General features: G+C 70.7%; 50 protein-coding genes and 4 pseudogenes (2 of these 54 only partly in view). 31 read left to right on the top strand and 23 right to left on the bottom strand.

Annotation, left to right across the window (positions count from 1 at the left end; translation table 11 throughout):
* From KIS93_RS06085 to KIS93_RS06160, 16 genes are all read left to right on the top strand, one after another.
* Nucleotides 1-500, top strand: the 3' portion of a protein-coding gene (locus KIS93_RS06085) for a P-loop NTPase family protein (RefSeq protein WP_080038533.1). Its footprint begins 7 nt before the window's first position; only the last 500 of its 507 coding nucleotides appear in the window; its start codon lies off the left edge, out of view; its stop codon occupies nucleotides 498-500.
* A gap of 163 nt (nucleotides 501-663) precedes the next feature.
* Nucleotides 664-1596, top strand: coding sequence for a TauD/TfdA family dioxygenase (locus KIS93_RS06090; protein WP_080038534.1), 933 nt, complete (start codon nucleotides 664-666; stop codon nucleotides 1594-1596).
* Nucleotides 1597-1611: 15 nt separating this feature from the next.
* The gene (locus KIS93_RS06095; protein WP_155127054.1) at nucleotides 1612-2673 is read left to right on the top strand and encodes a diaminopimelate epimerase; all 1062 of its coding nucleotides are present in this window, start codon (nucleotides 1612-1614) and stop codon (nucleotides 2671-2673) included.
* Complete coding sequence (locus KIS93_RS06100) at nucleotides 2648-3625, top strand: cupin-like domain-containing protein (RefSeq protein WP_186403924.1); 978 nt, start codon at nucleotides 2648-2650, stop codon at nucleotides 3623-3625. The genes KIS93_RS06095 and KIS93_RS06100 overlap by 26 nt, the downstream gene beginning before the upstream one ends.
* A 16-nt stretch (nucleotides 3626-3641) precedes the next feature.
* Nucleotides 3642-4766, top strand: a complete 1125-nt coding sequence (locus KIS93_RS06105; protein WP_080038536.1) for a methyltransferase domain-containing protein — start codon at nucleotides 3642-3644, stop codon at nucleotides 4764-4766.
* Nucleotides 4767-4797: 31 nt separating this feature from the next.
* Nucleotides 4798-5952 carry a type III PLP-dependent enzyme domain-containing protein gene (locus tag KIS93_RS06110; RefSeq protein ID WP_080038537.1) on the top strand — a complete coding sequence of 385 codons (1155 nt, stop codon included), beginning with the start codon at nucleotides 4798-4800 and terminating at the stop codon, nucleotides 5950-5952.
* A 5-nt stretch (nucleotides 5953-5957) separates the two neighbouring features.
* Entirely contained in the window at nucleotides 5958-6650 is a 693-nt protein-coding gene (locus tag KIS93_RS06115; RefSeq protein ID WP_186403925.1) for a M15 family metallopeptidase, read from the top strand.
* Complete coding sequence (locus KIS93_RS06120) at nucleotides 6647-7633, top strand: GNAT family N-acetyltransferase (protein WP_080038539.1); 987 nt, start codon at nucleotides 6647-6649, stop codon at nucleotides 7631-7633. Before KIS93_RS06115 ends, KIS93_RS06120 begins: the two co-directional genes overlap by 4 nt.
* Nucleotides 7633-8889 (top strand): MFS transporter, encoded by a 1257-nt coding sequence (locus tag KIS93_RS06125; RefSeq protein ID WP_186403926.1) that lies wholly within the window; start codon nucleotides 7633-7635, stop codon nucleotides 8887-8889. The genes KIS93_RS06120 and KIS93_RS06125 overlap by 1 nt, the downstream gene beginning before the upstream one ends.
* Nucleotides 8874-9950: a GNAT family N-acetyltransferase gene (locus KIS93_RS06130; RefSeq protein WP_080038541.1), complete on the top strand. Its 1077-nt coding sequence runs from the start codon at nucleotides 8874-8876 to the stop codon at nucleotides 9948-9950. Before KIS93_RS06125 ends, KIS93_RS06130 begins: the two co-directional genes overlap by 16 nt.
* Nucleotides 9934-10683 (top strand): SDR family NAD(P)-dependent oxidoreductase, encoded by a 750-nt coding sequence (locus tag KIS93_RS06135; RefSeq protein WP_080038542.1) that lies wholly within the window; start codon nucleotides 9934-9936, stop codon nucleotides 10681-10683. Before KIS93_RS06130 ends, KIS93_RS06135 begins: the two co-directional genes overlap by 17 nt.
* A 103-nt stretch (nucleotides 10684-10786) precedes the next feature.
* A complete protein-coding gene (locus tag KIS93_RS06140; protein ID WP_186403927.1) occupies nucleotides 10787-11497 on the top strand; it encodes a YqcI/YcgG family protein in 711 nt (236 codons plus the stop codon).
* 40 nt (nucleotides 11498-11537) lie between these two features.
* On the top strand, nucleotides 11538-12635 hold the full coding sequence (locus KIS93_RS06145; RefSeq protein ID WP_080038544.1) for an amidinotransferase: 1098 nt from the start codon (nucleotides 11538-11540) through the stop codon (nucleotides 12633-12635).
* Nucleotides 12635-13663, top strand: a complete 1029-nt coding sequence (locus tag KIS93_RS06150; protein WP_080038545.1) for a zinc-dependent alcohol dehydrogenase — start codon at nucleotides 12635-12637, stop codon at nucleotides 13661-13663. The genes KIS93_RS06145 and KIS93_RS06150 overlap by 1 nt, the downstream gene beginning before the upstream one ends.
* Before the next feature lie 4 nt (nucleotides 13664-13667).
* Nucleotides 13668-15149, top strand: coding sequence for a hypothetical protein (locus KIS93_RS06155; protein WP_080038546.1), 1482 nt, complete (start codon nucleotides 13668-13670; stop codon nucleotides 15147-15149).
* Entirely contained in the window at nucleotides 15146-15481 is a 336-nt protein-coding gene (locus tag KIS93_RS06160; protein WP_080038547.1) for a hypothetical protein, read from the top strand. The genes KIS93_RS06155 and KIS93_RS06160 overlap by 4 nt, the downstream gene beginning before the upstream one ends.
* Nucleotides 15482-15551: 70 nt before the next feature.
* Here the strand turns inward: KIS93_RS06160 and KIS93_RS06165 are convergent, their stop codons facing one another.
* Nucleotides 15552-16319 carry an AfsR/SARP family transcriptional regulator gene (locus tag KIS93_RS06165; protein ID WP_080038548.1) on the bottom strand — a complete coding sequence of 256 codons (768 nt, stop codon included), beginning with the start codon at nucleotides 16317-16319 and terminating at the stop codon, nucleotides 15552-15554.
* Nucleotides 16320-16348: 29 nt separating this feature from the next.
* On the bottom strand, nucleotides 16349-17587 hold the full coding sequence (locus tag KIS93_RS06170) for a 2-isopropylmalate synthase (RefSeq protein WP_186403928.1): 1239 nt from the start codon (nucleotides 17585-17587) through the stop codon (nucleotides 16349-16351).
* A gap of 283 nt (nucleotides 17588-17870) precedes the next feature.
* On the opposite strand from KIS93_RS06170, the gene KIS93_RS06175 reads away from it, so the two are divergent.
* From KIS93_RS06175 to KIS93_RS06185, 3 genes are read left to right on the top strand one after another with little or no spacing between them, the layout of a single operon-like run.
* Nucleotides 17871-18665 carry a UbiA family prenyltransferase gene (locus KIS93_RS06175; protein ID WP_186404004.1) on the top strand — a complete coding sequence of 265 codons (795 nt, stop codon included), beginning with the start codon at nucleotides 17871-17873 and terminating at the stop codon, nucleotides 18663-18665.
* A 52-nt stretch (nucleotides 18666-18717) separates the two neighbouring features.
* On the top strand, nucleotides 18718-19809 hold the full coding sequence (locus KIS93_RS06180) for a sensor histidine kinase (protein ID WP_155127057.1): 1092 nt from the start codon (nucleotides 18718-18720) through the stop codon (nucleotides 19807-19809).
* Nucleotides 19802-20449 (top strand): response regulator, encoded by a 648-nt coding sequence (locus tag KIS93_RS06185; protein ID WP_080038552.1) that lies wholly within the window; start codon nucleotides 19802-19804, stop codon nucleotides 20447-20449. Before KIS93_RS06180 ends, KIS93_RS06185 begins: the two co-directional genes overlap by 8 nt.
* Nucleotides 20450-20523: 74 nt before the next feature.
* Here the strand turns inward: KIS93_RS06185 and KIS93_RS06190 are convergent, their stop codons facing one another.
* The 4 genes from KIS93_RS06190 to KIS93_RS06205 all read right to left on the bottom strand — a co-directional run bounded on the left by KIS93_RS06190 (nucleotide 20524) and on the right by KIS93_RS06205 (nucleotide 23033).
* The gene (locus KIS93_RS06190) at nucleotides 20524-21471 is read right to left on the bottom strand and encodes an aldo/keto reductase (RefSeq protein WP_080038553.1); all 948 of its coding nucleotides are present in this window, start codon (nucleotides 21469-21471) and stop codon (nucleotides 20524-20526) included.
* A 4-nt stretch (nucleotides 21472-21475) separates the two neighbouring features.
* The gene (locus KIS93_RS06195) at nucleotides 21476-21805 is read right to left on the bottom strand and encodes a hypothetical protein (protein ID WP_080038554.1); all 330 of its coding nucleotides are present in this window, start codon (nucleotides 21803-21805) and stop codon (nucleotides 21476-21478) included.
* 15 nt (nucleotides 21806-21820) lie between these two features.
* Entirely contained in the window at nucleotides 21821-22246 is a 426-nt protein-coding gene (locus tag KIS93_RS63060; protein ID WP_222107282.1) for a hypothetical protein, read from the bottom strand.
* 178 nt (nucleotides 22247-22424) lie between these two features.
* On the bottom strand, nucleotides 22425-23033 hold the full coding sequence (locus tag KIS93_RS06205) for a TetR/AcrR family transcriptional regulator (protein ID WP_080038555.1): 609 nt from the start codon (nucleotides 23031-23033) through the stop codon (nucleotides 22425-22427).
* A gap of 32 nt (nucleotides 23034-23065) precedes the next feature.
* On the opposite strand from KIS93_RS06205, the gene KIS93_RS06210 reads away from it, so the two are divergent.
* The 3 genes from KIS93_RS06210 to KIS93_RS06220 all read left to right on the top strand — a co-directional run bounded on the left by KIS93_RS06210 (nucleotide 23066) and on the right by KIS93_RS06220 (nucleotide 25678).
* On the top strand, nucleotides 23066-24385 hold the full coding sequence (locus tag KIS93_RS06210) for a M14 family zinc carboxypeptidase (RefSeq protein ID WP_222107283.1): 1320 nt from the start codon (nucleotides 23066-23068) through the stop codon (nucleotides 24383-24385).
* 80 nt (nucleotides 24386-24465) lie between these two features.
* Nucleotides 24466-24882, top strand: coding sequence for a PPOX class F420-dependent oxidoreductase (locus KIS93_RS06215; RefSeq protein ID WP_080038557.1), 417 nt, complete (start codon nucleotides 24466-24468; stop codon nucleotides 24880-24882).
* A gap of 178 nt (nucleotides 24883-25060) precedes the next feature.
* Nucleotides 25061-25678 carry a maleylpyruvate isomerase family mycothiol-dependent enzyme gene (locus tag KIS93_RS06220; RefSeq protein WP_080038558.1) on the top strand — a complete coding sequence of 206 codons (618 nt, stop codon included), beginning with the start codon at nucleotides 25061-25063 and terminating at the stop codon, nucleotides 25676-25678.
* Nucleotides 25679-26047: 369 nt separating this feature from the next.
* Here the strand turns inward: KIS93_RS06220 and KIS93_RS06225 are convergent, their stop codons facing one another.
* Nucleotides 26048-28693: a protein kinase domain-containing protein gene (locus tag KIS93_RS06225; protein WP_186403929.1), complete on the bottom strand. Its 2646-nt coding sequence runs from the start codon at nucleotides 28691-28693 to the stop codon at nucleotides 26048-26050.
* A 252-nt stretch (nucleotides 28694-28945) separates the two neighbouring features.
* On the opposite strand from KIS93_RS06225, the gene KIS93_RS64705 reads away from it, so the two are divergent.
* Nucleotides 28946-29104: a DUF4158 domain-containing protein gene (locus KIS93_RS64705; protein WP_230466152.1), complete on the top strand. Its 159-nt coding sequence runs from the start codon at nucleotides 28946-28948 to the stop codon at nucleotides 29102-29104.
* 193 nt (nucleotides 29105-29297) lie between these two features.
* On the opposite strand, the pseudogene KIS93_RS68835 reads toward KIS93_RS64705, so the two are convergent.
* Nucleotides 29298-29411: pseudogene (locus KIS93_RS68835) on the bottom strand (transposase); the annotation flags it as partial.
* Nucleotides 29412-29485: 74 nt separating this feature from the next.
* Here KIS93_RS68835 and KIS93_RS06240 point away from each other — a divergent pair.
* Nucleotides 29486-29788 carry a hypothetical protein gene (locus tag KIS93_RS06240; protein ID WP_155127060.1) on the top strand — a complete coding sequence of 101 codons (303 nt, stop codon included), beginning with the start codon at nucleotides 29486-29488 and terminating at the stop codon, nucleotides 29786-29788.
* A gap of 429 nt (nucleotides 29789-30217) precedes the next feature.
* Nucleotides 30218-32128, top strand: a complete 1911-nt coding sequence (locus KIS93_RS06245; RefSeq protein ID WP_080038561.1) for an APC family permease — start codon at nucleotides 30218-30220, stop codon at nucleotides 32126-32128.
* 81 nt (nucleotides 32129-32209) lie between these two features.
* Here the strand turns inward: KIS93_RS06245 and KIS93_RS63070 are convergent, their stop codons facing one another.
* The 7 genes and pseudogenes from KIS93_RS63070 to KIS93_RS06275 form a co-directional block, all read right to left on the bottom strand.
* Nucleotides 32210-32464, bottom strand: a complete 255-nt coding sequence (locus tag KIS93_RS63070; RefSeq protein WP_222107285.1) for a hypothetical protein — start codon at nucleotides 32462-32464, stop codon at nucleotides 32210-32212.
* Nucleotides 32449-32820 (bottom strand): DUF1707 SHOCT-like domain-containing protein, encoded by a 372-nt coding sequence (locus KIS93_RS63075; RefSeq protein WP_222107286.1) that lies wholly within the window; start codon nucleotides 32818-32820, stop codon nucleotides 32449-32451. Before KIS93_RS63075 ends, KIS93_RS63070 begins: the two co-directional genes overlap by 16 nt.
* 93 nt (nucleotides 32821-32913) lie before the next feature.
* Nucleotides 32914-34290 (bottom strand): serine hydrolase domain-containing protein, encoded by a 1377-nt coding sequence (locus KIS93_RS06255; protein WP_080038563.1) that lies wholly within the window; start codon nucleotides 34288-34290, stop codon nucleotides 32914-32916.
* Nucleotides 34291-34347: 57 nt separating this feature from the next.
* Nucleotides 34348-35547, bottom strand: a pseudogene (locus tag KIS93_RS06260) (cytochrome P450).
* A gap of 14 nt (nucleotides 35548-35561) precedes the next feature.
* Nucleotides 35562-35741 (bottom strand): hypothetical protein, encoded by a 180-nt coding sequence (locus KIS93_RS67310; protein ID WP_281261948.1) that lies wholly within the window; start codon nucleotides 35739-35741, stop codon nucleotides 35562-35564.
* Nucleotides 35742-35875: 134 nt separating this feature from the next.
* Entirely contained in the window at nucleotides 35876-36280 is a 405-nt protein-coding gene (locus KIS93_RS67315; RefSeq protein ID WP_080038564.1) for an ATP-binding cassette domain-containing protein, read from the bottom strand.
* Nucleotides 36277-36429: a hypothetical protein gene (locus tag KIS93_RS06275; protein ID WP_155127063.1), complete on the bottom strand. Its 153-nt coding sequence runs from the start codon at nucleotides 36427-36429 to the stop codon at nucleotides 36277-36279. The genes KIS93_RS67315 and KIS93_RS06275 overlap by 4 nt, the downstream gene beginning before the upstream one ends.
* Nucleotides 36430-36707: 278 nt before the next feature.
* Here KIS93_RS06275 and KIS93_RS06280 point away from each other — a divergent pair, with 278 nt between their 5' ends.
* Nucleotides 36708-37289: a GNAT family N-acetyltransferase gene (locus tag KIS93_RS06280; RefSeq protein WP_080038565.1), complete on the top strand. Its 582-nt coding sequence runs from the start codon at nucleotides 36708-36710 to the stop codon at nucleotides 37287-37289.
* Here KIS93_RS06280 and KIS93_RS06285 read toward each other — a convergent pair.
* A pseudogene (locus KIS93_RS06285) lies at nucleotides 37268-37455 on the bottom strand (IS5/IS1182 family transposase); the annotation flags it as partial. The gene KIS93_RS06280 and the pseudogene KIS93_RS06285 overlap by 22 nt on opposite strands.
* A gap of 58 nt (nucleotides 37456-37513) precedes the next feature.
* Nucleotides 37514-37885, bottom strand: a pseudogene (locus tag KIS93_RS06290) (LysR substrate-binding domain-containing protein); the annotation flags it as partial.
* A gap of 17 nt (nucleotides 37886-37902) precedes the next feature.
* Here KIS93_RS06290 and KIS93_RS63080 point away from each other — a divergent pair.
* Both KIS93_RS63080 and KIS93_RS06300 read left to right on the top strand, forming a co-directional pair.
* On the top strand, nucleotides 37903-38310 hold the full coding sequence (locus KIS93_RS63080) for an alpha/beta hydrolase family protein (RefSeq protein ID WP_222107287.1): 408 nt from the start codon (nucleotides 37903-37905) through the stop codon (nucleotides 38308-38310).
* A gap of 337 nt (nucleotides 38311-38647) precedes the next feature.
* Nucleotides 38648-39022 (top strand): hypothetical protein, encoded by a 375-nt coding sequence (locus tag KIS93_RS06300; RefSeq protein ID WP_155127069.1) that lies wholly within the window; start codon nucleotides 38648-38650, stop codon nucleotides 39020-39022.
* A gap of 4 nt (nucleotides 39023-39026) precedes the next feature.
* On the opposite strand, the gene KIS93_RS06305 is transcribed toward KIS93_RS06300, so the two are convergent.
* The gene (locus KIS93_RS06305) at nucleotides 39027-40043 is read right to left on the bottom strand and encodes a zinc metalloprotease (protein WP_080038566.1); all 1017 of its coding nucleotides are present in this window, start codon (nucleotides 40041-40043) and stop codon (nucleotides 39027-39029) included.
* Nucleotides 40044-40913: 870 nt separating this feature from the next.
* Between KIS93_RS06305 and KIS93_RS06310 the strand changes: the two genes are divergently transcribed.
* Entirely contained in the window at nucleotides 40914-41315 is a 402-nt protein-coding gene (locus tag KIS93_RS06310; protein ID WP_080038567.1) for a hypothetical protein, read from the top strand.
* Between the two features lie 305 nt (nucleotides 41316-41620).
* Here KIS93_RS06310 and KIS93_RS06315 read toward each other — a convergent pair whose 3' ends face one another.
* Nucleotides 41621-42097, bottom strand: coding sequence for a DUF6326 family protein (locus KIS93_RS06315; RefSeq protein ID WP_080038568.1), 477 nt, complete (start codon nucleotides 42095-42097; stop codon nucleotides 41621-41623).
* 420 nt (nucleotides 42098-42517) lie between these two features.
* Between KIS93_RS06315 and KIS93_RS06320 the strand changes: the two genes are divergently transcribed.
* Nucleotides 42518-43132 carry a TetR/AcrR family transcriptional regulator C-terminal domain-containing protein gene (locus tag KIS93_RS06320; protein ID WP_230466153.1) on the top strand — a complete coding sequence of 205 codons (615 nt, stop codon included), beginning with the start codon at nucleotides 42518-42520 and terminating at the stop codon, nucleotides 43130-43132.
* A gap of 722 nt (nucleotides 43133-43854) precedes the next feature.
* On the opposite strand, the gene KIS93_RS06325 is transcribed toward KIS93_RS06320, so the two are convergent.
* Together KIS93_RS06325 and KIS93_RS06330 are read right to left on the bottom strand one after the other, a co-directional pair.
* Complete coding sequence (locus tag KIS93_RS06325; RefSeq protein ID WP_080046716.1) at nucleotides 43855-47508, bottom strand: discoidin domain-containing protein; 3654 nt, start codon at nucleotides 47506-47508, stop codon at nucleotides 43855-43857.
* An 85-nt stretch (nucleotides 47509-47593) separates the two neighbouring features.
* Nucleotides 47594-51799 (bottom strand): GH92 family glycosyl hydrolase, encoded by a 4206-nt coding sequence (locus KIS93_RS06330; RefSeq protein ID WP_080038570.1) that lies wholly within the window; start codon nucleotides 51797-51799, stop codon nucleotides 47594-47596.
* Nucleotides 51800-52369: 570 nt separating this feature from the next.
* Between KIS93_RS06330 and KIS93_RS06335 the strand changes: the two genes are divergently transcribed.
* On the top strand, nucleotides 52370-52558 hold the full coding sequence (locus KIS93_RS06335) for a hypothetical protein (RefSeq protein ID WP_155127075.1): 189 nt from the start codon (nucleotides 52370-52372) through the stop codon (nucleotides 52556-52558).
* Nucleotides 52559-52707: 149 nt separating this feature from the next.
* Here the strand turns inward: KIS93_RS06335 and KIS93_RS06340 are convergent, their stop codons facing one another.
* Nucleotides 52708-52929 (bottom strand): hypothetical protein, encoded by a 222-nt coding sequence (locus tag KIS93_RS06340; protein WP_080038573.1) that lies wholly within the window; start codon nucleotides 52927-52929, stop codon nucleotides 52708-52710.
* A gap of 1120 nt (nucleotides 52930-54049) precedes the next feature.
* A protein-coding gene (locus KIS93_RS06345) for a WD40 repeat domain-containing protein (RefSeq protein WP_080038574.1) crosses the window boundary here: on the bottom strand, nucleotides 54050-56916 show its 3' portion. 55 nt of this gene lie beyond the right edge of the window; the window shows 2867 of its 2922 coding nt (coding positions 56-2922); the start codon falls outside the window, past its right edge — the gene reads right to left on this strand; it ends in the stop codon at nucleotides 54050-54052.

The following is a 56916-nucleotide window of genomic DNA, read 5'->3' on the forward strand; positions in this document are numbered from 1 at the left end:
GGATCGCCGTCATCGGCTGCGGCGGCAGTGGCAAGACCACCGTGGGGCGCCGGCTCGCCGCTCTCCTCGACGTCCCTATGATCCACCTCGACGCCGTGTACTACGACGCCGACTGGAATCCGCTGCCGCCGGAGGAGTTCGCCGCCATCCAGGAGAAGCTCGTCGCCGAGCCCCGATGGGTGATCGACGGCAACTTCGCCTCCACCCTGCACATCCGGCTGGCGAACGCCGACACGGTGATCTTCCTCGACATCCCCCCACTCGTGTGCCTGTGGGGCATCCTCCAGCGCCGCCGGCGCTACCGCGGCGGCCAGCACGCCGAGCAAGGCGTGTACGACCGCATCCACTGGGGCTTCATCACCTACGTCCTCGGCTACCGACGCCGGATGCGGCCCAAGGTCCGCGCCCTCATCGCCGAGCACGCCACCCACGCCCGCGTCATCACCTTGACCAGCCGCCGAGCCGCCCGCCGCTTCCTGGCCGGGCTCCCCGGCACGTAGACGTGCGATCCCTGGTCGGTCAGGCCCGATCGGGTAGCGGTACTCCTCCCGTGCCCCGCGCGGCGGGCGTTTGAGCGGCGTATCAACGGCGTTGGACAGCCGTTTCAGACCGCCGGGGCAGCCTGATCCGTGATGGACGCAGGGAGCACCCGGAAGGTGTGGAATGAAGATTCACTCGAAGAAGATCGGCAGCGAAATCGTCGCCAACCCCGGTGAGCGGCTCGCGGACATCGACCCCGCGCTCGTCGTCTCGCTGCTGAAGAGGGACGGCTACGTGTACTTCACGGGATACCAGCCGACCCTGGAGGAGTTCGAGGCGTTCACCCGGCGGTTCGGCACCTGCGCCGGGGCCCGCCACGTGCACTACCCGGAGGGCGGGGAGGCGCTGGGCTTCCACGCCGAGGACTCCTACAACCCCTACCGGCCGGACGCCATCTGGTTCCTGTGCCTGTACGAGGGCAGCGACGGCGGGGCGCCCACCGGCGCGGTCGACGGCGTACGGCTGCTGAACGAGCTCAGCCCGCACTGGCAGGAGTTCTGCCGCACGAACACCCTGCGCTTCGAGCGCCACTGGGCCGAGGAGACCTGGCGGTCGGCGACCGGCGGGGCCGCGACCGAGGAGATCGAGAAGGTGCTGGCCTCCTTGCCCGGCTTCAGCCACCGGTTCCTGCCCGACGGCACGCTGTACACCTGCTACGAGGCGCCGATCGTGGTGAGGACGCCCGGCGGGGAGGAGAGCTTCAGCAACACGATGCTGCAGGCCATGACGGAGCAGACCTTCTACGGCATGTCGCTGGGCGACGGCTCGCCGGTGCCGCGGGAGCTGCTGGAGACCGTGGAGCGCTGGGCGTTCGAGAACGAGGTCGAGATCGGCTGGTCGGCCGGCGACGTCGCGGTGATCGACAACTACCGCATGATGCACCGGCGGGCCGAGTACCACGGCAAGGACCGTGACCTGCGCGCCCGGCACTGCGAGAACCTGTTCGGCACGCAGCTGCCCGACGACTCCACCCCGCTGGCGGCCGGGATCAAGTCGCTCATCCAGAGCGACGTGGGCCTGCCGGTGGCCACCGGTCCGCTCGGCGCCACGGTCTGATCCCACGGTGTGATCATGGACATCCTGTTCGCCAAGTACACCTCGTTCGGCAACACGTTCCTCATCGTCGACGAGACGCGCACCCCGCTGGCCGGCGACGAGCAGCGCGCGGACTTCGCGCGCTGGGCGCTCAACGGCGACTTCGGCATCGGCGGCACCGACAACGTCCTGTACCTGTCGAAGGCCGACGGGGGCGACGCCGACTACGTCTTCCGGATCTTCGAGGTCGACGGGTCGGAGACGCTGTCCTGCGGGAACGGCCTGCTGTCCACCGCCGCCGCGCTGCGGCGCACGCACGGCGGCACCCGGTGGGGGGTGCTCACCGAGCTCCCCACCGGGCGGCCCCGGCTGGTGCACATCGGCGCGGACGAGGACAACGGCCGCACCTGGGTCAACATGGGCTGGACGCGCCCGACCCCGGAGGAGCTGATCAACCGGAGCGGGCCGCCGCCGTCCGACGGCATCGACCGGATCACCGGCCTGGACGTTCCCGGCGTGGGCGAGCTGAGCGGCTACCTGTCCTTCAGCGGCGAGCCGCACCTGGCGCTGTTCCAGGGGCACGGGCTGCCGGAGGAGCTGGCGGAGCGGCTGTTCATCGACGCGCGGGGCGCCGTCGGCAGGCCGGACGGCGCCGCCGTCAAGGAGTCGGTCGCCCTGGCCCACCACATCGGCACCCACGTCAACCAGGCCTACCGCGACCTCTTCCCGCAGGGCGTGCACCTCAACTTCGCCCGCGTCGAGGGGCGGCGGGTCGAGTACCGGACGTGGGAGCGGGCGATCAACTGCGAGACGCTGGCCTGCGGCTCGGGCACGGTGGCCATGACGTACGTCGGGCAGCGGCTCGGGCTCCTGCCCGAGGGGGAGATCACGTTCTGGCCGCACCGGTGCCGCTGGTACCAGCCGGATGCCGCCCTCACCGTCACCACCACCGAATCCGGATATGTCGTGACGGGCCGGCCGCGGCTGGTCTGCGTCGGCACCGTCCCCATGACGCCGAACGCGTCGGCGTACCAGACCATCAGCAACCGTCGATCCGCTAAGGACTCCAGCCATGCTCTCGCTGCACCTGCAGGCTGACCCGGCCGACGTCCTGCGCGAGGCCGGTCTCGACGTACGGCCGCTGCCCCGCCACCACCACCCCACCCCGGCGGCGGTACGGCAGGCCGTCGCCGGCCGCTCGGGCCCGATGTTGTTCCCCGGGCTGGCCGATTCCTGGCCCGCCCGGACCCGCTGGACACCGGAGAACCTGGTCAGGTCGTACGGCGGGCGCCAGGTCACCGCGCTGATGGACCTGCCGTCCAGCGGCGTGCTGTTCCCCCAGGACCAGAAGAACTACCAGCGCGCGCTGCCGTTCGCCGAGTTCGTCGACACCATGCTGACCACCTCGCCGGACTCGCCCTGTTACCTCGCCTACACCCGGGCCGCCGAGCTGTTCCCGGCCACCGACTACGACTTCGAGCCGCTCACCGGCGGCCCGCCGCACGGCACGGACACCCGGGTGTGGATCGGCTCGGCGGGCACCCGGTCGATGCTGCACTCGGATCTGAAGGACAACTTCTTCTGCCAGATCTGGGGCGAGAAGCACGTGGTGCTGGTGCCGTGGAAGCACGCCAGGGACGTCTACCCCTTCCCCGGCAACCTGGTCAACAGCCAGGTCGACCTGGCCTACCCGGACCTGGGCCGGTTCCCGCGGCTGCGCCGCGCGGTGTTCTACGCCGGCACCGTGCAGCCGGGCGACGTGCTGTTCCTGCCGCGCGGCTGCTGGCACGACATCAGGTCGCGGACGCCGTCCGTGTCCGTCAACCACTGGTTCGGCCCGCCGATGACCGCCGCCGACTACGCCTCGCTGCTGCTGCGCAGCGGTCCCCGGTACTGGGCCGCGACCGCGCGGGACTTCGTCGCGCACGGGCTGCTGCGCCGCCGGGAGCAGACCACGTTCTTCTTCAGCCCGCCCTCGACCGGGAAGCGGCTGTTCGACCTGCTGCGCTGGGGCGACTTCTCGCGCGACAACGATCCGGCCACCGACTGACCCCGGGGAGACCGCCGTGACCATCACCACCGGCCCCACCACCGGCCCCACCACCGGGCCTGCCACCGGCCCTGCCACCGGGCCGCAAGCGATCAGGACGACCGTGGATCCGTCCTTCGAGCTCCGGCTCATCGAGGCGATCCGCCCCATCAGCGAGCACTTCCTCGCGGTGGGCATCCACCATCTGTTCGACACCGGGATCTACGACGCGCTGGCCGGCCGGCCGGCCGTCCCGATCCCCGTCCTGGCCGGCGAGCTGGCCATGGACGTCGACCGGCTGCGCGGGTTCCTGCTCTACCTGGCCAACGAGGACATCGTGCAGGTGGCCGACGACCGGGTGGCGCTGACCGCCAAGGCCGCCGGGCTGAACGAGTTCCGCGCCTGGTACACGTTCCTCATCGGCGGCTACGCCGGCACCATCCAGCAGATCGGCGGCGCCCTCACCCGCGGCGCCCCCGACTGCACCCGCAACGGCGAGTACGTGGGCGTCGGCAGCTGCGAGATCAGCCGCTACGACGGCATGCCGATGACGCTCGACCTGCTGGAGAAGGGCGGGGTGAGCGCCCGCGAACTGCTCGACCTCGGCTGCGGCAACGCGCTGTACCTCACGGAGTTCGCCAAGGCCGTCCCGGGCCTGCGGGCCTGGGGCGTGGAACCGGACGCGGACGGCTACCGGGCCGCGCTCTCCCTGGTGGAACGGGAGGGCATGGCCGACCGGGTACGGCTGGTGCACGCCTCGGCCACCGACTTCCTGCGCCACCCGCCGCAGGACTGCCGGCCCGACCTCATCGTGCTGGGCTACGTGCTGCAGGAGATCCTCGCCCAGGAGGGCGAGGAGGCGGTGCTGGAGCTGCTGCGCGGCATCATCACCCGGTTCCCGCGGATCAACGTCGTGGTCATCGAGGTGAGCGACGAGATCGGCAATCCGGCCGTCATGCGGCACGGCGTGGCGCGCAACTTCTGGAACCCGTACTTCCTCATCCACTACTTCACCCGCCAGCGCCTGGCCAGGAAGGACTACTGGGACGAGCTGTTCCGGCGGGCCGGGCTGAGCGTGGCCGCGTTCACCTCGACCGACCCGCGCATCGACTCCAGCGGGGTCGAGCTCGGCTACCTGCTGCGCGGCCCCGCCTACCACTGACCCCCATCGAGTCCACCACTGAGGAGCCGTGATGCTTTCCCAGCAACTCGTCGGCCAGGTGGCCGACTGGGCGGCGAAGCAGCGGATCGAGACGCCGGCGTTCCTGTTCGCCCCCGCCGTGCTGCGCGCCGGAGTGGCCGAGCTGCGGACCCGGCTCGGCGCCCGCATCTCCTACGCGACCAAGGCCAACGCCCATCCGATGGTGCTGCGGGCGCTGGAGCCGCTGGTGGAGGAGTTCAACGTCACCAACACCGCGCACCTGGCGGCCCTGCTCGAGCTGGGCGTCCCGCCGCACCGCATCGCCTTTCTCAACCCGGTCTGCACCCGGCGGACCCTGGAGACGGTCCTCGCCTCGGGGGTGACCCGCTTCGTGGTGGACGACGCCAGGGGCCTGGAGCTGCTGCCCGGCACGGCCAGGATCACCCTGCGGCTGCGGCCGCCCGACGCCGGGCAGTCCGCCCGCTCAATCGTGCGGTTCGGCAACACCGCCGACGCGCTCGCCGGGCTGGCCGAGCGGGCCGCCGCGCGCGGCATGGAGATCGAGGCGCTGTCGTTCTTCGTCGGCACCGCGGGCGCGGGCATGGAGCAGGCGCTGCCGTACCTGCGCGGCCTGGAGACGCTGCTGGGCCTGCGTGAACGGCTGGCCGCGGCGGGCATCGCGGTGCCGACGATCAACATCGGCGGCGGCTTCCCCGGCTCCCGCGACCGGTTCCACCGCGACCACCCGGACTTCTTCCAGCGGATCGCCCGCGCGCTGCCGCCGGACGTGGACGTGCTGTGCGAGCCCGGCCGGTACCTGTGCCAGCCGGCCATGGCCATGCTGAGCCGCGTGGTGGCCGACCGGGTCGTGGCCGGCCGCCGCCTGGTCCACCTGGACACCAGCGCGTACGCCGGCCTGTTCGAGACCACGTTCATCGAGCCGGAGGCCGGCGTGGAGATCGTCGCCGCGCGGTCCGGCGACCCGGCGCCCGCGGCCGTGCTCGGCCCGGTCATGGACTCCTTCGACGTGATCGCCAGGAAGGCGGCGCTGCCGCCGCTGGCCGAGGGCGACCTGGTCGTCCTGCCCAATTCCGGGGCCTACGCGTGGGGCTACACCGCCCCCGTGGAGGGCCTGTCCGCCGCCGAACCCGTCGAGCTGCCACCCGATCTGGCCGAGGGGTTCGCCAAAGCCTGGTTCGGGAGCTGAGCGACGTGATCACCACCCTGGACGGCCCCATCGTCATCGAGCCGACGGTCTCGCCGCCGCCCGGCGTCGGCGTACGCGAGTGCGGCGAACCGCTGGCCGAGGTGGCCGGCGTGCCCGGCGTGCACGCCGCCCCCGCCTACCACCAGCGCGGCATCACCGCGGCCGGCCCGCGGATCTTCGTCCGACGCCGGGTGCTCGCGGCGCTCCAGCAAGCCTCGGCCGCGCTGCCCGACGGCATCGGCATCCTGGTCTGGGACGGCCTGCGCACGCTGGAGACCCAGGCGGAGATCGTCGAACAGTTCCGCAGGACGCTGCCCGATCCCGGCGACGATGCCACGGTCGAGATGTACCTGGCGCTGCCGCCCGCCTCCCAGGAGGAGTTCCTGGCCGCGCCGCCGCCGCACGCCACCGGCGGCGCGGTGGACGTCACCCTGTGCGACACCGAGGGGCGGCCCCTGGATCTCGGCGCCGAGTTCGACGAGTTCAACGAACGGTCCTGGCTCGCCTATTACGAGAACGACGACCGGTCCGAATACCGGCGGCTGCGCAGAATGCTCTACTGGGCGATGCTGGGCGCCGGCTTCGCGCCTTACTCGTGGGAATTCTGGCACTACGAACTGGGCACGATGGTGAGCGCCGCGTTTCACGGCGAACGGTTCGCCGAATACGGCGCCGCCATACCGTGGAGGAAACCATGACCCTGCCACAGACCATGCGCTATCCGCGTACCGTCTACGACACGGGCGAATGGCTCGCCGCGTGGTCGGCCAGCACCGTCGAGCGGCGGCGGCCGACCGGCCTGCCGCTGCTGCAGTGCCTGGAGTACTCCCCGTTCTGGCACGGCTACGAGGTCGACACCGGCCTGGGCCGGATCTGGGACCGGCCGCTGCTCACCGTCGGCTCGCTCTACGCCGGGTACGGTCCCGCGTACCTGGCCGAGCGGCCGGAGGAGGTGGCCGGCCTGCTCGACCACGCGGCCGGCCTGATGCCCGGCACCTGCGGCCTGCTCGTGCTCAATCTGCCGCTGGAGGCCGCCCTGGACTGGGCCACCGTCCGGCCGCCCGACGGCATGCTGCGGCTGGACCACGCCTACCACCGGGTGGTCGGCGCCGGTCACGACCCCATCGTGGGCGACGTGGCCAAGGACAAGCGCCACGACTGGCGGCGGCGGTGGCGCCGGTCCGCCGAGAAGGGGCTGCGGCTGGTGGAGGAGAGCGACCCCGCGCCCGAGCGCATCGACGAGGTCGTCGCGCTGGCCAACGGCTCGGCCCTGCGGCACGGCTGGCCGCGACTGTACGACCGGGCCACCGCCCAGGCGGTGCTCGGCATGCCCGGCGGCCGGCTGCTGCGGGCCGACTGGGACGGCCGCACGGTCGCCGGTTACCTCGCGCTGGAGCACGACCACCGGCTCTACCTGTGGGCCGGCGGCATGGACCACACGGTGGTCCAGCAGGTCAGCCCGTACCTGTTCCTGCTCTACGAGCTGCTGCGGATGGGGCCGGAGCGCGGATGGGAGCGCCTGGAGTTCGGCAAGGGCAACGACGCGTTCAAGCGCCGGTACGGCTTCACCGGCGTGGAGCTGTGGTCGCTGTGGTACGCGGCCGACCCCGGCGACGTCCCGAGGTACCGCCCGAAGCTGGCGGCGCTGCACCAGAAGCTCGGCATCGCCCAGGAGGCGTGATGTCCGGCCTCTGGCGCCACGGCGACTTCCTCAAGCTGTGGGGCGGTGAGACGGTCTCGCAGTTCGGGGCGCAGATCACCGTGCTGGCCCTGCCGCTGACCGCGATCATCACCCTGCGCGCCACTCCGGAGCAGCTCGGCGTCCTGACCGCGATGCAGTTCGCGCCGGTGCTGCTCATCACCCTGTTCGCCGGGGTGTGGCTGGACGGCCACCGCAAGCGCCCGGCCCTGACCGTCGCCAACGTGGGCCGGGCGGCCCTGCTCGGCCTGATCCCCCTGCTCTACCTGGCCGACCTGCTGTCCATGCCGCTGCTGTACGCCATCGCGTTCCTGACCGGCCTGCTCACCGCGGTCTTCGACGTGGCCTACGTCGTCTACCTGCCGTCCCTGGTCCCCAAGGACCAGCTCGTCCCGGCCAACGCCCGGCTGGAGGCCACGTACTCGATCGCCTCCATCGGCGGCCCCGGCGTGGGCGGCCTGCTCGTGCAGTGGCTGAGCGCGCCGATCTCGATCCTGGCCAACGCGGTCACGTACCTGGTGGCCGCGCTCAGCGTGGCGGCCATCAGGCACCGGGAGCCGCCCCCCGCCCCGCCCGCGGACCGGCCCTCCACCTGGGCTGAGATCAAGGAGGGCGTGGCCTCGACGCTGAGGGACGCGCGGCTGCGCCCGCTGCTGCTGGGCTCGGCCTGGTTCAACCTGTTCGAGCAGGTCATCCTCACCCTGTACCTGCTGTACGGCGTGCGCGAGCTGCACCTGTCCACCAGCCTGCTGGGCGTCATCCTCGGCATCGGCAGCGTGGGCGCGCTGGCGGGCTCGATCGTGGCCGACCGCGCGGGCCGGGTTCTCGGCGTCGGCCGCGCCCTGGTCTGGTCGATGATCGTCAGCTCGGCCGCGCTCGGCCTGGTGCCCGCGGCCACGGGGTCGCCGCTCGTCGCCGGCGCGGTCATGACCGCCGGCCTGTTCGTGTACGGCCTCGCGCTGGCCGTGTTCAACGTGCACAGCCTGAGCCTGCGCGGCGTCCTGGTGCCGCCCGAGCTGCTCGGCAGGGTGACCGCGACCTACCGGTTCTTCGTCTTCGGCACGATCCCGCTGGGCGGGCTGCTCGGCGGGGCCCTCGGCGGGCTGCTCGGGGTCCGCGCGGCGATGGCGGCCGCCGTCGCCGTCCTGGTGGCGGGGTCCGTGGCTTTCGCGTTCTCCCGCATCCGGTCGGCTGACGAGGTCTTCGGCACGAAGGAGGCGTCGTGTTCGGTGGACTGACCCCGGCCGCCTGGGACGCGCTGGCCGGGCCGCGTTTCTACTCGACCAGCGCCTGGCTGCGCTTCTGCGCGGCCGAGTACGGCGGTTGCGGCGACGCCGTGGTGCGCGACGGGGCGGCCGTGCCGTACGTGGAGCTGGACGGGCCGCCGGCGCGGGGGCCGTACCGGTGGGGTGAGCTGCTGGCGGCGCGTGGCCTGCCCGCGCCCCCGCCCGGCGGGCTGCTGGTCGGTCCGCGAGAGGGCTACCAGACCCACTTCCTGGGCGAGCCCGGCGGGGTGCCCGGCGTCATCGCGGAACTGCGCGAGCGGGCGGCCGGTCGGCCCTGCGTGGCCCTGTACGTGCCCACCTCCGAGGTGGAGCTGGCCCGTCGCGCCGGGGTCCGCGCGCCGGCCGTGGTGCTGGAGGCCGACGCGTGGATCGCGGTCGACGGCTGGCCGGGCTACCTGTCGCGCAAGAAGCGGTACATGGTGCGCTCGGCCCGCCGGGCCTTCGCCGAGGCCGGGTACACCGTCAAGCACCTGCCGCTGGCCGAGTGCGTCGGCTCGCTGGCCGTGCCGGCGGCCAAGACCCTGGCCAAGTACGGCATCGACACCGACCCCGACACCGAACTCGTGGCGCTGAACAGCCACGCCGAGCACATGGGCGAGGCCGCCCGGGTCGCGGTCTGCTTCCGCGACGGCGGCGAGCCCGTCGGGTTCTGCCTGTACTACGTGGGCACCGACGCGATCTTCCTGCGGTGGGCCGGCTTCGACTACGACCGCCTGTCGGGCGCGCACGAGTACGCCAACGTCGTCCTGGCGAGCCAGCTCGACCTGGCGGCCGAGCTGGGCCTGCGGTGGGTGCACGCGGGCGTCCAGGCCCCGGCGGCCAAGGCCCTGTACGGCGCCCGGCTGCGCCCGCTGTGGCTGCTCGACCTCTCCCCGGACAGCGTCCTTGCGGCCGCCGCCGAGCAGGTGCGGCGGCACAACGCGCAGTTCTGCCGCCGCCTGCGCGAGGACCCGCGTACCGGGGGAGCGCTCGACCTCGAAACCTGGGGGAGCATCGATGAAGAGACTGGCTGAACACCGGGCGATCGTCACCGGCGGGGCCTCCGGCATCGGCGCCGCCATCGCCCGCCGCTTCGTCGCCGAAGGCGCCCGGGTCGCCGTCATGGACCGTGACAAGGAGGCCATGGCGCTGATCGACGACCGCGTGCCCGGGGTCGACCTGGCGCTGGTGGCCGACGTGACGGAACCGGCGGCGGTGGACGAGGCGTTCGAGGAGCTCGACCGCCGCTGGGGCGGGCTGGACGTCGCCGTCAACAACGCGGGCATCAGCGTCCCCGGCGCCTTCGCCGACCTGCCGCTGGCCGACTGGGAGCGCGTCCTGCGGGTCAACCTGACCGGCGTGTTCCTGGTGGCCCAGCGGGCCGTACGGCGAATGCGGGGCCGCGGCGGGGTGGTGATCAACATCGCCTCGGTCAGCGGCATGGTCGGCATGCCGAACTACAGCGCCTACAACGTCAGCAAGGCCGGCGTGATCGAGCTGACCAGGACGCTGGCGCTGGAGCTGGCGCCGGAGATCCGGGTCAACGCCATCTGCCCCGGCTACGTGCTCACCCCGATGCAGGAGGCGGAGTACTCGCCCGCCGCCCTGGCGGAATGCGCGCGCAAGGTCCCGCTCGGCCGGCTCGGCCGGCCGGCCGAGATCGCCGCGCTGGCCGCCTACCTGGCCTCGGACGAGGCGGAATTCGCGACCGGGCAGACGTTCGTCATCGACGGCGGCGAAACGGCCGGGGGGCTGGCCAGCGCATGAGTCGTGAGCGCCGTTGAACCGGCGTTATAGCGCCGGGCGCGACGATGAATTCGTACGTCTCCTGCTTCTCCACAACGTGAAGGAAGAGATCGCAGTGTTGTCCGTGGACCGCCTACAGATTCTCGACCCGGACCCCGGCTGGAGCGTAGGCCCGGAATGGCTGCGCACCGCCCTCGCCGAGTTCCGCCGCGACCTGCTGGACCCGGGTTACCCGTGCACGTTCGGCAGGCACGCGCTGCGGGCCGGCGACATGCACATGACCTGGGTCGCCCATGACGACCTGAGCACGCTCCCCGGTGACCTGACCGCCTTCGTCGACCGGGTCAGCCCCGAACCCGAACGCCGCCAGCCCCTGATCGTCTTCGTCGAGCCGTCGCCCCGGATGACCACGGCCGCCGACTACGACCGGCGGTTCTGGCAGATCCTGGAGTACCTGCACCTGCACGACGACCGCCCGTGGCCGGCCGACGTGCCCGCCGACCCCGACGATCCGGGCTGGCAGTTCTGCTTCCACGGCACCTCGCTGTTCGTCTTCGCCCTGGCGCCGTCCAACCGGCTGCGCAGGTCGCGGCGGCACCCGTCGTGCCTGGTGCTGTCGTTCCAGCCGCGTACCGTCTTCGACGGCATCGGCGTCGGCACCCCGGCGGGCAACGTCACCCGTACCCGGATCCGCGACCGGCTGCGGCGGTGGGACCTGGTGGGCCGCCACCCCAGCATGGGCGAGTTCGACGAGATGTCCGACGACGAGTGGCGGCAGTACTTCATCACCGACGACGACGCCGACCTCCACGACCGCTGCCCGTTCCGCCGCTGAACGACCACAGGAAAGGCGCTCTCAGAAAGGTGTACGTGTCATGACCGTGTCCTCGCTTGCCCAGAACCACCCACAAGATCACTCACCGGCCAGGGTGGTGAACTCCTCCAACGAGTGGGACCCGCTGGAGGAGGTGATCGTCGGGCGGCTGTCCGGCGGCGTCTTCCCCACCTGGCAGGAGTCCATGCGCGCCACGATGCCGCCCGAGTCGTGGCGGCTCTTCCAGGAGAAGGGCGGCCGGCCGTTCCCGCAGGACCTGGTGGACGCCGCGGACGAGGAGCTCGACGGGCTGGCCCGCGCCCTGGAGGCCGAGGGCGTCAAGGTGGTCAGGCCGGCGCCCGCCGACCACGCCGGAGAGTTCGCCACGCCGCACTGGCGCAGCCGGGGCGGGCTCTACGCGGCCATGCCGCGCGACTACCTCATCGTCGTCGGCGACACCATCATCGAGTCCCCGATGTCGTGGCGCTGCCGCCAGTTCGAGGGCGACGCGTTCCGGCCGCTGCTCAAGTCGTACTTCGACCGCGGCGCCCGGTGGCTGCAGGCTCCCCGTCCGCAGCTGACCGACGAGCTGTTCGCGACCGGCGGCCACCACGACCGCTGGGCGGTCACCGAGTTCGAGCCGGTCTTCGACGCGGCCGACTTCATGCGCTTCGGCCGCGACATCGTGGTGCAGCGCAGCCACGTCACCAACGCGTTCGGCATCCGCTGGCTGCAGCGGGCGGTCGGCAGCGCGTACCGCGTCCACACCGTCGAGGTGAACGACCCGCACGCCATGCACATCGACGCCACGCTGCTGCCGCTGGCGCCCGGCAAGCTGCTGGTCAACCCCGAGCGGTACGTGCACAACAAGCTGTTCGACGGCTGGGAGATCCGCAAGGCGCCGCAGCCCGCCCTGCCGCGCGACTGGCCGATGTTCTTCTGCAGCCCGTGGGTGAGCATGAACATGCTCTCCCTGGACGAGCGGACCGTCGTGGTGGAACGCCAGGAGGAGCCGATGATCGAGCTGCTCACCGACTGGGGCTTCCGCTGCATCCCGGTGGACTTCCGCCACGTGTACACCTTCGGCGGCTCGTTCCACTGCGTGACCGTGGACGTGCGCCGGCGCGGCGGTGCCGGCCAGTACCTGGACGTGGGCTGATGAAGACCGTACAGATCACCGGCCCGCGCGCCTGCGCGATCGTCGACAAGCCGGAGCCGGTCATCGCCCGCGACTACGTCCTGCTGAAGGTCGAGGTCGCCCCGATGTGCAACGAGTACCTCGCCTACCGCGACCAGGTCTACCTGGAGCGCAACCGGCCGGACTCGCTGGGCCACGAGATGGCCGGCGTCGTGGTGGACGCGCCCGAGGGCTCCCCGGTGCGGCCCGGCGACCGCGTGGTGGCGCTGTGCGGCTACCCGTGCGGCAGGTGCCGGCCGTGCCGGCGCGGCTACTACTCCCACTGCGCCGCCACCGAGGACCCGCGCGAGGTGTGCAAGAGCGAGTCGGGCGAGTGCGGCTTCGCCCAGTACGCCGTCAAGCCCGGCCGGCTGTGCGTGCCCGTGCCGGACGGGATGCCACTGGAACAGGCCGCCATGGCCTGCTGCGGCCTCGGGCCGACGTTCGGGGTGATGCAGCGCATGGGTGTGGCGGCGTCCGACACCGTGCTCATCACCGGGCTCGGCGCGGTCGGCCTGGGCGGGGTGATCAACGCCCGGCACCGCGGGGCGACCGTGATCGGCGTGGCCCGCAGCCCGTACCGCGCCCGGCTGGCCCGCGAGCTGGGCTGCGCCGCGGTGCTCGACCCCCGCGACGGCGACCTGCGAGCCCGGATCAGGTCGCTGACCGGCGGCGGCGTGGACTTCGCGATCGACTGCTCGGGCCAGCCGCAGTACCAGCGGCTGTGCGTCGACGCGGTCGACCGCCTGGGCGCGGTCGGCTTCCTGGCCGAGCCCGGCGAGCTGACCGTCCACGTGGACGACGACCTGGTGCAGAAGGGGGTGACGCTGATGGGCAGCCTGGACATCAACCTGAACGACGCCGACCGGCTGCTGCGCATGATCGGCCGGATCCCCGACCAGATCGAGCGCTTCATCACCCACCGCTACCCCCTGGATCGGATCGCCGACGCCTTCGACCGGCAGACCCGCTACGAGTGCGGGAAGATCGTTCTCTATCCGTGGAGCTGAGCCCATGACGCTGCGCACCCACGCGCTCGACCTGGCGGCACGGCACTCGCCCCTCGTCCGCGACACGCTGCGCCGCCTGGCCGACGCCCCGCTGGCCGACCTGCTGGCCGAGCTCCGCCCCGGCCGGTCCGAGCCCTGGCAGTCCAGAGACGACCTGTACGCCGCGGTCGCCGGCCAGACGACGGCACTGTACGGCCCGGCCGTCGCCGCCGACGTGCTGGCCGACCTGCGCGAACAGCCGATCGTGCCCACCTCCAACCACTTCGGCGTGGACACCTTCGCCGACTCCGTGCAGGGCACGCTGCTGTTCGCGCTGCGGCCGGGCGCCCCGCGCAACGTCGTCGTGCTCGGCTTCGGCTCGGTCAGCCTGAACAACCTGACCTACCCCATGGGGCTGCGGCTCTACGATCCCCGGCACGGCGAGCTGGACGGGCTGCCGCAGCGGCTGCCCGTCCAGCCCAACCGCGACAAGCACCGTACGGTGCTGGCGGCGCGGCCGTACGACGCCGGGATGATCGAGCGGGCGCGCGCCCGGCTGGTCCGGATGCGGCAGGAGGGGGAGGTCTCGGAGTTCTGCGCGCGCAGCGCGGACGACGTCCTGCACCGGGCGTACGGCTCGGCGCTCGCGCTGCCGTCGCACGCCCTGCAGGCCACCCGCGTCAACACCGCCCTGTGGGAGGGCATGTTCCAGGCCGAGCCGCCCGCCCGGCTGGTGCAACTGGCGATCGAGCCGATCTGCGCCGCCCTGCTCAGCAAGGACCTCCGCGATCCCGGCAGCCTGATCCACCAGCTGTTCTTCGTGCCGCAGGTGCGCGACGCGCTGCTCGACGCGCTGGACGGGGCGCGCGCCTGCTGGCGGCGCGACGGCTCGCGCGGCACGGTCTTCTGCTGGGGGCTCAGCGCGGCCGGCCGCCGCGTGCCGCTGGTCCTCGACGGCGAGCTGCTGACCGGCGTGGACGAGCGCGGCCACCGCCTGGAGTGGAAGTTCAGCCAGGACGAGCTGGTACCGGCGCTGCTCGACCAGCGGCTGGTCCCGTCGCTGTTCACCTGCTTCGCCACCCTGGCCTTCGCCCGCGGGCTGAGCTGCGTCGGCGGCTACTACCAGGCCATGTACCTGCCCGTCATCCGGCAGGGCATCGTGGACGCCCTGGGCGTCGGCGCGGAGTTCGGCCCGATGGCCGAACGGGTCGCCCAGGTGCCCACCGGCCTGCACCTGGCCGGCCTGCAGTCCGTCGGCCGGGCGCTGCCCGGCGGCGCGCTCATCCCGGCGGGCCCCGTGGAGATCGCCGGCGCGGGCGGGCTGTCACCGGCCGACGTGGACGCGCTCACCCGCGTCCCGGTACGCGAGGCGCACCTGGTCGCCTTCCCCGAACTGCTCGACCACCTGGTGCCGCCCGGCGAGCTGCCGCCCGGCTGGGCCGCCACGATCGCGGCGGAGAACGGCGGCCGGCACGACGGGCGGGTCATCCGATTGGAGCCATCATGAACGCGATCACGCACGAGGTGCTGGATCTGCTCCAGACCGCCCGCGACCGGGTGGCCGACCTCGACGACTGTGACGAGCTGCTGGTCCGGGCCACGCAGGAGCTGATCGCCTGCGCGGCCGAGGCGGTCGCCGCCTTCCCCCGGGGCAGCGTGGACGGCGCCCGCGAGGCGCTGAGCTGCGCCAGGGGTGCGGCGGCGACGGCGGCCTTCGCCGTACGCCACCTGCACGACACCGCCGTACGGCACCGGCACGACCCGGCGCGCACCGGACAGCACGCGAGCGGCCTTCGCCGCGCCGCATCCGCACGACACGGCGTAGCGCACTCCGGGTAGCACATCAGCAAGCGGCCTTCGCCGGACGGCATCCGCACGACACGGCGAAGGCCCGCCACCGGGTGGCGCGTCAGCGGTGCGCCATGCCGGCGGACAGCAGCTCACGGTGGAGTTCCTGGATCGCCGGCGAGGGGGCCAGGCCCAGCTCCTCGTCCAGGATGCGGCGCAGGTTCCGGTAGGCGTCCAGCGCCTCGTTGCGCCGGTCGGCGCGGCCCAGCGCGCTGATGAGCATGCCGTGGAACCACTCGTTGTACGGATGCTGCCCCACCAGCAGCCGCAGCTCCGGGATGAGCTCGCGATGCGCGCCCAGCTCCATGTCGGCCTCGATGCGCGTCTGCAGCGCGCACAGCCGCTGTTCCTCCAGTGCGACCACGTGCCCGTTCAGCACCGGCCCCGGCACCACGTCGGCCAGCGCCCGCCCCGACCACATGTCCAGCGCCTCGCGCAACAGCACGGCGGCCTGCCCCGCGTCGCCGGCCTGCAGCAGCAGCCGCCCCCGCCGTACCAGGTCGTCGAAGCGGAAGACGTCGATGGCGGCGCGGTCGGCGCGCAGCAGGTAGCCCGCGGTGCGCGTCTGCACCAGTTCCTCTCCCTGGCGGCACAGCCCGTAGCGCTCGGCGTGCTTGCGCAGCTGGTAGACGTAGGTGTGCAGGATGGTCCGCGCGTTCTTGGCGGGTTGCTCGGCCCACAGTTCCTGGATCAGCAGATCGGTGTCCACGATCTGGCCTGCGCGCAACGCCAGCACCGCCAGGATCTGGCGCAGCTTGTGCTGGCGTAGCGTGTGCGCGCGGCCGTCGACGACGATCTCTACGGGACCGAGGAAACGGAAACTCGCCATTGATGATCTCCCCCTTGTGGCTGACGGCGTCAGTCCGCTGCGAGACTGGCCAGTTCGTGGTCGGTGAGCACGTGGGTCGCGCTGCGCGCGGCCGTGAGGATGCGATCGATGATCAAGGGGTCGGAGGGCAGCCCCCTGCGCCGCAACCAGGTCTGGACGTTCCAGCGCCCGCTGGCCGGGCCCACGCCGATCTCCTGCCGGCGCCCGAACCGGGAGGCGGGAACGCCGGAGTAGACCAGGTCTGCGAGCCACGGGTCGCCGGCGCGCTCCGCCTTGGCCACGGCCGCGGCGTGGACGCCGGTGGCGGTGAAGAAGGCGTCCCTGCCGAACACCGGGTACTCCGGCGGGATGGGCCGGCCGACGGCGGCCGAGGCCGTACGGCAGTACTCGCCCAGCACGTCCAGGTCGCGGCCGTCGCCCAGCAGGTTCAGGTTGACCAGGAGCTGGTCCATCGCCGTGTTGCCGCACCGCTCGCCGATGCCGAGCGCGGTGGCGTGCACGCGGGAGGCCCCCGCCTCGACGGCGGCCAGCGCGTTGGCCAGCGCCAGGCCGCGGTCGTTGTGGCCGTGCCAGTCGATCGGCACGTGGGCGTACCCGGCGGGGTCCATGATCTGCTCGCGTACGTGGCGGATCAGCGCGGCGGTCCCCCGGGGATCGGCGTGGCCCGCGGTGTCGCACAGGCAGATCCGGACGGCCCCCTCGTCCAGTGCCGCCAGGCAGAGGCGGCGCAGCAGTCTGGGCCTGGCCCTGGTGCTGTCCTCGGCGGCCAGGCAGACCGGCAGCCCTTCGGCGACGGCGAAGCGGACGGCCTTGCGGACGATCCGCTCGGCCTGCCGGACCGTCCAGCCTTCCGCGCCCATCCGCATGTGGCTGGAGCCGATGAAGGTCGTCACGTCGAGGCTGCGACCGGCCGCCTGGCTCACGTCGGCGACGGCCTGGATGTCGCCGACCAGAGTGCGGGCGGCGCAGTGCAGCCTCAGCCGCGGGGTCTGCCTGGCGCCGTACACGGCCAGCTCCGCGGCCATGCGGCCGGCGACCGCGCCGGAGGCCGGCATGCCGATGCTCGCCGCGTCGATGCCGAGCCGGTCCATGAGCCGGAGCAGCCGCATCCGCTCGGCCAGGTCCGGCTGGCGGGCGGACGGGCTCTGCAGGCCGTCCCGCAGGGTTTCGTCGTTCAGCTCGACCAGCCGGCCACCCGAGGCCGGGGCCGCCGCGTCCGGGACCGCATTCCAGTCGTAAATCTGGGCAGCCGACGAAGAAGTCACCACCGAATGTCCCTTTCGTGTGGTCGAAATCAGGCCGGGCTCGATTCACGTACCAGCCTTACGCGCCTGACATGGGGAAACAAGGGGAATGCCCCGCAAGAGCTACCCAGATAATGCGAAGTATCTCTCGGTACTCCGAAAGTTGTAATCCTCGGTGGTACTCCCTTCATCAGCCGCGTCCGGCGGCGCATCATACGGCTATGCGAGCCGACCGCCCTCCGTCGTGGTGGCGCGTGCTGGTCCTGTGCCTGCGTGAGTCCCGGCCGTCCGTGCTGGGGCGTTCGCGCTGCGGTTCTGCACCGGGGCGGCGCTGGCCGGGGCGGAGGCGTGGCCCTCCAGCCTGCTTCCCGGGTTCGTCTCCTGGATGCTGGCGGTGTTCTTCGCCTACCTCTTCAACGGGGTGACCGACGTGGTGGAGGACCGGGCGAACGGCTCCTCCCGGCCCATCGCCGGCGGCCTGCTGCCCCCCGGTACGGCGGCCAGGGTCGCGGTGGGCGCGGCGGCGCTCGCACTGGGTCTCGGCCTCCTGACCGGCGTCGTGTTCACGGTCCTCGTCGCGGCGCTGCTCTTCCTGGGGCACGCCTATTCGGCCCCGCCGCTGCTGCTCAAGGCCCGCCCGGCCACCAGCGCCGGCACCGCGGTCGGCTCGGCGCTGCTGACCTACGCGGCCGGCTTCGTCGCCGCCGGCGGCCCGGTCACCGAGGTCGCCGGCACGTCGCTGCTGCCGGTCGCGCTGCTCCTCGCGTCCTGGATGGGGCTGGTGGGCGCCCCGGCCAAGGACCTGCCCGACGCCCGCGGCGACGCGGCGGCGGGCCGGCGCAACCTGTCCGCCGTGTACGGCGCCGCGGGCACCCGGATCCTGCTCATCGCGGCGGCCGCCGCGGTGGCCGTCGCGGCCGACCTGGTCAGCCTGGCCGAGCCGCGCGTGATCGGGATGGCGCTGACCCTGTCCGCCGGGGCCGTGGTGGTGACCGGGCTGGCGGTGAAAGCCGATGTCGATAGCCGCGCGCCGTACCAGGGGTTCATGGCCACGCAATACGCCGCGAACGCCACGGCGATGTTGCCGGTTCTTTTCGGTTAAGCCATGATGTATCGGGTTCGGGCGTTCACCTCATGGGGAGGGGCCCGCGATCGTGCAAGCCGGCGACAACCATCCGCTGCGGAAGGCATTGGCCGACCACCTCGACGCCGAACGGCCGGCGATCCTGGCCGCCTACCAGGCCGAGCTCGAAGGCGTCCACAGCCCGCTGATCGACGACCACGCGAGCCGCCCGCAACTGCTCGCCCACGCCGCCGTCACCATCAGCGACGTCGTGCGCAGCGTGCGGCTGGGCCGCGCCACCCTCGACGAGGGCTACAAACTGCTCGCCAGGGACATCGGCAAGCGCCGGGCCGAGAGCCGGCTCAACCCCCGCGCCTCCCTGCAGGCCGCGACCCACCTGGTGGACGTCGTCATGAACGCGGCCCTGAACTACCTCGCCGACCGCGAGGGCGCCCAGGAGCTGCTCCGGCTCGTCGTCCGGGCGCTGACGGAGAGCGTCATCATGCGCGTCAACGAGGCCTCGCTGGCCTACTCCTCCCAGCTGCTGCACGACATCAACGCCGCGCACGTCGAGGAGCGGCGGCGGATCGCGCGTGACCTGCACGACCGGGTCGGCTCCGGGCTGGGCGTCGCGCACCACCAGCTCGAACTGGCCACCTTCTACCACGCCACCGACCCCGGCAACGCCATGGAACGCGTGACACTGGCCCACGACGCCATCCAGGACGCCATGCTCAGCATGCGCTCGATCGCCTCCGACCTGCGCATGGACGAGCAGGTGCACAACCTGGAGAAGGCGCTGAACACGCTGCTGGAGACCATCGCGCCGACGAACGTCATCATGCGGTTACGGGTCAACGGCGACGAGGCGTGGGCCTCCGGCCACGTGCTGGAGGAGACGTACCTCATCATCAGGGAGGCCGTGCGCAACGCGCTCGCGCACGGCACGCCGAGCATGGTGCTCATCAACGTGGACATCGCGCCCAGCCGGCTGCACGCGACGGTCGAGGACGACGGCGGCGGCTTCGACCTGGCCGAGGCGCGCCGGTCCGCCGGCATGGGGCTGACCTCGATGCGGGAACGGGCCGAGCTGATGGGCGGCCGGTTGATGCTGACGCCGGTGGTCAACCGCGGCACCTACGTGGAACTCGTCGTACCGCTGTCGGAGCACCGTGATGAATGACCCCACCACCGTCCTCATCGTGGACGACCACGCGCTGTTCCGCGAGGGGCTGAAGGAGCTGCTGGAGAGCGACGGCGGCATCGTCGTGGTCGGCCAGGCGGGCGACAGCAAGGGCGCCGTCGCGCTGGCCGCCGAGCACAAACCGCACGTCGTGCTGCTCGACGTGGAGATCCCCGGCGACGAGGTGACCACGACGGTGAGCCGCATCCAGGCCGTCTCCCCCCGCTCCGAGGTGATCATCCTCAGCATGTACGACGGGGCGTACCTCGTGCAGAACCTGCTGGCCCAGAACATCCGCGGCTACCTGCTCAAGAGCGTGGGCCGGGTGGAGCTGCTGGGCGCGGTGCACGCCGCCCGTACCGACCACGACCGGGTCGTGCTCGCCGTCTCCCGGGAGAGCCTGGCGCAGGTGCAGCCGGCCCGCGGCAACCCGCTGTCCGCACGTGAGCAGCAGGTGCTGGAACTGGTCGCCGAGGCGCTGAGCAACCGGCAGATCGCCCACCGGCTGCACCTGACGGAGGCCACCGTGAAGCGGCACCTGCGCAACATCTTCGTCAAGCTGGGCGCGGTCTCCCGGGTCGACGCGGTCAACAAGGCCGTGGCGGCATCCCTGGTCAAACCGCCGTCCAGCCATCCCTAGCCGGACGGCGGTGAGCCAGGCCGGCGTCCGGCCATCCCTAGCCTGACGGCGGTGAGCCAGGCCGGCGTCTCCGGTCAGACCGTCGTCCGGCCATCCCGAGCCTGCGGGTCGTCCCGGTGGTCGGTTCCGTTCCCCCAGTCCGGCGGGAACAGCGTGCCGAGCCGGGCGAGCAGCGCGGGGTCGGGCCGGATGGCCGCGGCGCTGGCGTTCATCTCCAGGTGCACCCGGCTGCGCGTGCTCGGAACGGGCACGATGTCGCCCTGCGCCAGCACCCACACCAGGGCCAGCCTGGCCAGGCCGAGATGGAGCTGGGTGGCGATCTCCTCAGCCGCCCGCAGCGCCCGCATGCGCTCGGCCAGCGATCCGGCCTCCGCGATGCCGAGCCCGGCCCGCCGCGGGTCGCCGCACGCCGAATGCGCCGCCGACAACCTGTCGGCGCCGGCCAGGAACCCGCGGCCGAGCGGGCCGCGGGCGACCACCCCGAGCCGGTGTGCCCGGGCCGCGGGAATCCGGTCCAGCTCGGCCCGGCGCTTCAGCAGGGAGTACTCGCAGGCGATCACCGAGACCGGCTGCCCGGCGACGCGGTGGATCTGCCCGGCCAGCGGCTCGGCCAGCCCGATGTGCCGGACCTTGCCCGCCGCGACCAGCTCGGCCAGCTCGCCCACCCCCTCCTCGATCGGCCGCGTCCAGGTCGGGCAGTCCAGGTAGAAGACGTCGAGGTGGTCGACGGCCATCCGGCGCAGGACGGCGTCGCAGGCCCGCGCCAGGCTCCCGCCGCCGGGGCGGGCCGGCGCCGCCAGCACCGCCTGACCGCGGCGGCCCGCGACCGCCCGCCCGACCAGCCGCTCCACCTGCTCATGTCCGGTACGGCAGGTCGTGTCGAGCAGCGTGATGCCCAGATCAAGCGCGTGACGGACGACCCGGACGCAGTCCTCGACGTCCACGGCTCCGGAGAAGGCCGAACCGCCGACGCCGATGACCGAGGTGACCGGGCCGTCGTGACCCAGTTGCCTGACGTCCATCGGGTCACGGCGTCCCGCGCAGGACCGTACACAGGCTGGCGGCGTCGGCGAGGGCCTGGCCGGGCGGCATGCCCAGGGGCGGCAGCAGGCCCAGGCGGCGCAGCCGGTGCTCCAGAGGAGCCGTCGGGTCGGGGCAACCCTGCCAGGTGGCCGCCACCGCGGCCCTGGACGCCTCCAGGAGGTCGGCGTAGTCGGCGCGCAGCAGGCTCTCCCTGAGCCGCTCGCGGGTGACCTCGTCGAGCAGCCGGAGGGCGATCTCGCGCAGCTCGCCCGGGTCAATGGACAGGTCGTCGGTCAGGCGGGAACGGGTCGCCTGGAGTTCGGATCGATCCATGTCGGCCGTCCTTGATCAACCTTTTGCGGCCCGGGCGCTGCGCCCGCCGGCTTCCGCGATGACGGGCTTGCCACGAGCTCGGTCACGTCGGGTGAGCCAGGATTTCACTGGACACACCATCACGATGCGCCCGCCCCATGAAAGCGGCCTCAATTCCCGATACAGCGCCGCTGACGGTGCGCACGTGCGGGAGGCGGCGGCCGGACGTAGCACAGGTCCCTGAGGCCCTCGCCGCGCGTCTTGGTGCACCGCTCGGTTTGACGGCGAGGCTGGACGGCGCGCCACGATGGTGGACGGCGGTCGGGTCTGCAGGACCAGCCGCCCGAACGGGTCGTTCCAGTCGTAGACCGAGCCGCCGCGTCCGGACAGGTCGGCGAGGATCTCGTTGTGGGCCTCGGCCATGTTGCGGGCGAACCGGCCGAACTTGGTCACGGTGAACACCGACCCGTTCCCGACGGCGGCGAGGGCCTGGTCGAGGGCCGGCGCGGCTTCCGTTCACGCGCTCCAGCGTCCCGGATGGCTCTGATCACCCTTGGCCACTCGGGGCAAGGAGCACCGAGCCTGAAACGTGAGCGGCGGTTCGGCCACGTCAGACCGCTTCCTGTGCCGGGCGGGGAGGTCAGGGCGGTCCAAGGACGTCCGGGGTGATCAGGGCGCGGGCGGTGGCGGCGAAATAGTCACTGGGGGCGTCGCCGGCGAGGCCGAGGATGACACCCTGACTGAGGCCGACCAGGAGCGCACGCAGCGCCGTGGCCAGGCGTTGCGCCTGCCGCGACGTGATGGCGGTCCCGTCGTGGAGCCTGCCGGACAGCAGCGCGGTCAGGCGTTGTTCGTGTGCCCGGACGGAGGCGGCGAGTTTGGGTGCCAGTTCGGGGTCGCGCAGGGCCAGGTCCTGCAAGCTGATCTCGAACGACAGATGGCGCAGCGCGTCGGGGTCGTCGCACAGGCGCCGGTAGTGGCGGGCGAAGACCTCCACCGCCTCGGCGAGACCCATGCCGGCGGGGAGGGCTTGCTCGATGCTGTCGTAGTGCGGGGTGAGGTGGTCGGTGACCAGGGCGACGAGCAGTCCGTTCTTGCTGCCGAACAGCGAGTAGACGGCGCCGGTGGTCAGCTCGGCCTGCTCGGCGATCTCCTCCAGCTTGGCCCGGTGGCCGTCGCGGGCGACGATCAGGCGCGCGGCGGCCAGCAGGGCCTGCCGGTTGCGCTCCTTGGCCTCGGCCCTTGTCATCCTCATAACTCTATTATTACCGTAACTCCATTATGAATGTCGCTGAGTACATGAGCCGCGTCCCCGACTGTGCCGCGTTCCCGTCCGTCGACGCGCTCCAGGCCGAGCTGGAGGAGCTGGCCGCCGCCCATCCCCGCCTGGTCCGGCCGCGCCGCATCGGCACCTCGCGGCTGGGCGACCCGCTGCACGCCGTGACGGTCGGCGACGGCCCCTCCGACGCGGTGGTCATCGCCGGGCCGCATCCCAACGAGCCCGTCGGAGCCTTGACCGCCCTCACCTTGATCAGACTGCTCTGCCGGCACCCGCAACTACAGGCGGAGCTAGGCTTTCGCTGGCACATCGTGGCGTGCGCGGACCCCGACGGCGCCCGCCTGAACGAAGGCTGGTACTCCCGCCCCGGGGACCGCCGCGCCTATGCCGAGCACTTCTACCGCCCCGATCTCGCCGACCAGGTCGAGTGGACCTTCCCGCTGGCCACCGGCGACTACTCCTTCGACCGCCCGCTACCGGAGACAGCCGCGCTCATGCGGCTGATGGATGAGGTACGCCCCTCGCTGGTCTACTCCCTGCACAACGGTGAGTACCAGGGCGCGTTCTTCTACATCAACCGTGAAGACCTGGCGCTCGCCGAGCAACTGGCCGCCTTGCCGGGCCTGGAAGGCCTGCCGCTGCATCACGGTGAGCCGGAGCTGCCCGGCGCCACACCGATCGTCCCCGCCGTCTACCTGACCCCGCCGGGGTCGCAGGTGGGCGCGGCCTTCGGCGCCGGCGGCAGCAGCGCTGACTACGCAGCCAGATACGGCGCGCTGCACTTGATCACCGAGGTGCCCTACTGGACCGACGAGCGTGTGTCGGATCGAAGCCCCACCGGCCGCACCTACGGGGAGATCGCCGCCGAGGGAAGCGCGGCCCGGCGCGAGCTGATCGACGCGCTGCAGGCGAGCATGCGGGCCGTCGCCGGCAATCTGACCGTGCATTCGCCGTTCCGCCGCTCGACCGAGGGAACGCTGGAAATCTTCCGCAAGCTCGGCGACCTGGAAGAGTCCGCACACGATCCCCATCGGCCGGCCACGGTCGCCGAGGAGTTCAGCAACCGTCAGATGGTGCACCTGCTACGGCTGCGCCTGCTCGGCACATTCCTGCGCATGCTCGACGCCGAACTCGCCGCCGGCAACGTGGCATCAGCCATCGGCGAGCAGCGCCGCCTGCTCGCCGAACGTTTCGACCTCTGGTACGGCCAGGCCGAATCCGACTCCCCCGGCCCGCCGATCGAGATCCGCAGGCTGGTCGCGGTACAGCTCGGCGCCGCCCTGATTGCCGCAGCGAACCGTCGTGCCGCCGATCGTCGCTGACCCTGGTGAACGCCCATTAAGGGTGCACCCTGGCATCGCACCAACCTCGTTGAGAAGCGCTAGCCGAATCGGAAGAATCCATGAAAGTCGAACAGGCCCAGAACTTCCTACGCGATCACCATCACGCTGTGCTCAGTACGTGGCGCAAGGATGGACGCTCCCAGCTCTCACCCGTGATCGTCGCTCTCGACGGTGCCGGTCGCGTTGTGCTGAGTACGACGGAGGCGCGAGCCAAGACCCGTAACCTGCGGCGAGACCCACGGGGTTCGATCTGCGTCTTCACCGACCGGTTTTTCGGGCCATGGGTTCAGGTCGAGGGACACGCAGAGGTTCTCTCGCCGGACGCCGGACTGGACGCTGAGGCTCTCAAGAACCTGCACGGCGCGCTCAGCGACGAATACCCCGACTGGGAGGCGTTCCTATCGAACATCCACGCTGAAGGACGCGTCGCCATCCGCTTCACGATCGAGCGTGCCAGCGGCGTCACCCAGCCATAAGGCATCTCCACGCCAACCTCACCCCGGTCACCGCACCGACGACAGGGCCCGGCGTGACCCACCCGGCTCGGCGGCTGACCGACCACCGACCTGATCCTGGCCACCCCTGATCGCGGCGAGCCGACCCAGGCCCGGAGCGGCCGGCAGGTGCACTGAACTCCCAAGAAAGAGCACAACCATGGACATCACCACCGCAATCGCGAATGAACGCCGGGAACTGGCGGCGATGCTGGACAGCCTGGAACCCGCGCAGTGGGACGCACCGACCTTGTGCGCCGGATGGCGCGTACGAGAGGTCGCGGCTCACATGTCGATGGGATTCCGCTATTCGCTGCCCAGGATGGTGCTCGAACTCATCAAGGCGCGAGGTGACATCAACCGGATGACAGACCGGCGGGCCCGCCAGGACGCGGCCACCCTGTCCACGGCCGACCTGGTCAGCGCGATCCGCGACAACGCACGCCACCCCTGGAAGCCACCCGTCGGCGGCATCACGGCCGCCCTCGGCCACGACGTGATCCACGGCCTGGACATCACCGTCGCCCTCGGCATCGACCGCCGCGTCCCGGAAGACCGCGTGCGCGTCCTGCTGGAGCACATCACTCCCCGAACCCTGAAATTCTTCGGAGCCGATCTCGACGGCGTCGAACTGCGCGCCGACGACCTCGACTGGTCCTTCGGCACCGGCACACCCCTCACCGGCGCCGCCCAGGACCTCCTGCTCGTGGCCTACGGCCGCAAGCTCCCGCCGGGACACCTCCACGGCACGGCCCGGGATCGATACATCGCCGCGTGAACCGAATCCCCCGACTCAGCGGATCGGATGTCCGCATCGCCTCGGCTGAACCGGGTGACAGCCGGGCGCCCGCACCGCCTGCTCTTACGAGGACCAGCCACACACCCGCGACCTCCCGCGACCCGCCACATTCGGCACGGTGGTGATCGTCTGGATACCTGTCGAATGACGAGCGAGGAGCTGAATCGGTCGATAGTGCCTCCACATGGTCGGGTTGGCGTCAGGGCACGTTCTGCTGACTGGTTCAAGCCGGTGCTCATCTCAGCTCGCCCAAATCCAGCAAACGCGACCTGGAACAGCGTGTGTACGGCTGCCGCGCGCGCGGCGAGCGCCAAGCGTACGGGTGCGGTGCTGCGATATGCGGTCAGCTCACCCAGGCCGCATGCCGGTGGCTGACACACCTTGGACCTTGAGCGGCCAGGGCACGCCTGCTGCCTCGCCCCGCGCCTTGAGGATGGCGATGCGCTCGGCGGTGGAGAAGATGCGCGCCAGCCCACCCCGAATGGCGTGCCCGGCGGTGACCAGCTTGGAGACGTAGTGGATGCCGATGCTCACGATGGTCAGACCCAGCACGTACGCGTAGGTGTCGTGCAACCAGCCGACCTGCAGCCCGAAGGCGATGCCGGCGAGCATGGCGGCGTACAGCAGCATCGTCCACCACCACTGTTCGTAGCCGCGGGCGAAGACGCGCTCCATCGAGGGGACGGTGGACAGCCCGGCGGCGCTGCCCGCGGCGCTGATGCGGTTGGCGTGCACAGTGATCAGCCAGTGCGTGAGGGTGACCAGCATGGCGCTCACCGTCCCGACCCAGGCCCACAGCCACGGCTGCCACATCACCGCCAGGAGGGTGGCGGGCAGCGGGATGACCGCCATGAGCCGGATGAGCACCTCGGTGACCCGCGCGAGCGGGCCGGGCACCTTGCGGACAGTCAGGCGGGCCAGGATCGTCTGGTAGAACTTGGCGCCGAGCAGGCCCTGGGTGAAGGCCGTGATGGTGGCGGCCGTCATGTCCCTGCCGGACATGTCCTTGGGCGCGAAGCTGACCGCCTGGTTCAGGCTCAGATCGCCGATGAGGTCGCCCACGCTGAACAGGGCCGTCCTCGTGGCGATGAACCACCAGCACGCGGTCGCCACCAGCGAGTAGAACAGCAGGTAGCTGCTGGTGCGGTAGCGGTCGGCCCGGCTTCTGCGCATCAGCAGCCACTGGTGGTACTGGGCCTTGACCTCGCGCGAGGCCGGCAGCATGCGGGCGAACCAGCGGTTGCGCCATCGCAGGTCAGCCTCCGGTTCCTGCGCGGCCATCTCGCAGGCGAGCGTGAAGAAGTCCTGGACCGGGCCCAGGTCGAGCTGCTGCGGGTCGTCGTCGCGATCGACCAGCAGCAGGCGGTTGCGCGGGTTCTCCTCGATGAAGTCGTCGAGCACGCGCCCCAACGCGGGGCTGAACTCCCAGATCGGGTCGGGAACCCGCCCGTCTCGCGGCGGTCTGCCGGTGAGGATCCGGATGAGGATGACGCCCAGGGAGTAAACGTCGGAGCTGGGGGCAACGCCGCGGTTCTTCACCTCGGGTGAGACGTAGACGGAGTCGTCGTGCTCGGCGATGCCCACCTGGCGGCTGTAGAGATGGTTGCGGCCGAGGTCGATGAACCTGATGCCGCTGTCGCCCGGGGCGAGGATGATGTTGTTGGGCGACAGGTCCAGGTGCTGCCGGTGCGGCATCGTGCTCGTGATCGGCTCGTTCGCGGCCAGGTCGTCCAGCGCCCGCAGCAGGCCGAGACCCACCTCGCGGGCCTTGGCGAGGCGTTCACCCATCGCCGGGGCGCCAGACTCGAACTCGATGAGGTCTTCGTGGAGGGTGCGCCCCCGCTGGAACGGCATCAGGATCCAGCGGTCGGTCGAGGCGATCGGCTGCACGACCACGTCGGTCGTCCGGTCGGCGCCGTACGTTCTGGCGTAGCCCTCGGTGGCCTTGGCGATGGTGCCGAGCTTGTTCCAGGGAAACAGCACGCATTTGAGCGCCAGCTTGGCGTGCGTGCCGGTCAGGCCGAGTGTCCGGGGGGTGGCGACGGCGATGAAGGAGGTCGTGCCGGCCTTGTGATAGGTGAGCCCGTCGAAGTCGAGCTCGCGCCAGATGCCGACTTCCCGGCTGTTGTCGCCGTTTCTCGGCCGGTAGAGGTGCTTGATGGCCGCTCCGAGCCGGGCCTGGCGGAACAGAGCCTCGCAGAATGCGTCGACCTGCTGCACATTGGCGTGGGTCAGCGTCTCGAACCGGCGTTGCAGCAGCGTGGCGTTGAGGCAGATGAGGGCGAGCAGGCCGGTCACCGGCGGATCGGTCTCGTCAGGCAGCGCCTGGAGCCGGGAGATGGCCGCCCGGCAGGCGTCCACGAAGGCTCCGTCGGCGTGGGAGGCGTCGTGATCGGCGATGCGGTCGAGGATCTGCAGCAGGACCAGCTCGGCGCCTTGAGTACGCTCCGCCGCACCGCTGGCCAGCAGGCGGGCCGTCTCCTCCGGGGCCGCGCTCGCCGAGATCTCTTTGAGCAACAGCTGTGCGACCTGTTCTGCGGAAGGCGCCATCGGGGGACCTCGGGGATGACGGGGCCGGAACGCGCTGGCTTCGAGGCTAGCACTGGACCCCGCCCGCCCGAAGGACTCTCCGGATGGCCGGTCTGGCCACCGCCCCGGCTCGCCTCCGCCGCCCCGGGGCGAGGCGGCCGTGGAGCTGGCGCGGCCCGGATCAGTCCCGCGTACCCGCTGGGCGCCGAGATCAGCCTTGCGGCACAGGTCGTCGCGGCACCGCTGGGCGGCGGTCGGCAACCGGGCATGGTCGCCGTCGCGGACGACGAGCACGTTGAGGGCGTAGCCGTGCTGCCACGCCTCGGAACAGGGGACCATGCGCGGTTCGTCGGCGCTGCCGACGTTCAGCTCGGCAGGACCGGGGTCCTTTTCGTACAGCAGGCAGTTGGAGGCGTAGATCGATGCCTGGAAGGCGTTCTGCTTGACCTGGGTGCGCTGTTTCACCGCTGGGGGCCCTTCGGCAAGGAACGATAGAGGCACCATCGAGGGCATCCGGCGGCGCCGACAAATCCAGAGCCTTGTGATGAGCCAGGTATCGGACATCTTCCCTGGTAGTGGGGTTTTGGGCTGATGACCAGGTCAGGGCGTACACGGCGTTCGAGGAACTGTCGTCGCTGTCGGACCTGGAGAAGTTCTTCTTCCTGGACGCGTTCGATCGCGACGTGATCGCGAAGTCGCGCCAGGACTCGCATCGGCGTGGCCGTCCAGATCGGGACGGTCCGCTTCAAAGTTCTGTTCCTGGAGGACCCGCTGGCGGTGCCGTGGCCGGTGGTGGACCATCTGGGCCGAGCAACTGGGGATCAGCGTTCCCTCCCAGGTCAAGAAGTACGCCGAGCTGCTGAAGACGGCGTATGAGCACGCGTGGATGATCCGGGACGCCTATGGCTACCTGCCGGGCTCGCGGGGGTCTGCCGGCCCCGCCCCGGCCCCTACCGGCGCGTCCTCTTCCTGCCTGTATCGGTCGATCGGAGTGAGGAAGCCGTCCACGATCTTCTCCTGGGCGTGCTGCTTGACCAGCGCGGCCTTCTCCCGCCGCAGCGGGGCCGGTTCCCAGATCCCGCGCCACTTGCGCGACGGGTTTGCCGGTCTCCTTCGCGATCCGCACCGCGCCTGCCCGGAACTCCGGATCAAAGCGCCGTCGCGTGACTGTTGCCAGGACCAAACCTCTCCCGGTCCGGTCTCCACGCTATGAGGGGAAGGCCACCCGAGAGCACGGCGCGGGTCGTGGTGATGGGGGTGGGCACCGGCGTCTTCGGCGCCTGGGCCGTCCGCTTCCTGGCCGCACTCTGCGCAGGGGTGATGGCGTGGTGCTTCGCGACGGGATTCCTGGTCAACGCCGCGGGGGAGTTGACGTTCGGCCACGCGGACCTGGTGCGGCTGACCGCGTTCATGGTTGTGGCGGTCGCCGGCTGCGCCTGCGGACAGATGCTCCGCGCGCTCCGCGTCCGCCGCCGGCTCCACGGACTGGCCCGCGCAGAGCGCCAGGCCCCGATCCTCCTCGCCGAGGACCGCGAAGGCCGGCAGAAGCATCTCGTGTGAACGTGCCGCGTCATCGGGTGTCCGCGATGGTCCGCGCTGACCGAGCCGGGCACCGGCCCACGCTGCGCTCATCAAGGTCGTTCTCCGTCGTCGATCACCGGACTGGAACGCCGGGGGCGTCGTCCACGCCTCGCTCGAAGAACGCGGTCAGCATGGGAGCGGTCCGCGCCGTCATGTCCAGGCCGAGCCCCAGCGCGTTGGTGAGCAGGTCCCGTATGAGGGCCGCCGCGCGACGAGCGCCGGCCGTGAGCCCGCGCGGGCTTCCGGCGGGTGCGTCGCCCGGCCGGCGTTCCGGCAGCCCCGCCTCGACCCAGTACTGACCAGTCTCCGATTTATACGTTTTCTTGACGCCTTCACCCCATCACCGGCCCTTTCGCCCTGGGTAGTGTGCGATGCGTCTTGGCGGGGTTTTGGTGAAGGGTGACCGTCATGGTGCTGGCGAAACGGCCGGCTCCCACGGAAGGAACGCTGCGTTCCTGGCTGTTGCAGGGGCTGCAGACCGACCGCAAACAGATCGAGCACGGCCCGCACATCAAGCACCCGTGGTGGCGGGTGATGTGCCTGACCGGCGTGGACTACTTCTCCACCCTCGGCTACCAGCCGGGCATCGCCGCGCTCGCGGCTGGGCTGCTGTCGCCGCTGGCCACGCTGTTCCTGGTGGCGCTGACGCTGCTCGGCGCGCTGCCGGTCTACCGCAGGGTCGCCGCCGAGAGCCCGTACGGTCAGGGCTCGATCGCGATGCTGGAGAAGCTGGCCCCGCAGTGGTGGGGCAAGTTCTTCGTGCTGGCGCTGCTCGGGTTCGCGGCCACCGACTTCGTCATCACGATGACGTTGTCGGCGGCCGACGCGACCGCGCACGTCCTGGAGAACCCGTTCGTGCCGGACTTCCTGCACGGGCAGCGGGTACTGGTGACGCTGGTGCTGCTGGCGGCGCTCGGCGGGGTGTTCCTGCTGGGCTTCACCGAGGCGATCGGCATCGCGGTGCTGCTCGTGTTCGTCTATCTCGGGCTGAACGCCGTGGTCGTCGTCACCGCGATCATCCACGTCATCCAGGCGCCGCAGGTCGTGGTCGACTGGCAGCGGGCCTTGAGCCTGGACTTCTCCAGCCCGCTGGCCATGATCGGGCTGTCGCTGCTGGTGATGCCGAAGCTGGCGCTGGGCATGTCCGGGTTCGAGACCGGCGTGGCGGTGATGCCGGTCGTGGCGGGCGACATTGCCGAGCGGATCAGAGGCACCAGGCGGCTGCTCAGCACCGCCGCGCTGATCATGAGCGGGTTCCTGATCCTGTCGAGTTTCGTGACCACCGTGCTGATCCCGCACGCCGAGTTCGAGGAGGGCGGCAGGGCGAACGGGCGGGCGCTGGCCTACCTGGCGCACGGCTACCTGGGGGAGTGGTTCGGCACCGCGTACGACGTCTCGACGATCGCGATCCTGTGGTTCGCCGGGGCGTCGGCGATGGCCGGGCTGATCAACCTCGTGCCGCGTTACCTGCCTCGTTACGGCATGGCGCCGGAGTGGACGGGCGCGGTCCGGCCGCTGGTGCTGGTGTTCACCGCGATCGCGTTCGCCATCACGATCATCTTCGACGCGGACGTGGACGCCCAGGGCGGCGCGTACGCCACCGGCGTGCTCGTGCTCATGCTCTCGGCGGCCGTCGCGGTGACGCTGTCGGCGTACAAGAAGGGGCAGCGGGCGGCGGCGGCCGGGTTCGCCGCGATCTCGGCGGTGCTGGCGTACACGCTGGTCGACAACGTGATCGAGCGGCCGGACGGCGTGAAGATCGCCTCGTTCTTCATCGCGGCCATCGTCGTCACCTCGCTGATCTCCCGCGCCACCCGCTCCACCGAGCTGCGCGTCACCGAGGTGCGCCTCGACCCGCTCGCCGAGCGGTTCGTCAACGACCTGTGCGGCGAGGTGCACGTCATCGCCAACGAGCCGCACGCCCGCGACCAGGCCGAGTACCACGACAAGTTGCACGAGACCTGGATCACCCACCGGCTGCGCAGCGCCGAGCCCGCGCTCTTCGTCGAGGTGACCGTGCCGGACGCCTCCGAGTTCGAGACCGAGCTGCACGTCAAGGGCGAGGAGCGGTACGGGTACAAGATCCTGACCATCGAGAGCTCCGCCGTGCCCAACACGCTCGCCGCCCTCCTGCTCTACCTGCGCGACCGTACCGGCTCGGTGCCGCACATCTACTTCCACTGGGGCGAGGGCAACCCGGTCGTGGCCATGCTGCGCTACCTCGTCTTCGGCGGTGGCGACGTACCGCCGCTGACCAGGGAGGTGCTGCGGCAGGCCGAGCCCGACCAGCAGCGCCGCCCGCACGTCCACGTCGGATGAGCCATCAGCGAGATTGACCGCCGGCTGGGGACCCGCCCAGGACGGGCCGGCAGGTGAGCGCATCGCCTTGCGTCATGCCGCTCACGGCTGCGGCGCCTGCCAGCGGACGCCGAGCCGGCCGTGCCGCATCCGGCCTGTCAGACGGATGCGCAACCTCTCCGGTGCCTTGCCGCCGGTGTCCCCGCTGATCGCCAGCGTGCCGTGCCGTACCGACAGCTCGTTGGCGTCCACCACCATGCCCGGCGCGAGCACCAGCTCCACATCGCCGCCGCTCACCCGTAGCTCGATGACCAGCTCGGGAGTGCTGTGCACCGCGCTGGTCAGGTCCAGCAGCACCTCGCACCACGCGGTGCGCAGCGCCAGCCGGCGCGGCAGCGTCCAGCGGCCGTCACGGCGCACCGTACCGTGCCGCTCCTTGATGGTGAGCAGGCCGGCGGCCGGCTCGGCCCGCACTGCGGGCCGCCGAGGCCGCCCGGCACCGGGATCAGGTCGGTGACGAGCGGGGCCAGCGCGTCGATGGTACGGGCGGACAGCGCCGCGTCCAGCCGCTCGTCGAACTCGGCCAGGTCGAGGCGGCCGTCGGCGACGGCGGCACGCAGCAGCTCGGTCACGCGGTCGCGGTCCGCATCGGACGCGCGCAGCGCCGGCGAGAAGGACTTCTCCACATTCTGCACGGGGATCTCCTGCGACATCGGTTCTCCTTCCGTCAGCCCGTGACGGTGACACGCGTGGAGCACCTTCACCGGAGCGGCCTTGCCCATCCCGGACGGGGTGCCGGGTCGCGGTCAGCCGAGGCAGGAGCGGACGGCTCTGACCAGGTTCGCCGCGCGCGCGTCGTCCGGGCGGTAGTTCCAGAGGTTCGTGACGTAGGCGAAGCCGACACCGGCGTCGGGGTCGGCGAAGCCGATCGACCCGCCGGAGCCCGGATGGCCGAACGACGCGGGTCCGGTCAGCGGCATCGGCGGGCAGGCCCGCCAGAACCCCAGCGACATCCAGAAGGAGCGGTCGGCCGGGACGTTCAGGCCCGGCGGCAGACCGTGCATGCGCGTCGAGGCGGTCTGCACTTCTGTCATCCGCTCGACCGTCGGCGGGTCGAGCAGCCGTACCCCGTCGACGTCGCTGACGGTGGCGGCGTACATGCGGGCCACCGACCGGGCGTCGGCGAGCATGTTCCCGGCCGGGAACTCGGCGGCGCGCCAGGCCCGCGTGCCGAACACCGCGGGATCGGTGAGGGCGCCGCCCAGCTCGCCGGCGCGGGCCTGGACCGAGCCGGGCGCCCATACGGCGTTCACCCAGGCGGTGACCGTCTCCGCGTCGAGGCCGGTGGTCGCGATCAGCCCGGCCAGCAGCTCCTCGTAGCTGAACGGGGCGCTCTCGTGCAGCTTGGCCACCCGCCTCTCCTGCTTGGCCGGCAGCCCGATCCAGGCGCTCAGCCCGAGCGGGGCGGCCACCTCCTCGGCGAAGAAGGTGCCGAGCGACCTGCCGGTGATCCGCCGCACCACTTCCCCGATCAGGAACCCGAACGTGACGCTGTGGTAGACGTGCTCGGTGCCCGGCCGCCACAGCGGCTTCTGCGCCTCCAGCGCGCGGATGACCGGGTGCCAGGCGCACGCCTGCTCGAACGTCAGCGGCCCGTCCACGATCGGCAGCCCCGCCTGGTGCGACAGCAGCCAGCGCACCGGGATCTCCTCCTTGCCCGCGGCGGCGAACTCCGGCCAGTACCGCGCCACCGGGGCGTCCACGTCCAGCAGGCCGCGCTGGACCAGCAGGTGGGCACAGATCGCGGTGGCGCCCTTCGTGGTGGAGGCGACCTGGACGATCGTGTTCCCGCGCCACGGCCGCCGCGCCTCGCGGTCGGCCAGGCCGCCCCACAGGTTGACGACGGGCCGGCCGCCCACGTAGACGCTGCACGCCGCGCCGACCTCGCCGGGGTCGCGGAAGTTCGCGCGGAACGCGTCGGCGACCTTGCCCCACCCGTGCTCGACCCCGTGCTCGACCCCGTGCTCGACCCCGCGCTCGCCGTCGTGCCCCGTCTCGTCCACGGACGCGCCGGCGGGGCCGGTGAAGGCGGCGTGCGTGCCGGCGAGCGTGCCGGCACCCAGCACTCCCTTCAGCACGGCCCGGCGCCCGATGTGTCCCTGCTCGGGTGTTCCGCTGGTCATGGTGGTGTTCCTCTCGAACGATCTGACAGGTGGGCTTGTCCGGCGTCGCCGGCCGGGTCACGCGTCCCAGGTGACCGGCAGGCTCTTGACGCCGTAGATGTCGGCGGTCTCCGGCCGCAGCGCGACCTGGTCGGCGGGCACGGCCAGGCGCAGCGTGGGGAAGCGGTTGACCAGGGCGGGGAAGGCGACCCGCATCTCGACCCGGGCGAGCTGCTGGCCCAGGCACTGGTGGATGCCATGGCCGAAGGCGAGGTGACCGCCCTTCTGCCGGTGCAGGTCGAGCTTGTGGGGGTCGGTGAAACGGTCGGGGTCGCGGTTGGCGGCGCTCATCGACAGGATGACCGTGGAGCCGGCCTTGATGGTGTGGCCGCCCAGCTCGACGTCCTCCAGCGCGACCCGGAAGAACTGCTTGGCGACGCTCAGGTAGCGCAGCAGCTCCTCCACCGCCCGCTCGGCCAGCTCCGGCTCGGCGCGCAGGGCGGCGAGCTAGTCGGGATTCCGCAGGAGGGCGAAGGTGCCCAGGGCGAGCATGTTGGCGGTGGTGTCGAACCCGGCGGCCAGCAGGATCAGGGCCATGCCCTGCAGCTCCTCGTCGGTCAGGTCGCTGTCGGTCAGCTCGCTGAGCACGTCGTCGGTCGGGTGGGCGCGCTTGGCCACCACCAGCTCCCCGAGGTACTGCTGCACCGCGAGGTAGGCGGCGATCAGCTCCTCGTCGCTGGTCTCGCCGTTCATGAACTTGTCGACGTTCTCCTGGAAGCGGTCGCGGTCCTCGTACGGGACGCCGAGCAGCTCGCAGATCATGATGGCAGGGATGGGTTTGGCGAAGGCGGTCACCAGGTCGGCGGTCGGGCCGGCCTTCTCCATGGCGTCCAGGTGCTCGGCGGTGATCTGCTCGACCCGCTCGGTCAGCAGCCGCATGCGGCGGACGGTGAACTTGCCGACGAGGGGCTTGCGGTAGCGGCTGTGCTGGGGCTCGTCCATCAGCAGGAACTCGCCGGGCGGCGCCGGGGGCACCTCGATGTCGCCGTAGTCGATGAGCGGGTGGTGCTTCATGAGCTCCTTGCGGGAGCTGAAGCGCGGGTCGGCGAGGACCGAGCGGAGCAGGTCGTAGCCGGTGACCACCCAGCCCTGGTGGCCGTCGGGGAAGGTGAAGCGGCTGATCGGGCTCTGCGCGCGGGCCTCGACGAGCTCCTGGGGCGGGTCGAACGGGCAGCCGGGCCGGCGGGTGGTGGGCATGGCGGCGAGGGTGTGGTCCATCAAGGTGGTTCCTTTCAGGAGATCTTGCGGCGGTAGGCGTTCATGGCGAAGGCGTAGGCGACGACGAGGATGCCGACGCACCAGCCCAGGGCGATCCAGATGTCGTTGCCGACGGGCTGCTCGGCGAACAGGGCGCGCACGGCGTTGACGATGGAGGTGACCGGCTGGTTGTCGGCGAAGACGCGCAGCACCATTCAGCGCGAGGGTGAACAGGATGAGGATGCCCGCCACCGTCAGCCAGGCCGGCACCCCGCGCTGGAGCGGAAGCCCATGAGCAGGGCCACCAGCATGACGACGACGAGCGAGACGAGGTTGGCGACCAGCGAGGTCAGCATGTGCGCCCACAACACCGACGAGCGGGCGGTCGGCATGGACTGGAAGCGAGCAGGACGGTGGTGCCGCCCTGGGCGAGCTTCTTGACGGCCTGCCAGACCTCGATGCGGGCCTGCGGGCCTGCGGGTCGAGGCCGGTGGCCGGTCAGGCTGATCGACTCGCGCACGTCCGCGGCCTGGGTGGCGACGTCGAAGCCGTTCACGCGGGCGGTGCCGGCGTCCGGCTTGAGCAGCGTGGACAGGATCTTCACGGCGGTGGTCTTGCCGGCTCCGTTGGAGCCGAGCAGCGCGAAGATGCTGCCCCGCGCGACCTCGAAGTCCACGCCGCGCAGCACGCGCAGGTCCTTGTACGCCTTCTCCAGGCCGTGCACCTGGATCGCCGGAGCTTGCTGGGTGATCATCGCGTCGTCCTGTTCTCTTGTGCGGCGCGGTAGCCGTCGGGCAGCCCCTCGACGCGGGCCTTGTAGTGCCGCCGGCGTTTCTTGTCCTCCAGGAAGCCGGTGACCAGCTCCAGGCAGTGCAGAGAGCGGTTTTTCGGTGCGTCGGCCACGGCTACGTGCCTCCTTTGCGCAGCTGCTGGAGTCGTTCGGCCAGGAAGCCCTTTCTCTACTACTCGGTGGTGCTGACTACCGGTACAAAGTAACACTTACTACTGGTACCTAGCAATACCGGATACCTGAGGTGTGAGCATGGAGGTACGGGCGACCTGATCGCTGTACGCGAGCGAGCCCGCCACCACGTGGGCGAGGATGGGCCCAGGCGACGCGTCCGCCGCTCGCGCCAGCACAAAGTGCCTGCTCACAGGGGGCGGGTGTTATCGTCCATCGCATGACGGAACTGATCGCCCCCACGGTACGGCTGCATTCCTCCTGGCTCACAGCACGTGACGAGTGGCAGCCTGGTGCTCACCAGGACGGGGCCGGTTTACGTCTGGTCGCCGACGATGACCTCAACAGCCCGGAAGGGTTCGCCTCATGGGTGGAGCGACTTCACCAGCAGTCAGACCGGTCACGGCCGGTTGGGGAAGGACGCGTCCATGCCACCCACTGGTGGATCGTCGACGGCGAAACCTACCTCGGAGCCATCGACCTTCGACACTATCTGAACGCCTTTCTGCTGGAAGGCGGCGGACACATCGGCTACAGCATCCGGCCTTCTGCCAGAAGACAAGGACTGGCCACGTGGGCGCTGGGAGCCGTTCTGCTCAAGGCGCCGGCGCTCGGCCTGGACCGAGTTCTTCTCACCTGTGACGACGGCAACGTCGGCTCGGCGCGCACCATCGAACACAACGGCGGTGTCCTGGAAGATGTGCGCAGCACCGAGATCGGGGTCAAGCGCCGCTACTGGATCGCTCTCGATGACGTTCCTCACAGCCGTTCAGCCCCCTTTCATCCTCGGGTGAGCTCGTAGTTCCGCAGAACAGACGATCGCCTTGCAGAGCGCGCCTGCCTGGTGCGGGCAGCAGCGGAGCTTGCGGAGGATGTGCCAGCTTTTGAGCTGGGCGTTCGCCCGTCCCGCGTAATGGTGTGTGAGCGCGGTCGGCCGCCTTCTGGGAAGCGGGCTTGTTACGGCCCTTGCCCCGCCTGTACGAGGCCGACGTCAACGATTGACTGCGGGCCGGCCCGCGCTCCGCTTCACGGAGGGCGGCCTCTGCGGACATCGACGATGGGGCGGTGGCGCCGGATGACGTTGAGGAACGCGGCCAGCACGGGGGAGCGGTCCGCGGCGGCGAACGACAGGACCAGGTCGGGCAGGGGGACGCGTGGCGTCACCTCGCAGAACCACGTGCCCGGACGTGGGGCCGACACCATGCGGGAGGGCCCCAGCCCGACGCCGACGCCTGAGGCGGCCAGGCCGACGATCGTGTGCACGTCCCTGGCGGCGGTCGCGGTGGTCAGCGCGGGGGAGTCCGCGCCCAGCAGTGTGCGCAGCGCGGCGGCGACGGCGGGCTCGTCGCCGGCGGCCGAGACGATGAGCCGCTGGTCGCGCAACTGGCTGCCATGCTGCCGCTGGTGGCCATCTCGTGCTCGTCGCGCACAGCGCGGGCGGCGGGCCCGCCTCGCTCGCCGCCGAGCGGGCGCCCGAGCTGGTGGACCGGCTCGTCTACCTGTCCGCGTTCGTTCCCGGCGGGCGGCCGCGCTTCTTCGACTACCTCAACGCGCCGCAGAACGCCACCGCGCTGGGACAGGGCCTGTTCCTCGGCGACGCCGGAGCACTCGGCGCCGTCCGGATCAACCCGCTGTCCACCGACCCCCGCCTACGTCGAGGAGCTGCGGCAGGCACCCGGACTCCTCCTCGCCACCGGCGGCGTCGTGCGGCATGCGGAACGTGCGTTCAGCCCATGCGGACCTCACCACGCAGGCATGCGCCGCTCCAGCGCCTCGGCGGCAGCGGCATCGAACGGCTCCCGCGCACGGCAGGGCGCCGATGAGCCGGAGGAACCGATCGGCTTCGGCCTCCGCCGAGCCCACCTCGGCCTGCGGCCGCACGTTCGCCGGCCCCGACGCGGCAGCCGGCGCGCGATGGATCCGGCCGAGGTTCAGCGGCTGAAAGTCGCCTTGTAGACAGAAGAATCCACCGTCGTCCACCGCGGGTGCAGGCGTGTGAGGCGGTGGTAGCGATGGGGTCGTTGTTGGAGGAACTGGCACGGCGGCAGGCCGAAGCCCAGCAGCGGATCGAGGAGCTCGGCCGGCAACTCACCGCGGTCAGGCAAAGACCGGTCAGCCGATTACTCTGCGCCCCAAAATAAATGCTCTACCCTATGGAATATGCGACAAGTTGTCGGCGCGATATTCATTGCAGGCGTCATCGCCGGATGCGGCGCGGCCGGGCCACCGTCCGGCGGAAGTCCTGCGCCTTTCACCACGAATACGTCCGCCACCGGTGTCGGCTCCGTGGAGTCACCGGCGGTCGGTCAGAAGTACCCGTTCGTTCTGTACACGCACTGCGGAATCCGGTCCGCACAATTCGGTGGACGCTGGTGGGTGGCTGTGACACCCGTAGAACAGCCGCATCCCGGCGGCAAGGACGAAACCGCCGGGACGATGGAATTGGTGAACGACGATCTCGCACGGTTCAGATGGCAGGGCGGATCGGCGGATTTCACACCGTCAGCGGCGGCGCCGAAGCCGCCCTGCCAGTGATCGGCTAGCGGTAGATAGAGTAGATCGACGCGAGAAGTACGGGGTTCTCGCCGCCGATGTCCTCACGCATGTTCGCCTGGTAGTACATGACGTCGTTGCTGTACACGTTGTGCCCCAGGCCCAGAGCGTGCCCCATCTCGTGGGTGATGGTGTTGTTCCGGGTCCATCCGGCGGGCGTGTAGTAGTCGTTGAGCTGAATGACCTGCCCGTTCTCGCGGTACGGGCCGCTTTGGGTGGCCGTCGGGAAGAAGCCGCTCCAGCGCCCCGTCCACACCGCGCCGTAGTTCGCGTTGACGACGTCGACGCACCGCGCGCCGGCCTGGAACGGGCAACTGTTGAACCGGTACGCGCTGTCGATGTTGGGCGTCTGGTTCCACTTGTACACGGCGTTCGTCACCGGCCACTGTGCCGGCGTGTGATCGTTGAACCGGACCAGCGGATCCTCGAACCCGTTGTTGGTCCAGAACGCGACCGGGCAGGTGAACGACCGGGCGCTCCCGTAGGCGCAGTCGCCCGGCGCCATCGCGGTGGCCTTGCCGTACTTGACCACCTCGATACCCTTCTTGCCCTGCTTGCGCAGGATGTCGGCCAGGTACTCGGGACTCATCCCGGGCGGAGGCGTGTAGATGTCGACCCTGAGACCCTCGGCGACGAGCTCCGTCGCCACGACCTCACCGGCGTCGGGGTCAGGAGCCGGCGCCTTCGCGCGCCGCTTCTGGTCTTCCGCCACCCGTGCGGCCAGTTGGACGTCGGTGAACTTCGGGTAGAGGTCCTCTCTCGATTCCGGATGTAAGGCCTTCTTGCCTGGATCGGCCGAGCCCGCCCATCTGCCGTCCGCGTGCAGCTGGGCCGCCCGTACCTCGGCGAGCTGAGCCTCCGGGTCCACGTACGGACCGGCGGCAGAGTTTGGAGGGGCGAGCTGATCGCGTTCGTTCGCGGCGGCGGCGCCTGTCATGCCCGCGCTGACGAGCGCCGTCGACGCGAGGATCGCGACAATGCGGCGCCGTGATTTCTTGACCACGTGGATCCTTCCCCCAGTAAATGCACGGATCGCAACCAAGCGGCCGAGTAAATGTACGCCCGAAACACTCCCTGACGTCAGCGTAAAATCAAAGAGAAGAAACGTCAGCCCCCCGGTTGAGAACGAATGCCTCAAACTTACCCAGGGCACCCAGAAGCGTCAAGGGCTCATAAATTGCGGGCTCGCTCGAGAAATCGTGAGGGGACTCGAGGATTCTGCTAAGAAATACCAGCGCATGATCAAATTTTGAGCGACCATAATGACCTATCGCACTGCGTCGTTCAACTCCCGCGCCGTCAAATGCGCTTCGGGAAGGCGGGCGTTCGGGCGTCTCATCCCCGCGCAGCAGGAGACGGTCCAGCAGCACATCCAACAGATGACCGTCATCATCCCTCACGGGCGGGTGGTGCGTCACCGTGTGCTGCGGCGGGAGCTGCAGGCCGGCCGAGGTGGCGGACGTGGAGAGGTGCTGCGGGTCTTCGTGCGACGCAGGCCATACTTACTTTGTAAAGGCGCCTGGGTCGTATAACAATCACATGTCACCCCACAACGGAACAGGCTTCGCCTGTCCTTTCTCCGACAACCATGCGGCGCCGCGCCAAACTGAGGTCTGTCGTTGGCGCTATCCGCTGGTCGTCCACGTCCTGGAGCATCTGCCCCCCACGGCACCGGCACGTCGTCGTGATCAGCCACGAGCGCGTGCGGCAGATCCAGCAGGCTTGGCCTCATCCGTGGCGCCGTGTGGACGACTTGGGTGGCTTGGCCAGCGTTCCGTCCCCGAGAGCCGCCGAAACGCTGCCTGCCAGGACCGATGAGTTTTGTCGCCGACGTCCGTCAGTAGAGGTGACGATCCACCGGAAGGAGATTTCAATGGTCAACGACCCGGCACTGCAGGCTCTGGACAGGCTCGTCGGCACCTGGAAGATCACCGGAGGGCATGAGGGAACGGTGACCTATCGCTGGCTGAACGACTTCTTCCTGCAGCAGGACGTCCAGCTGGGTGACACGCACGGCTTCGAGATCATCGGCCGGGAGCGGAGGTTGATGGCCGAGCCCAGCCCCGACATCAAGTCCCGCTACTACGGCGATGACGGCAGCACCCTCGACTACACCTATGAACTCGAGGGCGACACCCTCACCATCTGGGCGGGTGAGCGGGGTTCTCCCGCCTACTTCCAGGGCGTCTTCAGCACCGACGGCCGCGCCCTCACCGGAGCCTGGGTGTACCCGGGCGGGGGCGGCTACGACTCCAACGCCGAACGCGTCGATTAGAGTCCGTACGCGATGTTGAGGTCCGACGGTCCCGCGCTGTCCTCCGACCTCGGCGCCATCAACCAGAGCTGACCATCGACCAGCCTGCTGGCTGCGGTGTTAAGCGAGCTAGTGCCCCTTTTTGTCGTTGCGGTTGGTTGGAGGAGGTCTGCTGGTCGGTCAGCCACCGTTTGGCCTGCGGGCGCGGCTGGCGTGGACACCGGACCTCGTGAGCAGGTTCTCTGCGTATACCGCGACTGAGCTGGTCACGGTCGGCCCTGTGTTCGCGGCGGCGGGCTTCACGTCGTGGGGTTTTACACGGACACCTACTGTCGAAGGTCGGTCGTCGCGGGACCGGCTGGGACGGTGGAGGTTCGGGGCCAGGTCCAGGCGGAGCGCAGGACGAAGGCCAGGAGCAGCACCTCGATTCCGATGGAGAGGCCGTAGAAGGGGGCCCAGTTCCAGGACTCGCCTGCCGCGTTGAACACCGAGTAGGGGATGTAGAGCGATGCAACGACGAGGTTCGTGGCGCGGTTCATCCGGGCGGGCAGCGTCATGGAGAGCATCACCATCAGGGCCGGGATCGCCACGGACGCGAGCATCATGGTCAACAACGTGGGGCTGATGTCGAACTCGAAGACGACGCCGACGCGGAGGTTGTCGATGACGCCGGGCTTGTGGAGGTGGAAGTAGTCGACGTAGATGTAGAGGAACATGAAGCTGGTCCATGCGGCGGCGAGCTTGGCCTGCACGGGGACCGGCGGGTTGTCGAGCAGGTTCGGGGTTTTCGTTCGGATGGTCATCGGTTCTTCTTTCGAGAGGAGCGGTCCCTGCGCCGGAGCGGCGGCAGGGATGTACCGAGGCCGCGCCCACCTGGATGAGCACATCGCCTCGACCGGGCAGCGGTAGCCCGGACCTCGGACGACTCGAGCGCTGAGGGCAGGCCGTAGCGGTGCCCTTCGGCGGCCCGCATCGTCGTCGCCCCGGCGGGACTCGCCCCCGGCGCCAGGCGTGCGCCGGCACTCGATCGCTGTTCGATTCCCACAGAAGCCTCCGCACGTCCGAGCTGAGACTCTCGCGGGTTCGTACATCGTACGTCGTACGATGTACGATGACTGTAGGTCGAACGGCTGTCAAGCCGTCCGAGGGAGTGAGGAGACCCGTTGCCGGCAAGGGAACGACGTCAGGTCGCGTCAGATGCGGGGCTGAGCAAGAAGCGGGTGGTGGCCGAGGCGGTCCGGCTCGCCGACCGCGAGGGGGTCGCCGAGCTGAGCATGCGCCGGCTGGCTCGCGCGCTCGGCGCGGGCGCGATGTCGCTCTACTACTACGTGGCGAGCAAGGAGGAGTTGCTGGACGCCATGATCGACGTCGTGTTCGAGGAGATCGAGCTCCCGCCCGAAGGGACCGACTGGCAGTCGGCGATGCGACGTCGGGCGATATCCGCCCGGCAGGTTCTCGCACGCCACCCGTGGGCGATCGGCCTGATGGAGTCGCGGACATCGCCCGGGCCCGCGAACCTCCGCCACCGCGAAGCGGTCACCGCCTGCCTGCGGAGGGCCGGCTTCTCGGTCTTGATGGCGACGCACGCCAACTGGTTGCTCGACAGCTATGTCTACGGTTTCGCCCTTCAGGAGGCCGGCCTGCCGTTCGACGGCGCCGATGAGTTCGCGGACATGGCCGAGGACGTCTTCCTGCCCCAGCTTCCTCCTGACGAGTTCCCCTACCTCAACGAGTCCGCCGCGGTGCTCGCCGCTGCCGGCTACGACCCGGCGGAGGAGTTCACCTTCGGCCTCGACCTCGTCCTAGCCGCCCTCGAGCCCCTGAGAGTGCCCACGTGAGCCTCCACGCTGCGTGAGCCTGCCGCGCCGGATGCGCAGGAACTTCCCGAGCGTGGTGGTGTCTGCCAGGTCTCCCATAGTGCCGCGCAGGCCACCCGGCGAGCCCGGATGCCAGGACCTTCCCCGGCAACCGGATGGGCGGCCCGGAGGCTCAGCGATGTCGAAGCGAGCACGCTGCCGATGGCCGGCCTGTCGGACCGGACCGCCCTGGTCGAGCAGGGCCGGGTGCACGCGGGCCAGACGGTGGGTCGTTCTGGGCACGGGCGGGGTCGCCCTGTTCGGTCTGCAGCTTGTCGCGGTGCACGGCGCCGAGGTCATCGTGGTCTTCGGCCGACCACATCCTGGAGACCATCGGCGCGCACCACCTCGCCCGCTCGATCGAGACGGCAGGGGTCGGGTGTCCGCATCTCGCTCATCGGCATGCTCGAGGGGTACGAGATCTCCGGTCATGTTCGCCCACCTGGCCGCAAGAAGCTCCGCGTGGACGGCCCGCAGGTCGGCCACCGGCGCGCGGTGGAGGACCTCGTCCGCGCGGCCGACCACATCGCCCTGCACCCGGGGATCGCGCGCGGCGGCACGCGCGCCCGGGCATCTCGGTCAAGACGGTGGCGAACCACGTCTCCAGCATCTTCGGCAAGCTGCAGGTCGCCGAGACGGGCCGAGGCGATCATTCGCGCCCGCGACGCCGGGCCCGGCCGTCAGGGGAGCGGCTGCGGGGACGTTCATGCGCGTCCACGGGTTGAGGCCAGGGGCGTGCGATAGCCCTGGGCCGTCACCTCCAGGTCACCCCGGCGGCGCTGTCCGCGCGGGCAGGTGATGGTGATGTCCCGTCGCTCGCCGGGCAGGAGCCACAGGAAGTTGCCGGAATAGGTGGCAGGGAGCACCCGATCGCCTGATCGGTGGTCGCGCAGGGACAGCCGTACCATGGGCGCGATCACGTCGCCGCTGTTACGGAGGTTCACGGTGATCTGCAGCCGGCCGTCCCGCTCGGCGGTGCGTCCGCCGGTCAGGTGCAGCCGCGCGCCGGACAGCCGGTTCAGGGCGAGCAGGTCCTGTGGTTCGCCGTAGCGCCAGTAGGTGTTCTCCGACAGGGTCCTTCCGCCGGGGCCGAGCAGGCGCAGCCGGACCAGGTGCAGCGGGGGAGCGGCCGGCGGCCGTTCGAGGGTGAAGGCCGGGGCGGTGGCGGAGGCCGCCAGGTCGATCACGGCGCGCTTGCGTCCGGCCAGCGGCTTGCCCGCGAGGTCGAGCACGTCGCCCTCGACGACCGCGCCCCGCAGCGGGTCGCGGGTGTGGTTGACGGCGAGGACCTCCCAGGTACGGGGGTCGGCTTGCACGTGGTACGGCTCGCAGCCGGATCGGGCGCCGTAGTAGGCGCCGTTGACGTCGAGGTCGTAGTCGTAGGTCTGCCAGACCGTGCTGTGCCAGGCGGGGTTCGACATCCACAGCAGCAGGCCGCTCGCGTCGCTCCACAGGTGGGCGTTCCAGGCCTCGAACATGGCGCGCATGCTCTCGAAGTTCACGAACTGGGCCTTGGCGCAGAACTCTTCGAGAGAGTGCGACTCGCCCAGCCGTTCGTCGATCGCGGCCTTGTAGCTCTGCGGATGCTGGCCGCCGCGCGTGGCCCAGTCATGGTGGTTCCACACCGTGCTGATCGGCCAGCCCTCCTCGTCCCCGACGAGGTTGCGCATGCTTTCGACCACCGGCACCGTCGGGATGCCGATCTCGGTGTGGAAGCCGAACGTGCCGTGGGTGTAGGTGGCGGCGGAGAAGTACTGCCGCGGGTCGATCCAGGCGTACGGCCCGCTGCCGCTGACGATGCCGGAGGCGGAGTTGCTGATGTAGAGGACGTCGGGGTGCTCCTCGGCGACGGCCCGCCGCCCGCCCTCGTCGATCTCACCCGACGGCGTGCCCTCGTTGGCGCCGCACCAGACCACGATGCACGGGTGGGACCGGTAGCGGCGGACGGTGTCGCGCACGTGCTCCAGGTACAGGGCGTGGTCCGGCGGGTCGAGGAACCAGGCGTTCCAGAAGTCGTTCCACACCAGCAGCCCGTTCTCGTCGCAGCGGGCGTAGAACTCCTCCCGGTTGCTGCTGCCGAGCCAGTTGCGGATCATCGTGAAGTTCATGTCGCGGTGCAGCTCGATGACCGCTTCCATGCGGCCGTTCTGCATGCGGCGCAGCAGTTCGTCCCAGCCCCAGTTGCCGCCGCGGCACAGAACCGGCACGCCGTTCACGGAGATCTTCAGTTGCTGCGGGGCGTTGCTGACGGATGTGACGTCGGTCCAGCTCTGGCCGTCCTGGGAGACCTGGACGGTGAAGGTCAAGGCGTAGGCGGTCTCCCACAGCAGCGTGATCCGGTCGAAGTCCGTCTCCTTGCCCAGGTCGAGCTGGATGTACTGGTTGTCGGAGTACGCCGACGACCAGCGGGTGTCGGGATCGCCGTCCACGGCGTTTCCCGCCGCGTTGGCCGGGGAGTCCGTCGACGAGGCGGTGGCCGCGGCGTTGAGCGCGAGGTCCACGCCAGGGTTCCGCCGGTCGACGACCGACAGGGTCCACAACGACACGCCCCAGTTCGTGGCGCGCTTGCCGGCCTGGATGCGTACATGGCGGGCGCGCTGCCGCTGGAGGTCGACGTGCTGCTGCACGCGGTTGGCGCCCGGCTCGAACCTGATGGGGTTCTCGGACTCGTAACGTACGTCGCGCAGCCCGACGCGGCGCGTGCGCCGGTCGCTGACCGCGTCGCCGGCCAGGACGGTCAGGTCGAGGTCGTGCAGCGCCGGCTCGCCGTACCCGTTGGGCCACCACAGCCGCGGGTCCGTCACGCGTAGGGCGGGGAAATCCGCAGGCGCGAAGACCACGTCCACACTGGCGCCGCCGCCGACCTGAACGGTGCGCTCCACGCGGATGCCGCCGAGCCTGGCCCGCACCTTGACGGTCTGCGCCGCCGGCGCCGCGTTGCGCACCGGGACGGTGAGCGTGACCTCGGCCCTGGAGCGGTCGGGCAGGCCGGGAAGGGACGTCTTGACGTGCGGGTCGCCCAGGAGCACCGGGCCGGTCGAGCGCAGGCGGACGTGGTTCCAGATGCCCATCACCCGATCGCGCACCGCCGGCATCCAGTCCCAGCCGGACACGGCCAGGTAGGTCGGGCCGTTGCGCATCATGATGTCCGACCCGGCGTCGGCGTAGGAGTTGCCGTCCGATCCTCTGTCGCCGGGGCTGCCGGGGAAGGGCATCGGGTCGATCCGTACGGCGAGAACGTGCTCGCGGTCGTCGGCCAGCTGCCGGGTCACGTCGAAGGCGCCGCGCGCGGACGGGTGCGTCAGCTCTCCGACCTTCGTGCCGTCGAGCCAGATCTCGGCGTGGTGGTTGATGCCGTCCAGCTCCAGCCAGACGCGGCCACGTGCCGGGAAACGCCTCGGCAGCGTGAAAGCCCGCCGGTACCACCAGGAGTTGCGGCTGAGCGCTTCCGGGCAGCGCAGGTTGTCGAAGCCCCGCACGGGGTCCGGGAGGTGGCCCTTCGCGACGAGCGAGGCGAGGATCGTGCCGGGCACCTGCGCGCGCAGCCACCGCGAGGTGTCCACGCCGGGCGTGGAGAGCGCGGCGCCGTCTTCGGTGCCGGCGAACTCCTGAAGGGTCACGTTCCAGCCCGACTCGATCGGGACGGTGCCGTCGGCCTCCACCCGCAGGGCGGGAACGGGCCGGGCGCCGCTGGTCCAGTCGGTCCACCCCGTCGCTGCGGGCCTGGTGCCGAGCGCCGTGCCGTGGACCTGGAAGGAGTTGAGGCCGAGCGGATGGGGATTGGAGCGCGAGAGGCCCACCATGCGTACCCAGCGGGTCGTCACGGGCTGGGGGAGGGTGATCTCGACGGTGCCGCCGGTGTTCGTGCTCGCCTCGTGGACCGGCGTCCACTGCTGTCCGTCCGGCGAGGAGTCGATGCGGAAGGTCGTGGCGTAGCTGGACAGGACCTCCCATCCGGTGGTGCCGTTGCGGGGGTTGTTGACGTCGCCGGACGGCTGGTAGATCTGGTCGCCTTCCGCGGTCTCGAAGACGAGCGTGATCGCTTCGACGCGGCAGGGTCCTTGGAGATCGACGGCGATCCACTGCGCATCGCCGTCTTCGGCCCGCCAGCCGCTGCCGTACACGTTGCGGCGGGCCATGCGGTCGACGGCGAAGTGGGCGGGGGTGGGCGCGTAGGCGGTCGAGGAGGCTCGTACCGGCCGGTAGAGAGCGAGGTCGGAGGCCTCGCCGGCCGCCGCCGCCGCGGGTCGCGGCGGCGCGCCGGTCAGGCTCACGGCGGCGAGCACGGCCGCGCCCGATCGCAGGAACGTCCGCCGGGACGGGCCGCCGGAGTCGGCGGCGGTGAGATCATCACGCACGAGGGGCTCCTTGGGGGTGCTGTTCAAAGGCCGGGGTGCTGTTCAAAGGCCGGGGTGCTGTTCGGGAAGCCGAGGGTGTGGCGGGTCAGCCGGTGGTCTCCAGGCGGACTCCCGCCAGCCAGCCGCCCCAGCCGTCCTGCGGGAGACTGTCGGAGATCTTCAGATACAGGTCCGATCCGTCGCCGCCCGACTGCTCGCGCAGCCGCGCCAGGTCGAAGGCCCGCTGGTCGCGGTTGCCCTGGAAGATGACGGGGTTCGGCTCCCGCAGGATCGTCGTCCAGGTCCGGCCGTCGGCGGAGGCCTCGACGAGGAACTGGTTGGCGAGGTCCAGGGTCACCGTGCCTGTGGTCGCCCCGGCCGGCACCGGCAGCCGGTAGGTGAAGGATCGCCGCTCGTCGGCATAACGGGCCTGCCCACCGGCGCCGTCGCCGGTCAGCTGTGAGCCGTTGTCGTCGACCAGCACGCCCTCCTCCGAGGCGGTGCCTGGCTCGATCTCGGTGACGTCGCCGACGACCCGGGCGGTGCCCTCGCCGGCCACGGCCCAGCCGTTCCAGCGGGCGGTGACCCGGATCGGCTGAGCGCCGGGAGCGGCGTCGGCGGCGGCCGTCACCTCGACGGTGACCGTGGCCGATGCGCCGGGGGCCAGGCCGGGCACCTGAGTGTTGCCCGGCCGGGCGGACCAGGAGGCGGGCACGGCGACGGTCAGGTCCGGCGCGAGCGTGGTGTCCCCGGTGTTGGTCAGCGTCACCTCGACCGGCCCGGCCGTTCCCGGGCGGAGCGCGACGTCGGCCACGCGCACCTGGAGCGGGGAGGACGGGATGGCGTCACGGGTCAGCAACTCGATCTCCGCCAGGGAGAGCGCCGCCTGCCCGGCGGCGCCGGTGAAGCGGAACCGGTACTGCCGCATCTTCGCCGGATGCCTGATCTGGAAGGGCCTGGTCTGGTTGCGCCAGCGGAACCGCTCCCCGTCCCGCTCGTCCAGCTTCTTCCATCGCTTGCCGTCCGGCGAGCCTTCCAGAACCCAGTGGCCGGGGTCCTGCTCGGCGGGGGTGGTGCCGGAGGTGAACGTGTAGAACTCCACGCGGGTGGCGTCGCCGCCGTTGACGCTGTACCGCACGGTGCGGTCGGGGCCGTCGAGCACGGCAGCCGTGCGGGAATCGTCGTCGAACAGCTTGCCGACGTCGCCGCCCATCGCCAGACCGCGGTTCTTCCCGGTCACGTCATGCAGCGGGCGGGGGCGCTCGCCGACCCGGGTCATCGAGTCCGGCACGTCGCGCGCGCCGGTGCCCCAGCGGGAGGGCTCCGGTCCCATGGTGAAGCGGAGCCGCCCGCCGTCGGCCAGCTCCTGGTGGGAGATGGACGTGGACGTGTGACGCCTGCCGTCCACCGTGAGCGCCTGCACGTAGCCGTTCCCGCGGCTGGTGCCGGGCGCCTCGATCACCAGATCGCCGCCGGGCAGGTGGAGGGTGGCCTTCTCGAACAGGGGCGAGCCGATGGCGTACTGGCCGGTGCCGATCTGCAGCGGGTACAGGCCCAGGGCGCTGAAGACCCACCACGCCGAGGTGGCGCCGTTGTCCTCGTCGCCGGGGTAGCCCTGCCCGATCTCCGAGCCGAGCCAGCCGCGCTCCACGGCCTGCCGGACCTGCTCCTGCGTCTTCCACGGCTGCTGGGTGTAGGCGTACATCCACGGGATGTGGTGGGAGACCTGGTTGGGGATGCTCCACTGGCCGAGCCGCAGGTCCCGGGTCTCGCGCATCTCGTGGATCACCCGGCCGTAGGAGCCGGGGAGCTTGGCCGTCTCGGGGGTGGCGAAGAACGTGTCGAGCTTGGCCGCCAGGCCGTCGCGGCCGCCGTACAGCTCGGCCAGGCCCTGGCCGTCGTGCGGCGCGGGGAACGCCTCGTTCCAGCCGTTGGCCTCGGTGTAGTCGTGATCGTTGCCCCACACGCGCGGGTCGTACTCTTGCGGCGGGGTCGTCCATTTCCCGTCGGCGGACCTGCCTTGGAAGAAGCCGGCCGACGCGTCGAAGACGTCGGCGTAGCCCTGGGACCGGTCGCGGAAGTACGCCGCCTCCTCGCGCAGGCGCCTGCGCTCGGGACCCGGCGTGCCGCGCCTGCCCGCCATGGCCTCGGCCATGGCGGCGATCCCGAAGTCGTTGACGTATCCGTCCAGGGACCAGGAGAAGCCGGAGGCGAGGTCGTTGGGGACGTAGCCGAGGAAGGTCGAGCGAGCCAGCCCGTCACGGCCGACGCTGCCGTCCTCCGGCCGCACGGTCGCGTTCTTCAGGGCCGCGGCGTACGTGTCGGCCGGGTCGATGCCCGGCACGCCCTTGACGTAGGCGTCGGCGAAGGCGGCATCGGAGTTCGTCCCGGTCATCACCCGCGCGTAGCCGGGGGAGGACCACGGTGAGATCCATCCGCCGTCACGGTACTGCTGGACGAAGCCGTCCACGAGCTCGCCCGCCGTCTCCGGCGCCAGCAGGTAGTACGCGGGCCAGGCCGCCCGGAAGGTGTCCCAGAAGCCGGTGTTGACGTACGCCTTGCCGTCGGCGATCCTGGCGCCCGTCCGCGTCGGCGAGCTCGGCGGGGGGCTCCAGGAGCCGGAGGACTGGACGGCGTGCCGGTAGCGCGGGCGTTCGCGGGTGCCGGTGTTCTCATGGGCCGAGTTCGGATACAGGAACAGCCGGTACAGGTTGGAGTAGAGCGTGATCAGCTGATCGTCACGGGCTCCGCGCACCTCGACGACGCCGAGGCGGTCGTCCCACGCGGACCGGGCGCGGGCGGCGACGTCCTCGAAGCGGTCCGCGGCGGCGATCTCCAGGTCGAGGTTCTTCCTCGCCTGGTCCACGCCGATCAGCGACGTGGCGATCCGCATGGTCACGACGTCCCGGCCGAACGACACGTAGCCGGTCGAGGGCCGCTGCCCCTGGGTGAGCAGGCCGCTGCCGGTGATGGGGGCGTCGAAAGTGGCGTACATGTACATGCGGGTCATGCCCGCCGAGATGACCCGGGTCTCCGACCAGCCGGAGACGGTGCCGGCGGTCGCGTCGATCGTGAGCCCGGCCCGGTCGTCGACGTTGTCGAAGATCAGGTGCCGTCCGCCCCCTGCGGGGAACGTGAAACGGAACATCGCGGCATGGTCGGCAGGCGCGATGTCGGTCCGCAGGCCGTTCTGAAACGTGACGGCGTAGTGGTGCGGTGACGCCCGCTCGTCCTGATGGCGGAAGGGCAGCGCCCTGGCCTTGCGGTCCGGATCCGGCACACCGGCGGCGGCCGACGGCATCACCTGGAACGTCTGGCGGTCGCCCATCCAGATGCTCGTCTGGTGGCTGGCCGAGAACGCCTGGATCTCGGGCAGGTTCGCCGCGTTGTTGCCGTCGTGGTAGCGGTACAGCGTGCCCAGGGAGCCGGCGTCGGTCACCGGGGTCCAGAAATTGAACCCGTTGGGCACCGCCGTCGCCGGGAAGGAGTTGCCGCGCGAGTAGTCGCCGTTGGAGTGCGTGCCCCGGGTGGTGATCACCCAATCTGACGGCCGGGACCGGACGGGCTGGTCAGGGCTGCTGTCGATGGCGAGGTCGTCGATCCAGCCGCCGAGGTCCGCCGGTCCCGCAGGGCCGTCGTAGGTGAGCAGGATCTTGTCGACGGTCTTGCCGGCCGCCGCCTTGCCGATGACGGCCGAGCGGCGGTTCCACTGCAACGGGGCCAGGGTCTTGGCGTCACCCTGAGCGCGGGCGGTCAGCGGCACGCCGTGCTGGTCGTCAACGGCCAGCTCGCTGAGCCGCGAGCCGTCGGTGAAGGCCAGGTCGACGGCCACGTACGTGCCGGCGTAGTCGACCGCCGCCTCGTCGAAATCGGGCAGCACCAGGTAGGACAGCTCCGTCTGCGGGCCCACCGGGACGTCGACGTCGATCAGGACGTGCGTCGCGTGCGCGGGCCCCTGAGGCTCGTGCCGTCCGGTGTAGTGCAGGGCGTGCAGCCCGGTGAACCCGACGTCCGCCTTCGCCGCGTAGGCGCGGTCCGGTCCGTCGTCGACGATCGTGCGAAGGCCCGGTTCCGCGGAGCCCGGGCGGAGCACCCCCGAGACGTCGGGTCGGCCACCGGGACCGGTGGCGAGCGTGCCGTCGAGGGACACCTCGCCTTCGAACGAGGTGCTCCAGTCGCCGGGGGCACTCGCCGCCCTGGCGTGCTGCGGCGTGATCGCCGGCCCGGCGAGGAGGGACAGGACGAGGGCGACGGCCAGGGTTGCGGAGGGGCGAAGGGCGGACCAGCACAGACGTAAGGGGGGCAGAGTCATGCAGACTCCCGTGCTGAGGGGGGTGCGCGGTCTTGCGTGCCGGGATGACATCGTTGTCATCGGATGTGTCATCGAATATGAACGGCTGTGGCGGGTCGCGTCAAGGGTGTACCGCTGCGAAGTGCGGTGCCGCTGAGCCGAGACGGGGCTGCTGGGCCGGGGCGGGGCTGCGAAGGACGTCGGGATCGTGGTGTCGCGGCCCTGTGCGGTCTGCCCTGGGGCCGGCCGCCGTCCTCGGCCCCGCGCACGCTGCCGTCCCCGGCCTCGCTCAGGACGCGTCCGCGCGCCGTCCGGCCCGCAGCGCTGACACCTGGGAGAACCTCGCGGACGCGGCGTCCTTCGACAGCCTGCAAAGTCAGGAACTCGATCACGGTGGCCGGCAGCGATAGGGGCCGACGTCGCGCACGCCTGAACCCAGCGGACCTACATCCCTAAGTTGCTTCTACGTAACTCCATCACTCAGACGAGAGGGGCAATGTGCGAGTGCTCCAAGGTAGCTGCACCGGGGACACCAATGACTGGTTCCGCGGCAGGGCCAGCGCCTACTACGAGCCGGACGGTTCGTACGACGTGATCAAGAAGATCCAGTACGAGCTGGTGGCCACCAAGGGGAGCAGCCCCGGCAAGAAGAGCAACGTGAGATTGCGGATCGTGCACCGCCACCACCAACAAGGCCTGACAGCAGATGACACGGGTGTGCCGCGCGCGGCGGCACACCTTCCTCTTTCCCTGAGCCTCTTCCAGGAGCTGAATCCGTGACCACCCGAGCCGCGCTCGCCCTGCTGGTGCTCCTGGACGGCTGCGGCACCGCGACCGATCAGCCCGGAGCCGGTGACCGAGCGCCCGCTGGAGATCGTGGCGGTGTCCGCGGAGGGCGTCGTGGTGGCCGATGACCGGGTACAGGCGTGCTACGGGATGGACCGGTCGGGCAGGGAGGTGTGGCGGGATCCCGCCGCGTACGCCAGGGGCGCCGACGTGATCTGCCAGGCACGCTGTCCCGACCCGGTGTTCTCCGGCTCGGCAGAGGGGGCGGATCCCGAGCCGCGTTCGCTCTCGGGCGTGTTCGCGCGATCCGACGCCCGGATCAGGCGGGTGCCGATCGCGCGTAACGCCTTGGATGCCGTGATCATCGAGAGCGACCAGGACGACTGCGATCGCGACTGCAGGCAAGCAGGTGCTGTGGTTCCGGTACGACCTGCAGGGCTGGCGCGAGGTGTCCAGGGACACGCTCGCCGAACCGGTCCGGGCGCTGTGCGCATCAGACGGAACCGCGGTGGCCGAGGGGGAACGCGCCTATGTGCTGACCGGCGCGGACAAGCCCGTTACCGATCACCACCACCCTCCCGGTCCTCGCTGGATGCGCCGCCGGGACGCAGGGCCTCGTCGTCCACACCTACTGGCGCGACGGCGACGGCAGGCGCTTCACCGGCATCCGCGGCGTCGACTCCGCCGGCAGGCAGACGTGGTCACGCGAGATCGCCGCCGAGGCTCAGATCCGCGCCCATCCCTCCGGCGCGGAGTTCGTGATCACGCATTGCGGTGTGGCCGAAGTGCTCGACCCGGCCGGCCGGACGATGGCCAGACATCCAGGCACCGCCTCGGCCTCCTACACCGCGGACGGCGAGCTGGCCCTTCTGACCACGGAAGGCAGGCTGAGCTGGCCGGATCAATCAGAGTGTGTCAGGCAAACGGCTCCGAAGCGACAACCTCGCAACACCTGTGACTCGCGCATGAAGGGGTAGGTGCGGCTCTGGACTTCGCCGAGTCTTTGACGATGGCGTACGAGTCGAGGCCGAGCTGACGCCCTCGTGGCAGCCGGCCGGCTCGTTCGATCGGTTGCCCCGGTCAGCAGAGGCGTTCATGGTGCAGCGGGGAGAGCCTGTTCGGCCCAGATGGTCTTGCCCGAGTGGCCGTAGCGGCTGCCCCACCGGATGGTGAGCTGGACGATGCGGAACAGACCGCGTCCTCCCTCGTCGGTACTGTGCGCGCGGCGGGGGATCGGCGGCGCAGGCGAGCAGGTGGCGTCTCACCGCTTCCAGGGACTGCTCAGGACAGTGCAGTGCGGTGAAACGGTCGGTCAGGTGGCGAACGGCTGCGTCGAGATCTGCGCCGTACCGTTCGAGCAGGCCGTTGGTATTGAGGGCGAGCAGGGCAGGGCTGCAGGTCGAGGGTGTGGGCTCGAAGGAATGGCCGCCGACGCTCAGCAGCAGGCCGGGGGAGAGCCGTACCGGCTCCGCCGAGCCGTCGAGTTCAGGCGGGTCCTGGATCTTTACCGTCCAATGAGCACGTGGCGGTATGGGGCGGTGGCAGCTCGAACTCCCGCCACTCCTCGGGCGTGAGGGAGCGACCCGCCGTCTGGCAGGCGAGTTCGAACAACTCATGGTCGGTCAGGGTGAAAAGCGTGCTGTCCCAATGCCGGATGGTGGTGTCCTCACTGGAACTGGCCAAGGTCCTGCCATCGGGGCTGAACGACACCAGCGAGACGAATCCGGTGTGGCCGCTGAACGGTGCTCCGATTTGTTGCCGGGTGGCGGCATCCCACAGCCGTATGCTCATGTCCGCTCCGGAGCTGGCCAGGGTGCGGCCGTCGGGGGTGAAGTCCACGGACAGCACCTCACCGACATGCCCGCTCAGTGGTGCGCCGATCTGGGTTCGCGTGGCGATGTCCCACAGGCGGACGGTGGAGTCCTCGCCACCGCTGGCCAGCGTCCGTCCATTGGGGGTGAACGCGACCGAGAGGATGAACCCGTTGTGGCCGAGCAGTTCGCCCGCTTGTATGCGGGTGGTGACGTCCCAGAGGTAGACGTCGCCGTCTTCACCGGCGCTGGCCAGCAGCCGCCCATCCGGGCTGAACGCGACCGAGACGACGCGGCCGGAGCGGTGGAACAGTGGCTCGCCGCGCTGCTGGTGGGTTGCGACATCCCACAGCCTGATCGTGCCGTCGAAGCCGGCGCTCGCCAGCATGCGCCCGTCGGGACTGAAGGCCAGGCCGGGAACCGTGGCCACGTGACCGGACAGCGGGCTGCCGAGCCGGGTATGCGTGGCTACGTCCCACAGCAGGACCGTCCCGTCCATGCCCGAGCTGGCCAGCAGGCGCCCGTCCGGGCTGAACACCGCTGTGGCGGCACCGCCGGCATGAACGTCCAGCAGGGCCGCGGTCGGTCGGCGGGTGCGAAGATCCCACAACCGCACGGTGCCGTCCTCTCCCGCGCTGGCGACAGTGCGGCCATCGGGATCGAACTCCACCCACAAGGCGGCCTTGGCGTGACGGCCGAGGGGGAGCCGGGTCCGGTCGGACACGTCCCACCTGCGGATCACACCATCGGCGTCAGCGCTGGCGATGGTCCGCCCATCAGGGCTGAAGATCGCGACGCCGACCTTCCCGAGGTGGCCGCTCAGCGGCGAGCCGAGCGGGGCTTGCGTGACCACGTCCCACAGCCGGACGGTCTTGTCCTCTCCCGTACTGACCAAGGTGCGCCCGTCAGGGCTGAACGCCACGGACGCGACCTGGCCAGCGTGACCGGTCATCGGAAGGCCTCGTTGCCTGCGGGTGGCCACATCCCACAGGCGGACCGCCCCGTCCTTGCCCGCGCTGGCCAGGGTGCGTCCGTCCGGGCTGAAGGCCACGGACACGGCCTGGCCGACACGCTGGCGCCGCAAGTCCTGAGCCCTGATCTCCTTGTGATCGGACACGCTCCACAAGCGGACCGTCCTATCCTGCCCGGCGCTGACAAGGGTCCGCCCGTCCGAGGTGAAGGCCACCGCGAGCACATCGCCGGTGTGGCCGTGCAGTTCGGCCGTCAGCTTGCCGGCCGTGGTGTCCCACAGCCGCACCCGTCCATTCGCATCGGCGTCGGCCAGCAGGCGTCCATCCGGGCTGTAGGCCAGGGCGAGCACGTCGCTGTCGTGGCTGGGGTAGGCGGCGAGTTGCTGGTGCGTGGCCACGTCCCATAGGCGCACCCGCGTGTCCGCGGTGGCGATCGTGCGCCCGTCCGGTGTGAACGCCAGCGCGCGCACTGTTCTGGAGAAGCCGGTCAACGCGGCGCCGGAGGACTTGCCGGTGCGGGCATCCCACAAGGTCACGGTGCCGAAGGCGCCGACGCTGGCGAGCGTCTTGCCGTCAGGGCTGAACCCGAGCGACCAGACGGCCTGGCCATGGCTCATGGCGCTGGCGCGTCCCGGAGCCTTCAGCGCGGTCAGCAACGCTCGCCGTGCTTCCGGCGTGCGGGCGAATCCCCAACTGGTGGCGGCCAGAGCCAGCGATGTCGTGGGATGAGTGTCGGTGATGCGCTCACTGCGCAAAGCGGCCAACCGCGAGATGGCCAGGGCCTGCTGCGTGTCCGCGCGCCGCGCGGTGATCACGGCCAGCGCGGCCGCCGTCAGCGCGGTGACCAGCAGGATGCTCAGCGTGAAGAGGATGCCGCGGCGCAGCCGCACCTGATGCCTGACCGCCTGATCGCCGGAGCGCAGGAAAAGGCGGACGGTGTCGTTCAGCCGTGGCCGACCCGACGGTACGCCCGAGGGAGAATCGGGTACGTCGCGATCCCACCGGGTGCGCAGATCCGCGATGGCGGCTAGGCGCTCGGCCGGGTAGAGGTAGCCGCGTGCGCGGCCGTGCTGCTGCCAGCGATCGGCGTCTTCGCCGAGTTGCTGCAAGGCCAGCAGGTCGGCGCGGTCGGTGTCGATCCAGGTGCGTAAGCGGGGCCAGGCGCGCAGCAGGGCCTCGTGAATGATCTGTACGCGGTCGGCGTCCAGGGTCAGCAACCGGGCCTCAGTGAAGGCGTCGAGCATCGCCCGGGCAGGATCACGATCGGGGTCGTCCGGCGGTGGCAGGAGTTCGCTGAGCGTTCGCGAACGGCCGGTGTTGCTGTCCTGGCCCAGGTGCACGAGCTGGAGCAGTAGGGGACGGGCCAGCGCCCGGCTGTGTACGGGCAGGGCGTCGAGGGTTCGTTCGGCTGTCTGGGCGAGGGCCCGGGCGATGCCGCCGGTGGCGCGGTAGCCGGCTAGGGTCAACACACCCTCTTGGCGGCGTTGCCACGTCGCCAGCAGCGCGTGCGCGAGCAGGGGCAGCGCTGTTCCGCCGCCGACGGCAGCGCCGATCGACACATCGGCGTTCG

The organism is [Actinomadura] parvosata subsp. kistnae (genome assembly GCF_900323885.1).
Classification (GTDB): domain Bacteria; phylum Actinomycetota; class Actinomycetes; order Streptosporangiales; family Streptosporangiaceae; genus Nonomuraea; species Nonomuraea composti.

Coding starts and splice junctions, on each gene's coding strand:
- KIS93_RS06090 (WP_080038534.1), top strand. CDS start 664: ATGAAGATTCACTCGAAGAAGATCGGCAGCGAAATCGTCGCCAACCCC.
- KIS93_RS06095 (WP_155127054.1), top strand. CDS start 1,612: ATGGACATCCTGTTCGCCAAGTACACCTCGTTCGGCAACACGTTCCTC.
- KIS93_RS06100 (WP_186403924.1), top strand. CDS start 2,648: ATGCTCTCGCTGCACCTGCAGGCTGACCCGGCCGACGTCCTGCGCGAG.
- KIS93_RS06110 (WP_080038537.1), top strand. CDS start 4,798: ATGCTTTCCCAGCAACTCGTCGGCCAGGTGGCCGACTGGGCGGCGAAG.
- KIS93_RS06120 (WP_080038539.1), top strand. CDS start 6,647: ATGACCCTGCCACAGACCATGCGCTATCCGCGTACCGTCTACGACACG.
- KIS93_RS06125 (WP_186403926.1), top strand. CDS start 7,633: ATGTCCGGCCTCTGGCGCCACGGCGACTTCCTCAAGCTGTGGGGCGGT.
- KIS93_RS06135 (WP_080038542.1), top strand. CDS start 9,934: ATGAAGAGACTGGCTGAACACCGGGCGATCGTCACCGGCGGGGCCTCC.
- KIS93_RS06145 (WP_080038544.1), top strand. CDS start 11,538: ATGACCGTGTCCTCGCTTGCCCAGAACCACCCACAAGATCACTCACCG.
- KIS93_RS06150 (WP_080038545.1), top strand. CDS start 12,635: ATGAAGACCGTACAGATCACCGGCCCGCGCGCCTGCGCGATCGTCGAC.
- KIS93_RS06155 (WP_080038546.1), top strand. CDS start 13,668: ATGACGCTGCGCACCCACGCGCTCGACCTGGCGGCACGGCACTCGCCC.
- KIS93_RS06160 (WP_080038547.1), top strand. CDS start 15,146: ATGAACGCGATCACGCACGAGGTGCTGGATCTGCTCCAGACCGCCCGC.
- KIS93_RS06165 (WP_080038548.1), bottom strand. CDS start 16,319: ATGGCGAGTTTCCGTTTCCTCGGTCCCGTAGAGATCGTCGTCGACGGC.
- KIS93_RS06185 (WP_080038552.1), top strand. CDS start 19,802: ATGAATGACCCCACCACCGTCCTCATCGTGGACGACCACGCGCTGTTC.
- KIS93_RS06190 (WP_080038553.1), bottom strand. CDS start 21,471: ATGGACGTCAGGCAACTGGGTCACGACGGCCCGGTCACCTCGGTCATC.
- KIS93_RS06195 (WP_080038554.1), bottom strand. CDS start 21,805: ATGGATCGATCCGAACTCCAGGCGACCCGTTCCCGCCTGACCGACGAC.
- KIS93_RS06205 (WP_080038555.1), bottom strand. CDS start 23,033: ATGACAAGGGCCGAGGCCAAGGAGCGCAACCGGCAGGCCCTGCTGGCC.
- KIS93_RS06210 (WP_222107283.1), top strand. CDS start 23,066: ATGAATGTCGCTGAGTACATGAGCCGCGTCCCCGACTGTGCCGCGTTC.
- KIS93_RS06215 (WP_080038557.1), top strand. CDS start 24,466: ATGAAAGTCGAACAGGCCCAGAACTTCCTACGCGATCACCATCACGCT.
- KIS93_RS06220 (WP_080038558.1), top strand. CDS start 25,061: ATGGACATCACCACCGCAATCGCGAATGAACGCCGGGAACTGGCGGCG.
- KIS93_RS06245 (WP_080038561.1), top strand. CDS start 30,218: ATGGTGCTGGCGAAACGGCCGGCTCCCACGGAAGGAACGCTGCGTTCC.
- KIS93_RS63075 (WP_222107286.1), bottom strand. CDS start 32,820: ATGTCGCAGGAGATCCCCGTGCAGAATGTGGAGAAGTCCTTCTCGCCG.
- KIS93_RS06255 (WP_080038563.1), bottom strand. CDS start 34,290: ATGACCAGCGGAACACCCGAGCAGGGACACATCGGGCGCCGGGCCGTG.
- KIS93_RS67310 (WP_281261948.1), bottom strand. CDS start 35,741: ATGGTGCTGCGCGTCTTCGCCGACAACCAGCCGGTCACCTCCATCGTC.
- KIS93_RS67315 (WP_080038564.1), bottom strand. CDS start 36,280: ATGATCACCCAGCAAGCTCCGGCGATCCAGGTGCACGGCCTGGAGAAG.
- KIS93_RS06280 (WP_080038565.1), top strand. CDS start 36,708: ATGACGGAACTGATCGCCCCCACGGTACGGCTGCATTCCTCCTGGCTC.
- KIS93_RS06300 (WP_155127069.1), top strand. CDS start 38,648: ATGCGACAAGTTGTCGGCGCGATATTCATTGCAGGCGTCATCGCCGGA.
- KIS93_RS06310 (WP_080038567.1), top strand. CDS start 40,914: ATGGTCAACGACCCGGCACTGCAGGCTCTGGACAGGCTCGTCGGCACC.
- KIS93_RS06315 (WP_080038568.1), bottom strand. CDS start 42,097: ATGACCATCCGAACGAAAACCCCGAACCTGCTCGACAACCCGCCGGTC.
- KIS93_RS06330 (WP_080038570.1), bottom strand. CDS start 51,799: ATGACTCTGCCCCCCTTACGTCTGTGCTGGTCCGCCCTTCGCCCCTCC.
- KIS93_RS06340 (WP_080038573.1), bottom strand. CDS start 52,929: ATGATCACGGCATCCAAGGCGTTACGCGCGATCGGCACCCGCCTGATC.